46 protein-coding genes and 1 pseudogene are annotated in these 53,569 nt (G+C 73.0%); 30 read left to right on the top strand and 17 right to left on the bottom strand.

Translation table 11 applies throughout. The features are described from left to right. Positions 1-41 precede the first annotated feature (41 nt). A complete protein-coding gene (locus tag VT52_RS32400) occupies positions 42-626 on the bottom strand; it encodes a biotin transporter BioY (RefSeq protein ID WP_046425164.1) in 585 nt (194 codons plus the stop codon). 422 nt (positions 627-1,048) lie between these two features. Between VT52_RS32400 and VT52_RS32405 the strand changes: the two genes are divergently transcribed. Continuing rightward, positions 1,049-2,431 carry an amino acid permease gene (locus VT52_RS32405; RefSeq protein WP_046425166.1) on the top strand — a complete coding sequence of 461 codons (1,383 nt, stop codon included), beginning with the start codon at positions 1,049-1,051 and terminating at the stop codon, positions 2,429-2,431. Between the two features lie 375 nt (positions 2,432-2,806). Beyond that, on the top strand, positions 2,807-3,829 hold the full coding sequence (locus VT52_RS32410) for a 2-hydroxyacid dehydrogenase (RefSeq protein ID WP_046425168.1): 1,023 nt from the start codon (positions 2,807-2,809) through the stop codon (positions 3,827-3,829). A gap of 283 nt (positions 3,830-4,112) precedes the next feature. Here VT52_RS32410 and VT52_RS32415 read toward each other — a convergent pair whose 3' ends face one another. Continuing rightward, positions 4,113-4,775 carry a mycothiol-dependent nitroreductase Rv2466c family protein gene (locus VT52_RS32415; protein ID WP_046425170.1) on the bottom strand — a complete coding sequence of 221 codons (663 nt, stop codon included), beginning with the start codon at positions 4,773-4,775 and terminating at the stop codon, positions 4,113-4,115. Positions 4,776-4,915: 140 nt separating this feature from the next. Here VT52_RS32415 and pepN (VT52_RS32420) point away from each other — a divergent pair, with 140 nt between their 5' ends. Both pepN (VT52_RS32420) and VT52_RS32425 read left to right on the top strand, forming a co-directional pair. Beyond that, positions 4,916-7,486, top strand: coding sequence for an aminopeptidase N (gene pepN / locus VT52_RS32420; RefSeq protein WP_046425172.1), 2,571 nt, complete (start codon positions 4,916-4,918; stop codon positions 7,484-7,486). A gap of 207 nt (positions 7,487-7,693) precedes the next feature. Then, a complete protein-coding gene (locus tag VT52_RS32425; protein WP_046425173.1) occupies positions 7,694-8,755 on the top strand; it encodes a hypothetical protein in 1,062 nt (353 codons plus the stop codon). A 1-nt stretch (position 8,756) separates the two neighbouring features. Here the strand turns inward: VT52_RS32425 and VT52_RS32430 are convergent, their stop codons facing one another. The 3 genes from VT52_RS32430 to VT52_RS32440 all read right to left on the bottom strand — a co-directional run bounded on the left by VT52_RS32430 (position 8,757) and on the right by VT52_RS32440 (position 12,353). Continuing rightward, positions 8,757-8,978, bottom strand: a complete 222-nt coding sequence (locus VT52_RS32430) for a hypothetical protein (protein WP_046425175.1) — start codon at positions 8,976-8,978, stop codon at positions 8,757-8,759. Positions 8,979-9,001: 23 nt separating this feature from the next. Further along, positions 9,002-11,461, bottom strand: coding sequence for an ATP-binding protein (locus tag VT52_RS38290; protein WP_053055617.1), 2,460 nt, complete (start codon positions 11,459-11,461; stop codon positions 9,002-9,004). A gap of 160 nt (positions 11,462-11,621) precedes the next feature. Further along, positions 11,622-12,353 carry a Crp/Fnr family transcriptional regulator gene (locus VT52_RS32440; protein ID WP_046425176.1) on the bottom strand — a complete coding sequence of 244 codons (732 nt, stop codon included), beginning with the start codon at positions 12,351-12,353 and terminating at the stop codon, positions 11,622-11,624. Positions 12,354-12,457: 104 nt separating this feature from the next. Between VT52_RS32440 and VT52_RS32445 the strand changes: the two genes are divergently transcribed. Further along, positions 12,458-13,213 carry a hypothetical protein gene (locus VT52_RS32445; RefSeq protein ID WP_046425177.1) on the top strand — a complete coding sequence of 252 codons (756 nt, stop codon included), beginning with the start codon at positions 12,458-12,460 and terminating at the stop codon, positions 13,211-13,213. Positions 13,214-13,223: 10 nt separating this feature from the next. Continuing rightward, the gene (locus VT52_RS32450; protein WP_046425178.1) at positions 13,224-13,673 is read left to right on the top strand and encodes a hypothetical protein; all 450 of its coding nucleotides are present in this window, start codon (positions 13,224-13,226) and stop codon (positions 13,671-13,673) included. A 117-nt stretch (positions 13,674-13,790) separates the two neighbouring features. Here the strand turns inward: VT52_RS32450 and VT52_RS32455 are convergent, their stop codons facing one another. Beyond that, the gene (locus VT52_RS32455; RefSeq protein WP_046425179.1) at positions 13,791-15,542 is read right to left on the bottom strand and encodes a TIGR03767 family metallophosphoesterase; all 1,752 of its coding nucleotides are present in this window, start codon (positions 15,540-15,542) and stop codon (positions 13,791-13,793) included. A 506-nt stretch (positions 15,543-16,048) separates the two neighbouring features. On the opposite strand from VT52_RS32455, the gene VT52_RS32460 reads away from it, so the two are divergent. Further along, positions 16,049-17,068, top strand: coding sequence for an aspartate-semialdehyde dehydrogenase (locus tag VT52_RS32460; RefSeq protein WP_046425181.1), 1,020 nt, complete (start codon positions 16,049-16,051; stop codon positions 17,066-17,068). 64 nt (positions 17,069-17,132) lie between these two features. On the opposite strand, the gene pepN (VT52_RS32465) is transcribed toward VT52_RS32460, so the two are convergent. Further along, positions 17,133-19,703 carry an aminopeptidase N gene (pepN, locus tag VT52_RS32465; protein ID WP_046425183.1) on the bottom strand — a complete coding sequence of 857 codons (2,571 nt, stop codon included), beginning with the start codon at positions 19,701-19,703 and terminating at the stop codon, positions 17,133-17,135. 112 nt (positions 19,704-19,815) lie between these two features. On the opposite strand from pepN (VT52_RS32465), the gene VT52_RS32470 reads away from it, so the two are divergent. Further along, a complete protein-coding gene (locus VT52_RS32470) occupies positions 19,816-20,286 on the top strand; it encodes a DUF1203 domain-containing protein (protein ID WP_046425185.1) in 471 nt (156 codons plus the stop codon). A gap of 150 nt (positions 20,287-20,436) precedes the next feature. Here VT52_RS32470 and VT52_RS32475 read toward each other — a convergent pair whose 3' ends face one another. Further along, entirely contained in the window at positions 20,437-21,936 is a 1,500-nt protein-coding gene (locus VT52_RS32475) for an FAD-dependent monooxygenase (protein WP_046425188.1), read from the bottom strand. 130 nt (positions 21,937-22,066) lie between these two features. Here VT52_RS32475 and VT52_RS32480 point away from each other — a divergent pair, with 130 nt between their 5' ends. Continuing rightward, entirely contained in the window at positions 22,067-22,642 is a 576-nt protein-coding gene (locus VT52_RS32480) for a TetR/AcrR family transcriptional regulator (protein WP_046425190.1), read from the top strand. Positions 22,643-22,730: 88 nt separating this feature from the next. Continuing rightward, entirely contained in the window at positions 22,731-23,168 is a 438-nt protein-coding gene (locus VT52_RS32485; RefSeq protein ID WP_046425193.1) for a cytidine deaminase family protein, read from the top strand. A gap of 136 nt (positions 23,169-23,304) precedes the next feature. Here the strand turns inward: VT52_RS32485 and VT52_RS32490 are convergent, their stop codons facing one another. From VT52_RS32490 to VT52_RS32505, 4 genes are all read right to left on the bottom strand, one after another. Continuing rightward, positions 23,305-23,586, bottom strand: a complete 282-nt coding sequence (locus VT52_RS32490) for a hypothetical protein (RefSeq protein WP_046425195.1) — start codon at positions 23,584-23,586, stop codon at positions 23,305-23,307. Between the two features lie 58 nt (positions 23,587-23,644). Beyond that, on the bottom strand, positions 23,645-25,768 hold the full coding sequence (gene malQ, locus VT52_RS32495) for a 4-alpha-glucanotransferase (RefSeq protein WP_046425197.1): 2,124 nt from the start codon (positions 25,766-25,768) through the stop codon (positions 23,645-23,647). Then, positions 25,769-26,056, bottom strand: coding sequence for a hypothetical protein (locus tag VT52_RS32500; RefSeq protein ID WP_046425200.1), 288 nt, complete (start codon positions 26,054-26,056; stop codon positions 25,769-25,771). 174 nt (positions 26,057-26,230) lie between these two features. Further along, positions 26,231-26,767 (bottom strand): HNH endonuclease, encoded by a 537-nt coding sequence (locus VT52_RS32505; RefSeq protein WP_046425202.1) that lies wholly within the window; start codon positions 26,765-26,767, stop codon positions 26,231-26,233. Positions 26,768-27,116: 349 nt separating this feature from the next. Here VT52_RS32505 and VT52_RS32510 point away from each other — a divergent pair, with 349 nt between their 5' ends. From VT52_RS32510 to VT52_RS32575, 15 genes are all read left to right on the top strand, one after another. Beyond that, complete coding sequence (locus VT52_RS32510) at positions 27,117-28,202, top strand: mechanosensitive ion channel family protein (protein WP_107481513.1); 1,086 nt, start codon at positions 27,117-27,119, stop codon at positions 28,200-28,202. Between the two features lie 55 nt (positions 28,203-28,257). Continuing rightward, positions 28,258-28,398 (top strand): hypothetical protein, encoded by a 141-nt coding sequence (locus VT52_RS38295; RefSeq protein WP_167377763.1) that lies wholly within the window; start codon positions 28,258-28,260, stop codon positions 28,396-28,398. Between the two features lie 74 nt (positions 28,399-28,472). Next, a complete protein-coding gene (locus tag VT52_RS32515; protein ID WP_046425206.1) occupies positions 28,473-29,684 on the top strand; it encodes an ROK family transcriptional regulator in 1,212 nt (403 codons plus the stop codon). A 131-nt stretch (positions 29,685-29,815) separates the two neighbouring features. Then, on the top strand, positions 29,816-31,168 hold the full coding sequence (locus VT52_RS32520; RefSeq protein ID WP_167377764.1) for an ABC transporter substrate-binding protein: 1,353 nt from the start codon (positions 29,816-29,818) through the stop codon (positions 31,166-31,168). A gap of 3 nt (positions 31,169-31,171) precedes the next feature. Next, complete coding sequence (locus tag VT52_RS32525) at positions 31,172-32,119, top strand: carbohydrate ABC transporter permease (protein ID WP_046425207.1); 948 nt, start codon at positions 31,172-31,174, stop codon at positions 32,117-32,119. Next, positions 32,116-33,009 carry a carbohydrate ABC transporter permease gene (locus tag VT52_RS32530; protein WP_046425210.1) on the top strand — a complete coding sequence of 298 codons (894 nt, stop codon included), beginning with the start codon at positions 32,116-32,118 and terminating at the stop codon, positions 33,007-33,009. Before VT52_RS32525 ends, VT52_RS32530 begins: the two co-directional genes overlap by 4 nt. Before the next feature lie 7 nt (positions 33,010-33,016). Next, on the top strand, positions 33,017-34,282 hold the full coding sequence (locus VT52_RS32535) for a 6-phospho-beta-glucosidase (protein ID WP_046425211.1): 1,266 nt from the start codon (positions 33,017-33,019) through the stop codon (positions 34,280-34,282). Beyond that, a complete protein-coding gene (locus VT52_RS32540) occupies positions 34,273-35,259 on the top strand; it encodes an N-acetylglucosamine kinase (protein ID WP_046425213.1) in 987 nt (328 codons plus the stop codon). Before VT52_RS32535 ends, VT52_RS32540 begins: the two co-directional genes overlap by 10 nt. A 201-nt stretch (positions 35,260-35,460) precedes the next feature. Further along, positions 35,461-36,909: a hypothetical protein gene (locus VT52_RS32545; RefSeq protein ID WP_206306669.1), complete on the top strand. Its 1,449-nt coding sequence runs from the start codon at positions 35,461-35,463 to the stop codon at positions 36,907-36,909. A gap of 14 nt (positions 36,910-36,923) precedes the next feature. Then, on the top strand, positions 36,924-37,946 hold the full coding sequence (locus VT52_RS32550) for a glutamate ABC transporter substrate-binding protein (protein ID WP_046425215.1): 1,023 nt from the start codon (positions 36,924-36,926) through the stop codon (positions 37,944-37,946). Between the two features lie 50 nt (positions 37,947-37,996). Further along, positions 37,997-39,271 carry a coiled-coil domain-containing protein gene (locus tag VT52_RS32555; protein WP_046425218.1) on the top strand — a complete coding sequence of 425 codons (1,275 nt, stop codon included), beginning with the start codon at positions 37,997-37,999 and terminating at the stop codon, positions 39,269-39,271. Then, positions 39,268-41,772: a serine/threonine-protein kinase gene (locus tag VT52_RS32560; protein ID WP_046425220.1), complete on the top strand. Its 2,505-nt coding sequence runs from the start codon at positions 39,268-39,270 to the stop codon at positions 41,770-41,772. The genes VT52_RS32555 and VT52_RS32560 overlap by 4 nt, the downstream gene beginning before the upstream one ends. A gap of 3 nt (positions 41,773-41,775) precedes the next feature. After that, the gene (locus VT52_RS32565) at positions 41,776-43,146 is read left to right on the top strand and encodes a PP2C family protein-serine/threonine phosphatase (RefSeq protein ID WP_046425232.1); all 1,371 of its coding nucleotides are present in this window, start codon (positions 41,776-41,778) and stop codon (positions 43,144-43,146) included. A 119-nt stretch (positions 43,147-43,265) separates the two neighbouring features. After that, entirely contained in the window at positions 43,266-44,657 is a 1,392-nt protein-coding gene (locus VT52_RS32570; RefSeq protein WP_046425221.1) for a vWA domain-containing protein, read from the top strand. A 59-nt stretch (positions 44,658-44,716) separates the two neighbouring features. Beyond that, positions 44,717-46,555 (top strand): FHA domain-containing protein, encoded by a 1,839-nt coding sequence (locus VT52_RS32575; RefSeq protein ID WP_071387724.1) that lies wholly within the window; start codon positions 44,717-44,719, stop codon positions 46,553-46,555. An 18-nt stretch (positions 46,556-46,573) separates the two neighbouring features. Here VT52_RS32575 and VT52_RS32580 read toward each other — a convergent pair whose 3' ends face one another. Further along, positions 46,574-47,551 (bottom strand): methyltransferase domain-containing protein, encoded by a 978-nt coding sequence (locus VT52_RS32580; RefSeq protein WP_046428059.1) that lies wholly within the window; start codon positions 47,549-47,551, stop codon positions 46,574-46,576. A 105-nt stretch (positions 47,552-47,656) separates the two neighbouring features. On the opposite strand from VT52_RS32580, the gene VT52_RS32585 reads away from it, so the two are divergent. After that, complete coding sequence (locus VT52_RS32585; RefSeq protein WP_046428056.1) at positions 47,657-48,061, top strand: globin; 405 nt, start codon at positions 47,657-47,659, stop codon at positions 48,059-48,061. Positions 48,062-48,103: 42 nt separating this feature from the next. Here VT52_RS32585 and VT52_RS32590 read toward each other — a convergent pair whose 3' ends face one another. From VT52_RS32590 to VT52_RS32605, 4 genes are all read right to left on the bottom strand, one after another. Beyond that, positions 48,104-48,796 (bottom strand): DUF8185 domain-containing protein, encoded by a 693-nt coding sequence (locus tag VT52_RS32590; protein ID WP_071387725.1) that lies wholly within the window; start codon positions 48,794-48,796, stop codon positions 48,104-48,106. Further along, the gene (locus VT52_RS32595) at positions 48,793-49,215 is read right to left on the bottom strand and encodes an acyl-CoA thioesterase (protein ID WP_046428835.1); all 423 of its coding nucleotides are present in this window, start codon (positions 49,213-49,215) and stop codon (positions 48,793-48,795) included. The genes VT52_RS32590 and VT52_RS32595 overlap by 4 nt, the downstream gene beginning before the upstream one ends. A gap of 6 nt (positions 49,216-49,221) precedes the next feature. Further along, on the bottom strand, positions 49,222-50,886 hold the full coding sequence (gene ettA, locus VT52_RS32600) for an energy-dependent translational throttle protein EttA (protein WP_046428833.1): 1,665 nt from the start codon (positions 50,884-50,886) through the stop codon (positions 49,222-49,224). A 512-nt stretch (positions 50,887-51,398) separates the two neighbouring features. Next, entirely contained in the window at positions 51,399-52,154 is a 756-nt protein-coding gene (locus VT52_RS32605) for a GntR family transcriptional regulator (RefSeq protein WP_046428830.1), read from the bottom strand. A 74-nt stretch (positions 52,155-52,228) separates the two neighbouring features. Between VT52_RS32605 and VT52_RS39205 the strand changes: the two genes are divergently transcribed. From VT52_RS39205 to VT52_RS32615, 4 genes and pseudogenes are all read left to right on the top strand, one after another. Next, entirely contained in the window at positions 52,229-52,507 is a 279-nt protein-coding gene (locus tag VT52_RS39205; protein WP_046428828.1) for a hypothetical protein, read from the top strand. Positions 52,508-52,832: 325 nt separating this feature from the next. Next, positions 52,833-53,036 (top strand): hypothetical protein, encoded by a 204-nt coding sequence (locus VT52_RS32610; protein WP_046428840.1) that lies wholly within the window; start codon positions 52,833-52,835, stop codon positions 53,034-53,036. After that, positions 53,033-53,257, top strand: a pseudogene (locus VT52_RS38510) (hypothetical protein). The gene VT52_RS32610 and the pseudogene VT52_RS38510 overlap by 4 nt, the downstream one beginning before the upstream one ends. After that, on the top strand, positions 53,254-53,569 hold a 316-nt coding region (locus VT52_RS32615; protein ID WP_167377765.1), incomplete at its 3' end, for a GntR family transcriptional regulator. The pseudogene VT52_RS38510 and the gene VT52_RS32615, both read left to right, overlap by 4 nt.

Below are 53,569 nucleotides of genomic sequence, written 5' to 3' on the forward strand. Positions count from 1 at the left end.
GACCCGACGGGCCCCTCCTCGTACGTACGGGAGCCGCGGCCTCAGCGCTGCTTGCCCGTGAACTTCCACGCGGCCGGCAGCAGACCCATCGCGAGGGCGGCCTTCAGGGCGTCGCCGATCAGGAAGGGGACGAGGCCGACGGCGACCGCCTGGCCGAGGGAGAGGTGGGCGGCCAGGGCGAGGTACGGGACACCGACGGCGTAGATGACGGCCGAGCCGAGGATCATCGTGCCCGCCGTGCGCAGCGGGGAGCGGTCGGCGCCGCGGCGCGCGAGGGCGCCCACGACGGCGGAGGCGAGCAGCATGCCGAGGACGTAGCCGAAGGAGACCGCGCCCGCGCCGGAGTCGCCCTCCGCGAACCACGGGACGCCGATCACGCCGGCCACCGTGTACAGGGCGAGGGAGAGGAAGCCGCGGCGGGCGCCGAGCGCGGTGCCGACCAGCAGCGCGGCGAAGGTCTGGCCGGTCACCGGCACCGGGGAGCCGGGCACGGGCACCGACAGCTGGGCGGCGAGCCCGGTGAGCGCGGCACCGCCGAGCACGAGGGCGGCGTCACGGACGCGGGACGCGGGCAGCAGATCGGCGAGGACGGCACCCGGACGGGCGCTGACGGTGGCGGTGCTCATGGGGACTCCGCGGGGTGAAAGGGACAGGGGGACGGGTGGGACATCGCGACGCTATACCGGCGCCCCGAACCCGATCACCGTCAGCGATCGACAAAGGGTTGATCGACAGCTTGGTGGGCTCCGTACAAAAGTGCGACTCACACCGGGTGGGGCGTGACGGTGGTCACTGAGGTGAGGTGCTCTGGGCGACCCCGGGGGGTGATGGCGCGGATGTAGGAACCTGCCAAAGAGGGGTGGGGCGGGCCATGACCCGGCGACCGGAACCCCGGGCCGGGCGCCGGACCCGCGCGCGCCGAAGTAACCGGAATCTCACTCTCCGAATGGTGGGTGTCCGGATAGTGGGCATCCTCTTCGCCTGACCGGACGGGTCGCCGAGACTGGGTGGGTTTTTACCCGCCTATTGCATCGGGAGAGCCGCGCCCATGCCCAGCACCACCCGCTCGGATACACCACGCCTGGCGGAGAACCCCGCCCTCTCCCATGGACTCAAGCAGCGCCACCTGTCGATGATCGCCCTCGGCGGTGTGATCGGCGCGGGCCTCTTCGTCGGGTCGGGCGCGGGCATCGCCGCCGCCGGACCGTCCATCGTGATCGCCTACGCCCTGTCCGGGCTGCTGGTCATGCTGGTCATGCGGATGCTCGGCGAGATGTCCGCCGCCTACCCGTCCTCGGGCTCCTTCTCCGCCCACGCCGAGCGGGCGATGGGGCCCTGGGCCGGGTTCGCGGCCGGCTGGGCGTTCTGGGTGCTGCTGTGCACCGCGGTCGGCCTGGAGGGCATCGGCGCGGCGAAGATCGCGCAGGGCTGGGTGCCCGGCAGCCCGCAGTGGATGTGGGTCGCCCTGTTCATGGTGGTCTTCCTCGGCACGAACCTCGCCGCCGTGAAGAACTTCGGCGAGTTCGAGTTCTGGTTCGCCGCGCTCAAGGTCGGCGCGATCTCGCTGTTCCTGGTGCTCGGCGTGCTCGCCATCACCGGCGTGCTGCCCGGCACGGACTCCCCCGGCACCGCCCACCTCGGCCCCTTCCTGCCGCACGGCGGCCAGGGCCTCGTCATCGGCCTGCTCGCCTCGGTCTTCGCCTACGGCGGCCTGGAGACGGTCACCATCGCGGCGGCGGAGTCCGAGGACCCGGTGCGGGGCGTGGCGCGCGCGGTGAAGACGGCGATGTGGCGGATCGCCGTCTTCTACATCGGCTCCATGGCCGTCGTCGTCACCCTGGTGCCCTGGAACTCCCCGGAGGTCGTGGCACGCGGCCCCTACGTGGCGACCCTGGACCACCTCGGCATCCCGGGCGCGGGCCGGCTGATGGACGTCGTGATCTTCGTGGCCCTGCTGTCCGCGATGAACGCCAACATCTACGGCTCCTCGCGCATCGCCTACTCCCTGGTCGAGCGCGGCCAGGGCCCGAAGGTGCTGGCGAAGGTGTCCGGCGGGGTGCCCCGGATCGGCGTGCTCACCTCCTGCGTGGTCGGCTTCTTCTGCGTGCTGCTGAGCTACTGGCGGCCCGACGACATTTTCCCGTGGCTGCTGAACATGATCGGCGCGGTGATCCTGATCGTCTGGATCTTCATCGCCGTCTCCCAGCTGCTGCTGCGCCGCCGCATCGAACGCGAGGCCCCGGAGAAGCTGGTGGTGCGGATGTGGGCGTTCCCGTACCTCACCTGGGTGGCGCTCGCGGGCATGGCCACGGTCTTCGTCCTGATGGCACGGCAGCCCGACACCCGGGTCCAGCTCTACTCCTCGGGCGCGATGACGGTCGTGCTCGCGGCGGCCGGGTACGCCTGGCAGAGGGTGCGCGCGCGGCGCTGACCCGCAGGCAGCAGGAGACCGACGGCCGAGGCCCCCATGTGCGACACATGGGGGCCTCGGCCGTCACCGCACGGGCGCGCGCGGCCAGGCGCACCCGGCCGCCGGAGATTCTTCCTGCCACTCAGCCACTGTTGTTGGTAGTCTGTAGTTGCAACAACTTCGCAATAAGTACCCGACGGGCCGGTGGAGCGTCCTGCCTCGTGATCGTCTTCTCACCCTTCACGGCGGCAGGCGGATGAGGGGGCCCTCCGCGAGGACGTGACTCGCGGAGGGCCTTCCGCCGTACGCGCGAGGCGTGTGCGGAGTTTTCCCCGCTTTCCCCACACGCTGGGGATTGACGCCCCTCGGGCGATCATTACAACCTGTGTTCCTGTGATGACCTCCAGTGTGCGGGTACTGGCCGCCGGCGACCGCTTCGTGCTCCCCTCGCTGATCACGGCCGCGCTGGCCAGGCAAGCCCACTGCGATGTCAGGGAGTTGACACTCGGCTGGCCGCAGAAACCGTTCGGCACCGTCGCCGAGGTGGAAGAGGCGAGCGACGCGGAGGACGAGCTGATCGCGGCCCTCGCCGGCGCGGACGTCCTCGTCACCCAGATGGCACCGGTCACCGAACGGGTGCTCGCCGCCCGCCCCGAGTTACGGCTGGTCGCGGTCTGCCGGGGCCGCCCGGTGAACGTCAACCTCGACGCGGCCCGCGCCCACGGGGTCCGGGTGTGCTGCGCGCCCGGCCGCAAGGCCGCGGCGACGGCCGAGTTCACCGTCGGGCTGCTGCTCGCCGCCCTGCGGCGCATCCCTCAGGCCCACGACCGCCTCGCCGCGCAGGGGAGTTGGGCCGGGCCGAGGTACTACACGTACGAGCACAGCGGCCTGGAGGTGGAGGACCTGCCCGTCGGACTCATCGGGTACGGCGCGGTCGGCAGCCGGGTGGCGCGGGCGCTGGGGGCGCTCGGCGCGCGGGTGATGGTGTACGACCCGTACGCGCGCGGGGAGATCCACGGGCTGCGGATGGCGTCGCTTGACGAGTTGCTGCGGCGCTCGCGGGTGATCAGCCTGCATGCCCGGGTCACCGAGGAGACGCGGGGGCTGATCGGGGCGCGGGAGCTGGCGCTGCTGCCGCCGGGGGCGGTGGTGGTGAACGCGGCGCGGGGGGCGCTGCTGGACGAGGGGGCGCTGTGCGACGCGCTGGAGGACGGGCGGCTCGCGGTGGCGGCGCTGGACACGTACGCCGACGAGCCGCTGCCGGCGGACTCGCGGCTGCGGACGGTCGGGGGGCGGGTGGTGCTGACGCCGCATGTCGGCGGGGCGAGCCGGGCGGTGGCGGAGAAGGGGGCGCGGCTCGCGGCGGCGGAGGTCGGGCGGTGGGTGCGGGGGGAATCGCTGGCGCACTGCCTGACGTGACCTGCGGCGCGCGTGGCGGACGCTCCTCGCGGCAGCGCTCGCCACGGCAGGGGCTCGCCGCGGCAGGTGCCCGCCACGGCACACGCTCGCCGCGACGGGTGCCCGCCACGGCGGACGCGGGTCCTGGCCGGACGTGGTTCCTGACCGGGCTCGGTTCCTGGCGGGGCGCGGGTCCGTCGGTCGTGGCCGGTCGCGCGGCTCCCGGCGCCCCGGGGAACGGCGCTCGCGACGGCTGCGGCAAAACCGCGGGCCCGGCACCTCGCCGGGCCCGCGGCCGGCCGGTCTACAGGTTGCTGAAGTCGGGCCCCTGCGTCCGGGTGCGCTTGATCTCGTAGAAGCCCGGGACCGAGGCGACCGCCAGGGTGCCGTCCCAGAGGCGGGCGGCCTGTTCTCCCTTGGGGGCGGGGGTGACGACGGGTCCGAAGAAGGCGATCTGCTCGCCGTCGTCGCCGGGGACGGCGATGACGGGGGTACCGACCTCCTGGCCGACCTTGTCGATGCCCTCCTTGTGGGAGGCGCGCAGTTCGGCGTCGAACTCGAAGTCCTGCTGCTCGGCGTAGTCGATCAGCTCGGCGGGCAGGCCGACGTCGGCGAGGGCCCCGGCGATGGACTCCAGGGTGACGCCCTCGCCGTTGTTGTGGATGCGGGTGCCGAGCGCGGTGTACAGCGGGCCGACGACCTCCTGGCCGTGCTTCTGCCAGGCGGCGGTGACGACCCGGACCCCCTGCCAGGCGCGGACGGCCAGCATCTCCCGGTACTCCTCGGGCAACGTGTCCAGCTTGTCCTCGTTGAGGACGGCGAGGCTCATGACGTGCCAGCGGACCTCGATGTCGCGGAGCTTCTCCACCTCCAGGACCCAGCGGGAGGTCATCCAGGCCCACGGGCACAGCGGGTCGAACCAGAAGTCGACGGGGGTCTTGCCGGACGGGGACACGGTCTCGGACATGGCTCTCCTCAGCGAAACGGACTGCTCGAGGGATCAACGACGCCGTCCCGGAGGGCATTCCCCGGTGCTCCCCGACAGGGGCACATGGCAGGATCGGTGCTGTTCAGCCGTCAATCACGCGATCACAAGGGAGTGCCGCCGTGCCCGGTGAGAATCTTTCCCGCGACGAGGCCCGGGAGCGGGCCGCCCTGCTGTCCGTCGAGGGATACGAGGTGTCCCTGGACCTCAGGTCGGCCGTCGGCGACGCGGACGGCGAGCCGCGCACCTTCCGCTCGGTCACCACGATCCGCTTCCGCTGCAACGAGCCGGGCGCGTCCAGCTTCGCCGACCTCATCGCGCCGAGCGTGACCGCGGTGTCGCTCAACGGCAAGGACCTGGACCCGGGCGAGGCCTTCGACGGCGCCCGGATCGCCCTTGAGGACCTGGCCGCGGAGAACGAGCTGGTGGTCGACGCGCAGTGCGCCTACTCCCGCACCGGTGAGGGCATGCACCGCTTCGTGGACCCCGAGGACGGCGAGGTCTACCTCTACACGCAGTACGAACCGGCCGACTCCCGACGGGTGTTCGCGAACTTCGAGCAGCCGGACCTCAAGGCGCCCTTCCGCTTCGAGGTGCGCGCGCCCGAGGGCTGGACCGCATGGAGCAACGGCGCCGGTGAACTCGTCGACGGCGTCTGGAAGTTCGCGGAGACGAAGCCGATCTCGACGTACATCACCTGCGTGGTGGCGGGGCCGTACCACTATGTGACGGACTCCTACTCCCGTACGTTCGCGGACGGTACGACGCTGGAGATCCCGCTGGGCGCGATGTGCCGCAAGGGGCTCGCGCCGCACTTCGACGCCGACGACGTCTTCCTGGTCACCAAGCAGGGCCTGGACTTCTTCCACGAGAACTTCGACTACCCGTACCCGTTCGGGAAGTACGACCAGGCGTTCGTGCCGGAGTACAACCTGGGCGCGATGGAGAACCCCGGGCTGGTGACCTTCCGCGAGGAGTACATCTTCCGCGGGAAGGTGACGCAGGCGTCGTACGAGGCCCGCGCCAATGTGATCCTGCACGAGATGGCGCACATGTGGTTCGGCGACCTGGTCACCATGGCCTGGTGGGACGACCTGTGGCTGAAGGAGTCCTTCGCGGACTTCATGGGCACGTTCGGCAACGTCGGCGCGACCCGCTTCAAGGACGCCTGGATCACCTTCGCCAACCGCCGCAAGGCGTGGGCGTACCGCGCGGACCAGCTGCCGTCCACGCACCCGATCACCGCGGACATCCGCGATCTCCAGGACGCCAAGCTGAACTTCGACGGCATCACCTATGCCAAGGGCGCCTCCGTCCTCAAGCAACTGGTGGCGTACGTGGGCCAGGACGCGTTCCTGGAGGGCGCCCGCCGCTACTTCAAGCGGCACGCGTACGGCAACACGCGCCTCGGCGACCTGCTGTCGGTGCTCGGCGAGACCAGTGGCCGGGACATGACGGCCTGGTCGCGGTCCTGGCTCCAGACGGCCGGGGTGAACGCGCTGACCCCGCGGGTCACCGTGGAGGACTCCCGCGTCGCCGAACTCGCGGTGGTCCAGGAGGCCCACGAGTCCCACCCGGAGCTGCGACCGCACCGGGTGGCGGTGGGCCTGTACCGGCTGACCGGGGGCGGCGCGCTCGAACGGTACGCGCGGGTGGAGACGGACGTGGAGGGCCCGCGTACGGTCGTGGCGGACCTCGCCGGCGCCGAGGCGCCGGACCTGGTGCTGGTCAACGACGACGACCTCACCTACTGCAAGATCCGCTTCGACGCGGCCTCGCTGGACACCCTCCGGGAGCACCTGGGCGACCTGACCGACCCGCTGGCACGCGCGCTGTGCTGGTCGGCGCTGTGGAACATGACCCGGGACGCGCTGCTGCCGGCCCGGGACTTCATCGCCCTGGTGCTGCGGTTCGCGGGCCGCGAGTCCGACATCGGTGTGCTGCAGATGCTGCACACGTGGACCCGCACCGCGCTGGACCACTACGCCGCCCCCGAGTGGCGGCGGACGGGTGGCGCGCTGCTCGCCGAGGGCGCGCTGCGGGAGCTGCGGGCGGCCGGCGCGGGCGGCGAGCACCAGCTGGCCTGGGCGCGCTTCTTCGCCTCGACGGCCGCGGCCGAACCGGACCTCGCGCTGCTGAGGGACCTGCTGGACGGCACGACGTCGATCGAGGGCCTGGAGGTGGACCAGGAGCTGCGCTGGGCGTTCCTGGGGCCGCTGGCCGCGCACGGCGCCGCGGACGAGTCGGTGATCGCGGCCGAGCTGGCCCGGGACGACACCGCGTCCGGCAAGCGCCAGCAGGTGCGCTGCCTGGCGGCCCGCCCCTCGGCGGCGGTCAAGGCGCAGGCGTGGGCGCAGGTGGTGGAGTCCGACACGCTGTCGAACGCACTGGTGGAAGCCACGATCGCGGGCTTCGACCAGTCCTCCCAGCGGGAGCTGACCGCGCCCTACGCCGAGAAGTACTTCGCGGCCATCGGCCGGCTCTGGCAGGAGCGTTCGATCCAGATCGGCATGGACATCGTCAGCGGGCTGTTCCCGGCCCTCCAGGACCGGCCCGAGACCCTGGCGGCGGCGGACGCGTGGCTCGCGGCGCACGAGGACGCGGCGCCGGCGCTGCGGCGGCTGGTGCTGGAGGCGCGGGACGATCTGGCGCGTGCCCTGCGCGCGCAGGAGTGCGACGTGCGGGCCGGCTGATCTTTGGCCTGAGCCTCGGCGGTCGGTGACCGTTACGGGACCCGTACCCGCAAGGCCGTAACCCCTGGTCCGCACCCGGGCGGACCAGGGGTTTCCGGCGCTCTTTCGGCACCCGAACACCTGACCTTTAGTACTACCTTGTCCGCATTCCTCGACGGCCGTGTAACAGCGGTTAAAGGGGGGACCAGGGGTGGGCATCCGATGAGCATGACGCACAATGCACCGCTCTCCTCCCGCACCCTCGGTCACCTCGGCTCGCTCGCCGAGCCCCATCAGCGGGTCCGGACCACGGCCCAGCTGCGCGCCCACGGGGTGACCGCGGCCGAACTCTCCGCACGCTGCCGTCCGGGCGGGCCCTGGTCCCGGCTTCTGCCGCACGTCTACTTGTTGCGCCCCGGGCCGCCGACGGGTGAGGAGCGGCTGCACGGCGCCCTGCGGTACGCGGCCCGCCGGCCCGCGCCCGGCGTCCCGGTCCAGCCGACCGGGCGGCACGCGCACCGGACGCCCTACCCGGGCGCGGTGCTCACCGGCCTCACGGCGCTCGCCGTCTACGGCTTCGCGCAGACGCGGCCGGAAAACCTGGAGCACGTCGACGTCCTGGTGCCCCGGCAGCGCCGGCTGCGCTCCACCGGCTACGTCCGCGTCCTGCGCACCGCGGACCTGCCCGCCCCCGCCACGGTCGGCGGGCTGCCGGTGGCGCCGGTGCCGCGAGCGCTGGCGGACGCGGTGGCCCAGCTGCGGGACGGGAAGACGGTGCGGCGGCTGCTGACCGAGGCGGTGCGCGGCGGGCACTGTGAACCGGCCGCCGTCGTCGCCGAGTTGAGCCGCGCGAAGCTGCTCGGGCTGCCGCATGTGGTGGACGCGGTGGACTCGCTGGTGGCGGCGGGCCGCGCGATCGCGGAGAGCCGGCTGTACCGGATGGTCCGCGAGCACGGCCTTCCGGACCCGCTGTGGAACGTCGAGCTGCGCCTGCCCGGCGGCCCCCGTCTCGGCGCCCTGGACGCGTACTGGCCGGACCAGGCGGTCGCGGTCGAGCTGGACACCCGGGGGCACCGGCGGGACGGTGCCGACGCGTCCGACGAGGAGACGGAGTGGTCGCGGTACGCCCGCAAGCGGGAGCACCTGGAGCGGCTGGGCATCACGGTCGTCCACCTGTCCCCGAGGAAGCTCGGGGACGCGATGGAGCAGCAGGCCGCGGTGGTCCGTACGGCCCTGATGGCGGCGAACGACCGCGAGCCCGCCGCCTATGTGGTGGTCCTGCCCCGGTAGTTCAGGCCTCTTCCGGGGTCTCGTGGTGGACGTGCAGATCGCCGTTCATCACGGTGTATACGGTGCCGTGGTCCTTGGCGGTGTTGTTCTGGACGGGACCGGCGGCCTCCCGGTCGGCCTCGGGGGCGGCCTGGCGGACCTCGACGCGGTTGTCGTTCCCGGCGACGACCGGGCCGGACGCGTCGCCGCCGATGCGGATGCTGTTACCGGGTGTACGGGACATGGGGCCCTTCCTGGGGAGCGGGGTCACCGCTCGCGGGTGAGGTAGAACGTTCCGCAGCTGAAGCACTGCACGCCCTGCTGGTAGGTCTTGGTCATGGTGGTGGTGACCTTGGCGGAGTCGCCGCCGGTCAGGGTGATCGTGGTGGTGGCCTCGCCGAGGAGGTCGGTGCAGGAGCCGCTGGTGGTGTCGTAGATGGGCCGCTCGGCGCTGTAGGTGTCGCCGATACCGGTGTACTCGGTGTTCGACTCCTGGCCGCAGGCGTCGCGTCCCCGGGAGACGTATCCGCCGCCCGAGGCGTCGAACTCGTACGTCGCGCCGTCGCTGCCCGTCCAGCGCCCCGCGAGACCGGTGTCCGAGGAGCTGGACGAGCTGGACGAACCGGAGCGGCTCTCCGCGAACGAGTGCACCGCCTGGCTGATGACGACCCGGCCCACGACGACGGCGACGATCACCGCGACGACCTTGAGCACCACGGAGGCCCCCGCCATGGAGGCCCCGGCACCGGCCGCGCCCGCACCCGCGGCACCGGCGCCCGCCGCGCCCGTCCCCGCGGCACCGGTCGCCGCCGAGGCTCCGGCGTGCGCGGCACCGGCGGAGTGCGCGGCGGCGCCTGCTTTGGCGGCACCGGCCTTGGCCGCGCCCGCCTTGGCCGCACCCGCTTTCGCCGCACCGGTCTTCGCGGCTCCCGCCTTCGCCGCACCGGCGTTCGCCGCGTGCGGGGCGGCGGCCGTGTGCGCCGTGGCCGTGGTGTGTGTGGTGGCTGTGGTGTGCGCGGTGGCCGTCGTGTGCTGGGCCGCCGTCGTGTGGGCCGTCGTGCCGGGGTCCGTCGTGGTGCCGGACGGGTGGGCTGCCGTGCCGTGTGCGCCCGCCGCGTGGGCGGTGGACGGGTCGGGGGCGGTGGGTCCCGAGGAGGCGAGGCGGGAGGCGCCGCCGTCCGGCTGGAGCAGGGTGCCCTGGGCGTTCGCGGCGTGCGAGGGGACGTACTGGTGGGCCCCGGCGGCCGCGTTGGCGCCGTGCACATCGCCCAGTCGGCGCCACAGGACGGCCGCCTCGGTGAGCAGTACGGCCGCCATCACCCGGCGCCCGGTGAGCAGGCTGCGGATGCCCTGCTCATGGGTGAAGTACGCGACGGCCCGCCGGTCGCCGGCCAGCTGGGCCGCGGGCAGCCCGAGGTCCAGCAGCCTGCCCCACACACCGAACCGCAGGGAGCGGGCCAGTGCCGGGGACGCGGCCCGTACGATACGCACCGCCAGCTCGGGGCGGCCGTCACGCTCGGCGAGTTCGGCCACCACCTCCAGGGCGCGGCCGTGCTGCTCGACCTGTGCGGCGGTGGTGGCGGGGCGGCCGATCCAGGTGGCGAAGTGCTCGCACAGCACCTCGACGGAGAATGGCTCGGGGTCGCGCTCGCGCAGCGCCGGTACGACATCGGCCACGGCGCGGTAGCCGCGCTGGGTCTGCTCCGCGAGGCCCAGGTCCACCAGGCGGCCGCAGAGCACCTCGGTGTCGGTGGCGCCGCCGAGGGCCTCGATGTGGCCGATGTCGAGATCGGCGTCGTCGAGGGTGGTCAACAGCCGCAGGACGCGCAGCGGTTCGTCGTCCAGCCGGCCGAGCAGCAGGGGCAGCAGATCGCCGACCTCGGCGGGGCGGGGCAGGGCGCCGGTGCCGGCCGGTTCCAGACGGGTGAGGGCGGCGGCGCGCAGCAGCAGCAGGGGGCGCCCGGACGACGTCTCCCACAGGTCGCCCGCCGTGGAGCCCTCCGCGCCCGCGCCCACGGGCCGGCCCAGTTCGCGTGCGAGCAGGTCGAGGGCGGGGGCGCGGCCGATGCCGTCCAGGCGCAGGGCGGTGCCGTCGCCGAGCAGTGATCTGTCCCGGCCCGCGACGACGAACGTGGCGTCGGGCGCCGCGTCCATGAGGGTGCGCAGGCCCTCCGGGGAGAAGTCGGCGTTGTCGACGTAGACGGTGACGCGCACGCCGGTCATCAGGCGGCGCAGTTCGGGGCTGGAGGGGGCGTACCCCCGGGTCTCGTAGCAGGCCTCGAACATGTCCTGGGCGAGGTCCTCGGGTTCGCGCCGGGCCGCGTCGAGGAAGAGCACGCCGTCGCGTTCCGGGGTGAGGGTGCGGGCCGCGTGCCGCAGCAGGGTGCTCTTGCCGACGCCGGGGGCGCCCCACAGCTGGACCGGGCCGCCGTCGCGGACGGCGGTCGCGAGCCGGGCCAGGTCGGTGTCCCGGCCGAGCGGCGCGTTCTGCCGCCGGGGCAGCAGCGCCACCCGGTCGCGGCGCACCGGGCGGGGCCTGCGGCCCTCCATGAGGAGGGTGACGGTCGAGCCGTGCTGGGCGTCGATGACGACATTGTGATCACCGGCGACGACCGGGCCGCCCGCGTCGCCCGCGATGTCGATCCGCCGCTCGGGCCCGCCCTCGGGCCTCCGCTCGGGCCCGTCCTCGTCGGCCGGAGCGGGCCCGCTCGTGTCTCTGTCCGTCATGACAACCCCCGTTGCGCAGGCGGCCCCGGAGCCCTGTCGCGCCGACGCCCTGCCGCCACGCTAGCCACGGGCGGGCACCGGGCTGTCGTCAAAGTACGGTTTTCCCGGACCGTTTTCGAGCGGCTCCGGGGCTCTCGACACCACTTCTGCACAAGGGAGTTCAGGATTCCGGGTAGGCGATGCGGTACAGGAGGGCGAGGTCCTCGATACGGACGCTGCGGTAGCCGGTGGCGACGGCGCCCGAACGGCGCAGCGCGCGCAGCGCCTTGTGCACGCTGGGCTCGGCCGCGCCCGCCAGAGTGGCCAGTTCGGGCTGGGTGATCGGCCAGTGGATCACCGCACCGGCGCCCGCGCGCTCCCCGTAGGTCATCGCGAGATGGTGCAGCACCCGGGCGAGGCGGGTGCCGACGTCACAGCCGGTGAAGTTGATGCGATGGGCGTTGGCCAGGCGCAGTTTGGCCACGATGGCGCGGTTCACGGCGTCCGCGATCCGCGCGTCCCGGCGCAGGCAGTCCAGGAAGGCCGCGCGGGTCACCATCCGGGCGACGAGCGGACCGCAGGTGGTGACGGTGGCCGAGCGCGGTTTGCCGTCCACGGCGGCGAGTTCGCCCACCAGATCGCCGCCCATCCGCACGGCGAGCAGGGCGTCCCGGCCGTCCTGGGTGCGGCCGGTGGCCTTCACCACGCCGTCCAGCAGGATCAGCACGAAGTCGGTGCGGTCGGCCTCCCGGATCAGGATCCGGTCCGCGTCGTAGCGCACCCGTGTCCCGAGGCCCAGCAAGCGGGCGCGCGCGTCCGCGCCGAGGCCGCCGAGCAGGCTGGGCGCCGGCCAGTCCCACTCCTCGCGCGGCCGCCGTCCGGAACGCGCGAGGGACCGTGTGCCGTCCACCATGGCCCCAGTATCCCCGCCCGACCCCGTATTCCTACGAGTTGTGCGCACACCGGCGCGGGAAGACTGGAGTACGTCACCTCCGCCGCCGAGCCGAAGCGGGTGCCATGAACGACGAGTTGGAGTACCGGGCCTTGCTGGCCGTGGACATCGAGCGGTCCGCCGGGCGCGGGGACCGGGCGCTCCTGGAGATCCGGGCGCGGCTCACGGAGATGCTCCGGAAGGCGTTCGAGGCGAGCGGTGTCGACTGGTCCGCGTGTCTGCGCCACGATCTGGGCGACGGGCTGCGGGTGACGGCACCGGCGGGCACCCGCAAGGCGGCGCTCGTCCATCCGCTGGTGCCCGAACTCGCCCTGCGGCTGCGCACGTACAACCGGGGGGCCTCGCCGCTGACCCGGATCCGGGTGCGGATCGCGCTGCACGCGGGCGATGTCCATGTGTCCCCGGACGGGGCGGTCGCCGGCAGCCCGCTGGAGGTCCTGGCCAGGCTGCTCGACGCGCCGCCCGCGCGGGCCGCGCTGGCCGGGGCGCCGCAGACGGTGCCCGCGTCGCTGCTGCTGTCCGGGCACTTCTACGACGAGACGGTGCGGCACGGCCATCTCGGCCTTTTCCCCGAGGACTTCCGCAAGGTCGGCTTCACGGTGAAGGAGCACACCGCCGACGCCTGGCTCCAGTTGCCGGGCCGACAGCCGCCCGCGGAGGCCGCTCCCGAACCGGCCGACACCCAGCAGGAGCCCGCCGGTTCGGAGACGGCCGGTTCGAAGACGGCCGGTTCGAAGATGGTCAACAAGGCCTCCGGTCACGGCGTCGTCTACGCCACCCAGCACGGCACCCAGCACATCCGGATCGAGAGAAAGCACTGAGGAAGGCCGTATGAACGACGAACTGACCGTGCTCGCCGAGGCCGGGGCCGCCGCCGTGGTCACCGCGATGGCCACCGATCTGTGGCAGGAGACCCGCGGCGCCGTCGTCGCCCTCTTCCGCCCGGACCGCCGCCGACGGGCCGCCCTGGAGAGCCAGCTCGACGGCAACGCGACGCTCGTCCGGCAGGCCTCGGACCCCGACGCGGCCCGGCAGGCGCTCTTCTCCTACTGGACCCTGGAGCTGACCGCGCTGCTCCGGCGCGACCCGGCTGTCCGCGCCGCGCTGGAACGGCTCGCGGCGGCCGTCGAGGACGCGCCCGGGGGCGGGACGCGGGGGCGGGTGCTGCGGCAGACGAACACGGCACATGGCTCCGGGACCGTGTTCGCCGTGCAGCAGGGCGACCAGCATGCCTACGGCGCGAAGGCGGAGTGGGAGCGGGGGGTGGAGTCGCAGGGCTGATCGCCGCGGTACTCGGCGCCCAGCACCGCGGTCGTGTCCCCCGTCCGGCCCCGCCTGTGGTGTGCGGTCGGGGGAAGAGGCCCGTTCGGCCTGCCCCGTGTCGGCCCGGCGGTCGCGTCAGCCCTTCTTGAGCACCAGTTCCGCGTTGCGGTCGGCCGAGGTGCCCGCCAGGTTCGTCTTCGCGCCGGGGGCGTTGAAGGCCAACTCGCGGTAGAGGGAGGCCAGTCCGGTCTGGGAGAAGTCGGTGAAGTCGGTGCGGGCCGGGGCGGCGGACTCGATCAGGGTGGTGAACAGGGAGATCGTGCCGTCCTTGTTGTCGACCAGCTCGATGATGCGGGCGAGGTGCGGATGGTCGATGTGCGACGCGGTGGAGATCTCCCAGAACGAGCCGCCCGCGCTGTTGCGGTGCGGGGTGATCTCGTTCTCGTGCTTGTGCCCGTTGACCCAGGCCAGCACGTTGGCGTGCCGGCACAGCAGCGTGACCAGCTCGGCGCCGGTGTGCCGCGTCTCGCCGGGGCGGCCCGGGTCGGGGCGGGTGTTGGTCATCGAGTCGCTGGTGTGGTGGCTGAAGACGATCACGTAGGAGCCCTTGTTGCCCTGGAGCGTCCTCTCCAGCCACTTCAGCTGGGCGGTCCCGACGGACCCCTGGTAGTGGCCGCCCGCGTCGGTGGTGTCCAGGCTGATGCCGATGACGTCCCCGGCGATCCGGAAGGCGTAGTACTGGGTGCCCGCGTGGAGGTTCGCGAGGGAGTAGCCGTGGCCCACCGGACCGTGGCCCCGGTGGGCGAGGTCCAGGTGGGCCCTGAGGTACTCGGCCGGGGTGTACATGGCGCGCGACTCGTCCGCCGTGACCGAACGCATGCCGCGCGCGTGGGACTTGAGGAAGTCCCGGTAGCCGGCGCCCTTGGGGTCCCGGCCGCCCCAGATGGAGTCCTGGAGCTTCTTGGCGTCGGCGGCGCTCACGCTGAACAGCTTCTTGCCGCCGACCGCGGCCTCGGCGAGGTAGGGGTCGCCGTGGGCGCCGTAGATGCCGAGCGGGAGGGCGTCGTGGTTGCCGACGGTGGAGTACCAGGGCAGGTTCAGACCGGGGCTGCGCACCTCGCGGGTCGCGGCGGCGAGGAAGCCGTCCAGGTGCGGGAAGCCGAGCGCCTTGTCACCGTCCCCGGCGGTGGACTCGGGCTGCCAGTACAGGGACAGTCCGCTGTTCTGCACGCCCTCGTAGCGTCCCGGGTCGCCGGTGTCGGGGGTGATGCGGCCGCCGCTCATCACCTTCATGAACCAGTCCAGTTCGCAGCGGGCGTTGTTGTCGGTGTTGTCGCCGGTGGCCATCACGAACTGGAGCGGGGCGCCGGTGGCCGGGGCGCCACGCAGCGCGTTGACCCGCTCCACCAGCGAGACGGCGCCGGGCACGGTGAGCGCCTCCTGTGGCCGCCAGACGTCCTTGCGGGAGGCGCGCAGGTACTCCAGGCGCAGCGGGTGCTGCACGTCCTGGAGGTGCAGGTCGGTGAACTGCACGAACGCGGCGAGGGCGTGCCGGCGCTTGTCGCGGCCGACCTTGGGCTTGGCCAGCTCGGTTCTCACCACGCGGTGCCAGCCGGGGCCGTCGGCCAGGCGCCGGTAGCCGGAGCCGTGCGGGGTGGAGACGGTCGCGAGGGTGGTGCCCGTGGGGACGGGGGCGAGCGGTGCGGCGGCGGCCGGCCGGGACCGGACGACCGGAGTCCGCCCGGTGGCGGCGGTGGCGGCCTCGCTGTCGGTGGGGCGCAGGGCGAATCCGACGCCCGCGGCGAGCGAGACGGCCGCGGCGGCGGTGAGGGCGGTACGGCGGTCGACCCCCGCGGTGGAGGTGGCGGCAGAGCGTAGGCGCGACATGATGCGATCTCCCCGAGTGCGAACGCGTCGGCAGTGGCCGCGGGCCGTCACGGACGCGAACGTCCCGCTTGCTATGGACCCTTGGCAACGGGGATGGCGTCCACACGAACGTCACGGCAACAAGCGGCGCCGATCACCGTACGTGGATCTGCGGCCCCTCGCCCGGCCACGGACTCGTCCGCGCCCCGCAGGGGACTGGTCGCCCTCCGTTCAACTATTCGGGTACGGGTGCCTTCCCGGCCCAGGGGCGCGCCGTCCGCCCGGACGTGCGGAGTGGGTGGGCGGGCGGCAGAGGCGTACGTCACATCGTCGTATGAGCGCGATCCGTATGGGCAGGGGCGGGGCGAGGGGACGCCGTGGAACCCGGAACCGTCCCCGCGGCCGATGGTGTCCCACCCCTCGGGCACATGTCGCAAAGAATTGGACACGTGGACCGGGGTCGGCCGCATGATGGAAACGCCCCGGTCATCCTGGGGCCAGGCAGGAATCGGACAAAGGGAGTCGCCGTGAGGGTCGGAATCGTCGGAGCCACCGGTCAGGTCGGCACGGTCATGCGCAGGATCCTCGTGGAGCGGAACTTCCCGGTCACGCAGCTGCGCCTGTTCGCCTCGGCCCGCTCGGCCGGGACGGTGCTGGACGGCGTGACGGTGGAGGACGCGGCGACCGCCGACTACTCGGGCCTCGACATCGTGCTCTTCTCCGCGGGCGGCGCGACCTCCAAGGCGCTGGCCGAAAAGGTCGCCTCGCAGGGCGCCGTGGTGATCGACAACTCCTCGGCGTGGCGCCGGGACCCCGAGGTGCCGCTGGTCGTCGCCGAGGTGAACCCGCACGCGATCGCCGACCGCCCCAAGGGCATCATCGCCAACCCGAACTGCACCACCATGGCCGCGATGCCCGTCCTCAAGCCGCTGCACGAGGAGGCGGGCCTGCAGGCGCTGATCGTCGCGACGTACCAGGCGGTGTCCGGATCCGGGCTCGCGGGCGTGGCGGAGCTGCACGGCCAGGTGCAGAAGGTCGCCGCCGACGCCGACAAGCTGACCCACGACGGCGCGGCGGTCGACTTCCCCGAGCCGGCCGTGTACAAGCGCCCCATCGCCTTCAACGTGCTCCCGCTGGCCGGCTCCGTCGTGGACGACGGTCTGAACGAGACCGACGAGGAGCAGAAGCTGCGCAACGAGTCCCGCAAGATCCTGGAGATCCCCGGGCTGAAGGTCTCCGGCACCTGTGTGCGCGTACCGGTCTTCTCCGGTCACTCCCTCCAGATCAACGCCCGCTTCGCCCGCCCGATCTCCCCGGAGCGCGCCACCGAGCTGCTCGCGAAGGCCCCGGGCGTCGCCCTCTCCGACATCCCGACCCCGCTCCAGGCGGCCGGCCAGGACCCGTCGTACGTCGGCCGCATCCGCGGCGACGAGACGGTGGACAACGGGCTCGCGCTGTTCGTCTCCAACGACAACCTCCGCAAGGGCGCCGCGCTGAACGCGGTGCAGCTCGCGGAGCTGGTGGCCGCGGAGCTGTCCGCCAAGTAACCCTCGACGCGGAAGGGGTGCCCGGCGAGTCGCCGGGCACCCCTTCCCTCGTCTCGTGCCGGTGCTACTTCGCGGCGCTGTCCGCGGCCTGGGCCTTCAGCGCGCGCTCGATGCCCGCGCGGGACTCGGAGACCAGGCGGCGCAGGGCCGCGCCCGGCTCGGCCGAGGCCAGCCAGGCGTCCGTGCGGTCCAGGATCTCGCCGGAGATCTGGAGGGACGGGTAGAGGCCGACGGCGATCTGCTGGGCGATCTCGTGCGAACGCGAGTCCCAGGCGTCCTTGACGATCTCGAAGTACCGCTCGGCGTACGGCGCCAGCAGCTCGCGCTGGTCCGTCTGCACGAAGCCGCCGATCACGGCCTCCTGCACCGCGTTGGGCAGCTTGTCGGAGTCGACCACCGAGGACCATGCCTCCGCCTTCGCCTCCTCGGTCGGCCGGGCCGCGCGGGCGGTGGCCGCGTGCCGCTCACCGGCGGCGGTCTTGTCCCGCTCGTACTCGCCGGCGATCTCCGCCTCGTCGTACCGGCCGACGGCCGCGAGGCGCTCCACGAACGCCCAGCGCAGCTCCGTGTCCACGGCCAGGCCCTCGATGGTCTGGGAGCCGTCCAGCAGGGCCTCCAGGAGGTCGAGCTGCTCGGGGGTGCGGGCGGTCGCCGCGAAGGCCCGCGCCCAGGCCAGCTGGTGGTCGCTGCCCGCCTCGGCCGCGCGCAGGTGCGCGAGCGTGGCGTCGGTCCAGCGGGTGAGCAGGGGCTCACGGGCGGCCGGGTCGGCGTACAGGTCGACGGCCAGCTTCACCTGGCGGTGCAGCGACTGCACGACGCCGATGTCGGACTCCTTGCCGATGCCGGACAGCACCAGCGAGAGGTAGTCGCGGGTGGCCAGCTCGGCGTCCCGCGTCATGTCCCAGGCGGAGGCCCAGCACAGGGCGCGCGGCAGGGACGCCTCGAAGTCGCCGAGGTGCTCGGTGACGAACGCGAGGGACTGCTCGTCCAGGCGGACCTTGGCGTACGACAGGTCGTCGTCGTTGAGCAGGATCACGGCCGGGCGCGTCCTGCCGGTCAGCTGCGGTACGGCGGTCAGCTCGCCGTCGACGTCCAGCTCGACGCGCTCGGTGCGGACCAGCTTGCCGGCCGCGTCGAGGTCGTACAGGCCGATCGCGATGCGGTGCGGGCGCAGGGTCGGCTCGCCCTGGGCGCCGGCGGGCAGCGCGGGGGCCTCCTGGCGCACGGCGAAGGAGGTGATGGCCCCGGCCGCGTCCGTGGTGACCTCGGGCCGCAGGACGTTGATCCCGGCGGTCTCCAGCCACTTCTTCGACCAGGTCTTCAGGTCGCGGCCGGAGGTCTCCTCCAGGGCGCCGAGCAGGTCGGACAGGCGGGTGTTGCCGAACGCGTGCCGCTTGAAGTACGCCTGCACGCCCTTGAAGAACTCGTCCTCGCCGACGTACGCCACCAGCTGCTTGAGGACGGAGGCGCCCTTGGCGTAGGTGATGCCGTCGAAGTTGACGAGGACGTCGTCCAGGTCGCGGATGTCCGCCATGATCGGGTGCGTGGAGGGCAGCTGGTCCTGCCGGTACGCCCAGGTCTTCATGGAGTTGGCGAACGTGGTCCACGAGTGCGGCCAGCGCGAGCCGGGGGCGGCGGCCTGGCAGGCGATGGAGGTGTAGGTGGCGAACGACTCGTTCAGCCACAGGTCGTTCCACCACTCCATGGTGACCAGGTCGCCGAACCACATGTGGGCCAGCTCGTGCAGCAGCGTCTCCGCGCGCAGCTCGTACGCCGCGTCGGTCACCTTGGACCGGAAGACGTACTGGTCACGGATGGTGACCGCGCCGGCGTTCTCCATGGCGCCCGCGTTGAACTCGGGCACGAACAGCTGGTCGTACTTCTCGAAGGGGTACGCGCAGTCGAACTTCTCCTGGAACCAGTCGAAGCCCTGGCGGGTGACCTCGAAGATCGCGTCCGAGTCGAGGAACTCGGCGAGCGAGGGCCGGCAGTAGATGCCGAGCGGCACGCTCTGGCCGTCCTTCTCGTAGGCGCTGTGCACGGAGTGGTACGGGCCGACGATCAGCGCGGTGATGTACGACGAGATGCGCGGCGTCGGGGCGAACGTCCAGACGTTGTCCCGCGGCTCGGGGGTCGGCGAGTTCGACACCACCGTCCAGCCCTCGGGCGCCGTCACGGTGAACTGGAAGGTGGCCTTCAGGTCCGGCTGCTCGAAGGAGGCGAAGACGCGGCGCGCGTCCGGGACCTCGAACTGGGTGTACAGGTACGCCTGCTCGTCGACCGGGTCGACGAACCGGTGCAGACCCTCACCGGTGTTGGTGTACGCGCAGTCGGCCACGACCCGCAGGACGTTGCGGCCCTCCAGCAGGCCGGGCAGCGTGATCCGCGAGTCCGCGAACACCTCGGCCGGCTCCAGCCGGTCGCCGTTGAGCACGATCTCGTGGACGGCCGGGGCCACCAGATCGATGAAGGACTCCGCCCCGGTACGGGCGACGTCGAAGCGCACCGTGGTCACGGACCTGTAGGTACCGCCCTCCTGCGCGCCGGAGAGGTCGAGATCGATCTCGTACGAGTCAACGTTGAGCAGCTCAGCCCGCTGCCGCGCCTCTTCGCGAGTCAGGTTTGTGCCAGGCACGCGGTCATCTCCTCGTTATGTGTGGGTTGCGCCATCCTTCCATGCCGTCCGGCGGGAAAGCGATGTCCGTATGCCGCCGGTGACGCGGGCCGCGCCGCCGGAAGGTGGACTCATGACGACGTACACCGTGTGTCCCGTTCCTTCCGGCACCCTCGCCGCCCTGCTCACCGAGGACGACGCGGGGGCGCCCGCGGTCCCGTGCACCGACGCGGAGGGCGGTGCCCCACTGCGCTGCTGCCTGCGCCGCAGCGCGCCCGGGGAGCGCATCGCCCTGGTCTCGTACGCGCCTCTGCGCCGCTGGGCGGCGGAAACCGGCGCCCGCCCCGGCGCGTACGACGAGCGGGGGCCGGTCTTCGTCCACGCGGCCGGCTGCCCCGGCTGGTCCGGCCCGCGACTGCCCCTCACCGACGCCCACCGGGTCCTGCGCCGGTACTCGGCGCAGGGGCGCATCCTCGGCGGGGAGCTGGTGGGCGAGGACTTCCCGGCGGCCCTCGCAAGGGCGTTCAGCGATCCGGAGGTGGCGTCGGTCCATGTGCGGGCGGTGGAGTACGGATGCTTCCTGTACGAGGTACGGCGGGGCTGACCGGCCGGGCGTACGGCATCGCTCCCACCGGCCTCCGATCAGGACGCGGGGATGCCGCAGCCACTGTCGCGCACCTCGACACGGAGCGGGGACCCGTCGGCGATGACCGACAGCCGGGTGACCGGGCGGTGACTCCGGCCCGTGTCTCTCTTAGCCGAGCCGGCGGGCGGGGGCCGGGCCCAGGTAGGTGGTCAGGACGGAGCGCAGCGCTCCCGGGGCGGGGATCGCGTCCGAGGCCCAGGCCGCGTAGCCGTCGGGGCGGACCAGGAGGGTGGTGCGGCGGGGGCTCGCCCAGTGGGCCGTGGTCAGGCGGTCGGGGCGGGCCGGGGCCGGCGGGGGCTCGTGGTCCGGGGTGATCAGGACGAACCGGCCCTCGCGCAGTGCCTCGTGGAGGCGGGTGCCGCCGGCGAGGCGGACGTCGGGCACGCGGGTGCCGGTGAGCGGGTGGGCGCCACGGGGCGCGGGATAGCGGTAGCCGATGCCGGTGATCTGGGCGGTGACCTTGCGGCGGGCGGGGCCGAGGGTGTTCAGGAGCCCGGTGAGCGCGGCGCGGGCGGCCCGGCTCCAGGGGTGCCTGACCGTCGCCAGCCGTACGATCCCGCCGCTGCTGCGCAGGACCGACCTGCCGACGGGGTGCCGTTCGGCCTGGTAGGTGTCGAGCAGGTCGGCGTCCGCGTGCCCGGCGAGGACGGAGGCCAGCTTCCAGCCGAGGTTGGCCGCGTCCTGGAGGCCGGTGTTCATGCCCTGCCCGCCGGCCGGGGTGTGCACGTGCGCGGCGTCCCCGGCGAGGAACACCCGCCCGGCCCGGTACGCCGGCGCCTGCCGTTCGTCGCTGTGGAAGCGGGACATCCAGCGGGCGTCGTGCATCCCGTAGTCACGGCCGAGCGCGCGCCGGGTGATCTCCTTGATCTCGGCCAGGTCCAGCGGCTCGGTGTCCGGCACATCGCGGCCGCGGTGCCAGCCGATCACCCGGTGGTACCCGTCCCCGAACGGCGCGAGGAACGCGAACGCGTCACCCACCGCGTCGACCGTGAGCAGTCCCTCGGGCTGCTCGGCCAGCCTGACGTCGGCGAGGACGACGGACCTGATCGCCGACTTCCCGGGGAACGGCAGCCCGACCGCGTCGCGCACCGCGCTGCGCATGCCGTCCGCGCCGACCAGGTACGCGGCCCGCAGCGTCCGGGTGCGGCCGTCCGGGCCGCGGGTCTCGACCGTCACCCCGTCCGTGTCCTGGACGAGCCCGGTCATCTCGGTGTCGTACCGGAACTCGGCCCCCGCCTCGACGGCCCGCCGCGCCAGCGCCTTCTCGACCTCGTACTGCGGGAGGACGAGGAGGTGGTTGAAGCGGGAGGGGAGATCGGTGAGGTCGATGGCGAGGCGGCCGAAGAGGCGCAGCCGGTCGAGGGCGCGGCCGGCGGCCTCCAGTTCGTCGGCCAGTCCGCGGGCGTCGAGCTGTTCGAGGGTGCGGGCGTGCAGGACGAAGGCACGGGAGAGGTTGCTGAGCTTCCGGGGGCGCTTCTCCAGCACGGTGACCGGGATGCCGGCGGTGGCGAGATCACCGGCGAGGAGGAGGCCGGTGGGGCCGGAGCCGACGACGACGACCCGCGCGGGGGTGAGGGGGGCGGCGGCAATGTCCGTGGTGCCGGTCATGGTGGCCTCCTGTGGGTGCCAGCGCTCGTTGGTCAACACATGTTGGCCAACGTCCGTTGACAACGGTAGTGCGGGGCCGACGAGAGGTCAACACTTGTTGGCCTACACGTGTTGGCCTACGCTCGTCGGCGTGACCGAAAAGCGCCCGTCCCCGCCCCGCCGCTCCGACGCCACCCGCACCGCCATCCTCACCGCCGCCCGCGAACGCTTCGCCGCCGACGGCTACGACCGGGCCACCATCCGCGCCATCGCCAAGGACGCGGGGATCGACCCGTCGATGGTGATGCGCTACTTCGGCAGCAAGGAGGGACTGTTCGCCGCGGCCGTCGACGTCGATCTGCGGCTGCCGGACCTCGCCCCCGTGCCGCGTGAGGAGGCCGGCCGCGCCCTGGTGGGCCACTTCCTCGACCTGTGGGAGGGGAACGAGCAGTTGCGGGCCATGCTCCGGGTGGGCGCCACCAGCCAGGCCGGGGCCGAGCGGATGCGGAACGTCTTCCGCGACCAGCTGCTCCCCGTGGCCCGGCAGGTGTGCCCCGACCCCGAGCAGGTCCCGGCCCGCGCGGCCCTCTGCGCCGCCCAGCTCCTCGGCCTGGCGCTCACCCGCTTCGTCCTTCAGATGCCCGCCGCGCAGGCGCTGACCAGGGAGGAACTGCTGGCCTGGACGGGGCCGACGGTGCAGCGGTACCTGACCGCCCCGAACCCGTGAACCACGGGGCCGCCCCCGGCGCGGCCCGGGGGCGGGCCGCCCGGAAACAGGATGCGGTGCGCCGCCCGCCGGGAGAGACTCACTGCCCGTGAGCACCAGCGACGGCACCGACGACACCGACCGCACCGCCCCTGACGACGATCTCGCGCTCGTGGCCGCCGCCCGCCGCGTCGCCGAGGAGTACGCGCGGCCCGACCTCCATACCGTGGCGGCGGCCGCGCGCACCCGCGACGGCGGGATCGTGACGGCCGTGAACGTCTACCACTTCACCGGCGGCCCCTGCGCCGAGCTGGTCGTGATCGGCGCCGCCGCGGGGCAGGGGGCGTACGAGCTGACCGCGATGGTCGCCGTACGCTCGCGCGACCTGGCGGTGATCCCGCCCTGCGGCCGGTGCCGGCAGGTCCTGATCGACTACTTCCCCGCCATCGACGTCCTGGTCAGGCCGGACGGGCAGCGGCTGACCCGGCTGCCCGTCGCCGAGCTGCTCCCGGGCGCCTTCAGCCGATCGGCACCGCCGCCGTCGTAGCGCGTCCGCCGCGGAGGACGCGGCGGACGCGGCGGACGCGCGAAACGCCGAGGGCGCCGACCTCACCCGGGTACGGCGAACGCGCGTACCGACGGGAGGACAGGCGCCCCCGGCGTAGGAACCGGTGAACCGGCGATCAGGCCTTGGCCTGGGCGTCGGGCTTGACGTCGATGTTGGACGAGGGGGTCTTGCCCTTGCCACCGGACTTGTCGAGCGCCATCACCAGACCGGCGATGACCCCGAAGAGGACCAGCGGGAGCAGCACGTACAGACCCAGCGTCTGGGCGACGCTCAGGCCCGGACCGGGGTCGTCGCCGTCGTCGCGGATCAGCGCGAGCGCAGGGGACGACATGAGCAGCATCATCAGCGTCGTACCGGCGCCCAGGGTGCCGGCGCGCAGGGCGTTCTTCTTGTCCACGATCTCAAGTTAGCGAATCACCCGGAAGGACGCGCGCCCGGGGTACGGTAGCGGCTCCTCACCCGCCCCTGAGCTGGGCGAACACCTCCAGGAGCGCACGCGACCGCGGAGCGGCCGTCAATTCCTCCAGGGTCACCGCCCTGCCCGCGCGGTCCGCGATCGGCAACCGCCAGTTGGGGTATTCGGCACAGGTGCCCGGCAGGTTCTGCGGTCGGCGGTCGCCCACGCAGTCCGGGAGCCAGACGCCGATCAGCCGGGCCGGGGTGCGCAGCAGGAACCGGTGGACGGCGCGGACCTCCGCCTCCTCGGCGGTGCCGGGCGGCCCGGTGGCCGTGCTGTCCAGCAGGGCGAGGCTGCTCAGCAGGGCCAGCCACTCGGCGGCGTCGGCGACCGCCTCGGCGCGTTCCTCGGCGGCGGGACGGGTGAGCAGGCCGAGCCGGTCACGCAGTTCGACGTGGTCGGCGGTGAGGCGGGCGGCGGTGGGCGGCAGGTCGTGGGTGGTGGCGGTGGCGAGGCAGTCGGCCCGCCAGCGTTCGGGGGGCAGCGGGCGGCCGTCGCCGGTCCAGTCGCGCTCGAACCAGAGCACGGAGGTGCCGAGGAGGCCGCGCCGCTGCAGGGTCTCGCGGACACCCGGCGCCACGGTGCCGAGGTCCTCGCCGATGACCACGGACCCGGCGCGCCCGGCCTCCAGGGCGAGGACGGCGAGCATGGCCTCGGCGTCGTAGTGGACGTACGTGCCCTCGGTGGGCGGGCTGCCCTCAGGGATCCACCAGAGCCGGAACAGGCCCATGACGTGGTCGATGCGCAGGGCGCCCGCGTAGCGGAACAGGGCGCGCAGGAGCTCGCGGTAGGGGGCGTATCCGCAGGCGGCGAGGCGGTCGGGGCGCCAGGGCGGCAGGCCCCAGTCCTGGCCGCGCGCGTTGAAGGCGTCCGGGGGCGCGCCGACGGACATGCCGGCGGCGAAGACGTCCTGCTGGGCCCAGGAGTCGGCGCCCGCGGGATGCACGCCGACGGCGAGGTCGTGCACGATCCCGACCGGCATCCCGGCCTCCCTCGCGACGCGCTGCGCGGCCCGCAGCTGTCCGTCGGTGAGCCAGGCGAGGCGGGTGTGGAAGGCGACGCGGTCGGCGAGTTCCTCGCGGGCGCGGGCGGTCGCCTCGGAGCGGGGGTCGCGCAGGCCGTCGGGCCAGGTGGTCCAGTCGGGGCCGTGGGTCTCGGCGAGGGCGTAGTACGTGGCGTGGTCGTCGAGGGCCTGTCCGTGGGCGGTGCAAAAGGCGTCGTAGGCGGCCCGGCGGCCGGGGCCGAGGGGGACGGCGAGGACCGTCTCCAGGGCCTCCCGCTTGAGTTCCCACACCGCGTCGCGGTCGACGAGGGCGCCCTTGCCGAGCACGGCGTCGCGCAGTCGCGCGGCCCGTTCCAGGAGGTGGCCGAGCCGCTCGCGGTCCTCGGCGTACGCGTACTCGGGGACGTCCTCGACCCGCAGGTGCACGGGGTCGGGGAAGCGCCGGGAGGAGGGCCGGTACGGCGACGGGTCCGTGGGCGCGCCGGGCACCGCCGAGTGCAACGGGTTGACCTGCACGAACCCGGCCCCGGCGACCCTCCCGGCCCAGCCCGCCAGCTCGGCGAGGTCCCCGAGGTCGCCCATCCCCCAGGAGCGGCGGGAGAGCAGCGAGTACAGCTGGACGAGGAGTCCGTACGAGCGTCGGGGCGGCGCGGGCAGGCGGTCGGGGGCGACGACGAGGTGGGCGTGACCGGTCCGGCCGTCGGGGGCGACGGCGGTGACCCGGTGAACGCCGAGGGGGAGCCCGGCGACGAGGGGTGCGCTCGCGTGGTACGGCTCCCGCGCGTGTTCCTCGCCCGCCTCGCGGTCCTCCCCCTGTTCCGTCTCGACGCGCACCCGGGTGCCGGGCGGCAGGGCGGCGAGGGCGGCGGGGTCCTGGGTGTCGCCGGCCCAGTGCACGACGGTCGGGGGCAGCAGGCGCCCGCGCAGCGCGCTCTCCCGGTCGGCGAGCGCGGCGCGGACCGCTTCGGGGGTGGCGGCGTCGACGCCGAGCGCGTGCAGGGCGGCGACGACCGCGGAGTCGGGGACGGTGACCGTACGGTCCGGGGCGGGGCGGTAGGAGACGGCGACCCCGTGCAGCTCGGCGAGCCGGGACAGCTCGCCCGCGCGCGCCCCCGTCATCTACGACCCCGCCGCGTAGGCGTCCGACTCGCTCGTGAGGGCGCTGGTGTCGGCGAGCGGCGGCTCGCTGGTCAGGGGCTCGGCCGCGGGCAGCGGCGGCTCACTGGTGAGCGGCGCCGTGGTGGCGGCGGCCTCCGCGTTGAACGCGTACAGCCTGATCTCTCCGGTCTCGGTCGACTCGATCGACTCGATGGTCTCGGCGGACGTCTCCGCCAGGGGTTTGCGCACGCTCGCGGCCCGGCGGTGTTTCCACTGGGCCGGGATCTGGGTTCGGGCAGGTGCGGGCACGGGGGGCTCCTTGTCGCTCATGGCCGGTCAGGGCAGGCCTACCCAGTGAGAGCGATGGCAGACGTCCCCGATCGGCGGAGCTGCGTCACGTCTTCGACACGGCCCCGGACACGCTCCCCGCCCCGCGTCCCGTCCTCCCGGTCGGGGCGCGGGGATGTGCGAAGGCCCGGGTCGTCAGGCGGAGATGCCGTCGATCCGGGCCATGGCGTCGTCCGCGCCGTACGGCTGCAGGTAGGGCAGCCAGCGCGGGTCCCTATGGCCGGTGCCGATGATGCGCCAGGCCAGACCGGTGGGCGGGGCTGGTTTGTGGTGCAGGCGCCAGCCCAGTTCGACGAGGTGGCGGTCGGCCTTCACGTGGTTGCAGCGGCGGCAGGAGGCCACCACGTTGTCCCAGACGTGCTTGCCCCCGCGACTGCGCGGGATGACGTGGTCGACGCTGGTTGCGACGCCACCGCAGTACATGCACCGGCCCCCGTCGCGTGCGAAGAGCGCACGGCGGGTGAGCGGAACGGGCCCTCGGTAGGGGACCCGGACGAATCGCTTGAGCCGGACCACGCTGGGTGCGGGGACTGTGACGGTCGCGCTGTGCATGAAGGCGCCGGATTCCTCCAGGGAGACTGCCTTGTTCTCCAGGACGAGGATGAGCGCGCGGCGGAGCGGTACGACACCGAGCGGCTCGTACGACGCGTTGAGGACCAGGACATGCGGCACGGGTGCCTCCTTGGGCGTCGGCGGCGCGTGGCTCGCGCCGGGACGATCTGCAGCCAGTCTCCCCTCATGCCTGGTGGCGGCGCCACCATGTCCCGGTAACGGGCTGAGAGTGTTTTCGACCACAGGTGATACATCCCCCGGATCACGGCCTGTTCAAGCCGGGGTGAGCCGTGTCTCTCCTGTGTCCCTCCTTGGCGGATCAGCGTGGGGCACGCACAATGCCCCGTTAGTGTGGTGGTGCTGGCCGTCCGGTGACCTTTTCGTGACCTCGCAGATCCCGCCCGCCCCACCGGTACGGACCGTGCAGCACCTGGAGGTACCTGCCGTGTCGTCCTTGCCCGTGGTCCTGATGGCCGCCGGTGCGTCGCCTTCCCCGTCGCCGTCGGATACGGCGCCCGCGGTGCCGTCGCTCCAGGACGCCCAGGATGGGGCGACGAGCGCGGCGAGCTGGGTCGAGCAGAACTGGTCGACGTGGCTCGCCATGGGGCTTCAGATCCTGCTGATCATCGTCGTGGCGGTCGCCCTGCGGTCGGTGGTGCGGCGCGCGATCACCAAGCTGATAGAGCGGATGGGCCGGACCGCGCAGGCCGTGAACGGCACCGCGCTGGGCGGGCTGCTGGTCAACGCGGAACGGCGGCGGCAGCGGTCGGCGGCGATAGGGTCCGTGCTGCGCTCGGTGGCGAGCTTCCTGATCCTCGGCACGGCGGCACTGATGGTGCTGTCCACCTTCAAGATCAACCTGGCCCCGCTGCTGGCGTCCGCCGGTGTCGCCGGTGTCGCGATCGGTTTCGGCGCGCGGAACCTCGTCACGGACTTCCTGTCCGGCGTCTTCATGATCCTGGAGGACCAGTACGGCGTCGGTGACGTGATCGACGCGGGCGTGGCCACCGGCGAGGTGATCGAGGTCGGTCTGCGCGTGACGAAGCTGCGCGGTCCCAACGGGGCGATCTGGTACATCCGCAACGGCGAGGTCAAGCGGATCGGCAACCTGTCCCAGGGCTGGGCGACGGCCGGGGTCGACGTGACCGTCGGTTCCGGCGAGGACCTGGACAAGGTCAAGGCGACGCTGGACGAGGTCGCCGAGAAGATGAGCAAGGAAGAGCCCTGGAACGAGCTGCTGTGGGGCCCGGTCGAGGTCCTCGGCCTGGACTCCGTGCTCATCGACTCCATGGTGGTCCGCGTCTCCGCCAAGACCATGCCCGGCAAGTCCGTCACCGTCGAGCGCGAACTGCGCTGGCGCATCAAGCGCGCCTTCGACGCGGCGTCCATCCGCACCGTGGGCGGCGCGACGGCGGTCGAGGACGCGGAGGACCTCCCCGACCCCACCGCCGCGGTCGCCGCCCCCTCCGCCTTCTCCAACACCGACTCCCCACAGTCGATGGCGGCGACTCCGATCACGACGCAGCGGACGGTTCCGCCGAAGAGGCAGACGTAGAAGAACTAGACGTGCAGAAGCAGAAGCAGCGGAACGGTTCAGTACACCGGTTCGAGTGAAGGGGCATCCCGGCGCGGTGGCGCCGGGGTGCCCCTTCGCCGTCGTCGCCGTCGCGCCGGTGCGCGCCCCCGAGATCCCCGAGATCCCCGAGATCCCCGAGATAACGACTCCGCTCCGCACGGCTCCCGCGTATTGACGCCCCCCGCGCGCCGGGCTTACGTTCGGCCTCAATAGGAAAGTTTCCTAACAGTGAGGCAGGTGTCGAGACCCATGGCAGGAACGGCCGGTACGCCGGGGACCCCGCGCGTGCTGCGCGCGATGAACGACCGCGCCGCGCTGGATCTGCTGCTGGAGCACGGGCCGTTGTCCCGGACCCGGATCGGGAACCTGACCGGGCTGTCCAAGCCCACCGCCTCCCAGCTGCTGGCCCGGCTCGAAGCCGCGGGGCTGGTCCGGGTCACCGGGACCAGCGAGGGCCGGCCGGGGCCCGGCGCCCAGCTGTACGCGGTCGACCCCGGTGCCGCCTACGCCGCCGGGCTCGACGTCGCCCCGGACCGCATCCGCGCCGCCGTCGCCGACGTCACGGGCCGCACGGTCGGCCGGTACGAGCTGCCCACCCCCGGCAGTAGGCCCGCACGGTCCGTCGTAGGGCAGGTCACCGACGCCCTCGACGGCGCGGTGAAGGCCGCCGGACTGGCCCGCGGCGAGGTGCACCGGGTCGTCATCGGCACGCCCGGCGCGTTCGACCCGAACACCGGGCGGCTGCGCTACGCCTCGCACCTGCCCGGCTGGCACTCCCCCGCACTGCTCGACGAACTCGCCGCCGCGCTGCCGATGCCCGTCGAGTACGAGAACGACGTCAATCTCGTCGCCGTCGCCGAACAGCGCCTCGGCGCGGCCCGCGGCCACGGGGACTTCGTGCTGCTGTGGAACGAGGAGGGACTCGGCGCCGCCCTCGTCCTCGGCGGCCGGCTGCACCGCGGCTGGACCGGCGGCGCCGGCGAGGTCGGCTTCCTGCCGGTGCCGGGCACGCCCCTGGTGCGCCACGTGACCCGGGCCAACAGCGGCGGCTACCAGGAGCTGGCCGGCGCCCAGGAACTGCCGAAGCTGGCCCGTGAACTCGGTGTCCCGGACGTGCCGTCGGGGCCCTACACGGAGGTGGCCCCGGAGCTGCTGGCCCGTGCCGCGGACCACGCGGGCGGGGCGCACCGGGAGCTGCTCCAGGCGTACGCCACCCGTCTCGCCACCGGTCTCGCCGCGCTCGTCTCGGTCCTCGACCCCGAACTCGTCGTCCTCAGCGGCTCCGCCCTGACCGCCGGCGGCGAGGTGCTGCGGGCCCTGATCCAGGCCGAGCTGGCGGAGCTGGCGGCGGCCCGGCCCCGGCTCGTCCTCGGCGACGTCCGCGAACACCCCGTTCTGCGCGGCGCGCTGGAGAGCGCGCTCGCCACCACCCGGGACGAGGTCTTCGACACCTCGCGCTGACCGGCCTCCAGGGAACACCGCCACGCCCCGAGGCGAGCCCCCGCAACAAGCCACCGGAACACCGCCGCACCCCGAGTACCGCCCGCACCGCGCCCTCCCCACCCCGACCCGACCGTCCTGGGAGATCTGCCATGCCCACCGCAGCACCCGGAGTCAGCAAAGCCACCCACAACGCCGCCCTCGCCCTCACCGCCTCCGCCGTGCTGCTGGCCGCCGGCTGCACCGGGCAGTCCGGCGGGGGCGCCGCGGACGACCCCGCCAAGGACACCACGATCAACTTCTGGCACGCCTGGAGCGCACCGGACGAGGTCCGGGCGGTCAGGTCGCTGGTCGCCGGGTTCGAGAAGACGCACCCCGGCATTCATGTGCACATCGTCGGCAACATGACCGACGACAAGATCAACCAGGCGCTGCGCGCGGGCGGCGACGGCGCCCCGGACGTGGTCTCCTCCTTCACCACCAACAACGTGGGCAAGTTCTGCTCCTCGGGCGCGCTGATCGACCTCGACCCCTTCCTGCAGAAGGCGGGCATCGATCCCGCGCGGACCTTCCCGAAGGCCATGAACGAGTACACCCGGTTCGACGGCGACCGCTGCACCGTGCCGCTGCTCGGGGACGCGTACGGGCTGTACTACGACAAGACGGCGTTCGCGAAGGCCGGGATCGACCATCCCCCCAAGACCTGGAGCGAGTTCGAGGCCGACGCCAAGAGGCTGACCGTGCCGGACGGGGACTCGTACAAGCAGCTCGGGTTCATGCCGGACTACCACGGCTGGGAGACCACCACCGAGCACTACCTGGCCCAGTTCTCGCCGGTCTACTTCGGCAAGGACGGCAAGTCGGACGTCGCCCGGGACCCCGCCTTCGAGGCGGGGTTCACGCTCCAGAAGCGGCTCGTGGACGAACTCGGCGGATTCCGGCGGCTGGAGAGGTTCCGCGCCACCCTCGGCGACGAATGGGGAGCCGAACACCCCTTCCACACCGGCCAGGTGGCCATGCAGCTGGACGGCGAGTGGCGGCTCGGGATGGCCGAGCGGACCAAGCCGAGGTTCGGGATAGGCGTCGCCCCGCTGCCCGTACCGGACGACCAGAAGGACCAGTACGGCAAGGGCTACATCACCGGCACCATCACCGGCATCGCCGCCACCAGCCGCAAGCAGAACGCGGCATGGGAGTTCGTCGAGTACATCAGCACGGACACGGACGCCGTGGTCGGCTTCGCCAACGACATCCACAACGTGCCGTCCACCCTCGCCGCCCTCAGGTCCCCGAAGCTGAGGTACGACCCACGCTTCAAGACCTTCCTGGACATCGCCGCCGACCCCGACTCCACCACCACCCCGGCCTCCCCCGACGGCGGCCAGTACCTGGTGACGCTCCAGCAGTTGGGCTACGACTACGAGAGCGGCAGGGTCACGGATCTGGCGGCCGGGCTGCGGAAGGCCGCCGCGCAGATCGACACGGACATCGCGCAGGCGAAGTAGCCGATGAGCACGCTCACCCTGGCCGCCAAGCGCCGCCGGTCGGCCCTTCGCACCCTCGCCTTCCTGTCGCCGTGGCTGATCGGCTTCGCGGTGTTCTTCGCGTACCCGCTGATCTCGACGGTCTACTTCTCCTTCATGCACTACGACGGCTTCCGGCCGCCCACCTGGAGCGGCGGGAGGAACTGGGCCTACGTCCTCGCGCACTACCCGCTGTTCTGGCCCGCGCTGCGCAACACCCTGTGGCTGGTCGTGGTGATGGTGACGCTGCGCGTGGCCTTCGGGCTCGGCATCGGGATGCTCATCACGAGGATCAAGACGGGTACGGGCGTCTTCCGCACCCTGTTCTACCTGCCCTGCCTCGCCCCGCCGGTCGCGGCCACCATGGCCTTCGCGTTCCTGCTCAACCCCGGTACCGGGCCGGTCGATTCGCTCCTGGACAGGGCGGGGCTCCCGGCGCCGGGCTGGTTCGACGACCCCGGCTGGTCCAAGCCGGCGCTGACCCTGCTCGCGCTGTGGGGCATCGGCGACCTCATGGTGATCTTCATGGCCGCGCTGCTCGACGTGCCGAGGGAGCAGTACGAGGCGGCCGAGCTGGACGGCGCCTCCGCCTGGCAGCGGTTCCGGTACGTGACGCTGCCGAACATCTCCCCCATCGTGATGTTCGCCGTCGTCACCGGTGTGATCCAGGCCATGCAGTACTACACGGAGCCGCTGGTCGCGGGAAAGGTCGCCTCCGGGGTGATCCAGGGCGCGGGCGCCCAGTTCGAGCCCGGCTACCCGGACAAGTCCACGCTCACCCTGCCCCAGCTCGTCTACAACCTCGGCTTCCAGCGCTTCGACTACGGCTCCGCGTGCGTCGTCGCCCTCGTGCTCCTCGTCCTCTCCACGGCGTGCACCGCGCTCCTGATGCGGCGCCGGGGCGGCCTGATCCAGGCAGGTGACCGACCATGACCCGAGTGCCGCCCGGACCAGCCGAGCCGGCACCGGTGTCCTCGCCCGCGAGGCGCGCCGCCCGCCGCGGGGAGCTGCTCCAGTGGATCGCGGTGCACTCCCTCGGCGTCGCCGCCGCGCTCTTCTTCGCCCTGCCCTTCGTGTTCGTGCTGCTGACCTCGCTGATGAGCGACAGCCAGGCACTGAGCCGCGACCTGGTCCCGCGCACCTGGGAATGGGGCAACTACCGCCAGATCCTCGACACGCCAGGCTTCCTCACCTGGTGGCGCAACACACTGGTCTACGCCGGCCTCGGCACCGCACTGACCGTGGTGTCCTCGGTCCCGGTGGCGTACGCGCTGGCCAAGTTCCGTTTCCGGGGCCGCGGTGCGGCCCTGATGCTGGTGATCTCGACGATGATGCTGCCCCCGCAGGTCGTCGTCGTCCCGATGTACCTCTTCTGGGCGAAACAGCTGGGCCTGTCCGGGACGCTGTGGCCGCTGATCATCCCGATGGCGTTCGGCGACGCGTTCTCCGTCTTCCTGCTGCGCCAGTTCCTGACGACGATCCCGGACGAGTACGTGGACGCCGCCAGGGTGGACGGCTGCGGCGATCTGCGCACCCTGGTGCGGGTCGTGCTGCCGATGGCGAAGCCCGGCATCGCCGCCGTGGCCCTCTTCCAGTTCTTCAACGCCTGGAACGACTACTTCGGCCCCCAGATCTACGCCTCCGAGAACCCCGGTGCCTGGACGCTGAGTTACGGCCTGGAGTCCTTCAAGGGCGCGCACCACACCGACTGGAACCTCACCATGGCCGCGACGGTGCTGGTCATGGCCCCCGTGATCGCCGTGTTCTTCTTCGCCCAGAAGGCATTCGTCGAAGGCGTCACGCTCACCGGAGTGAAGGGTTGATCTCTGTATGAAACTCACCGTGGTCGGCGGCGGCTCGACCTACACCCCCGAACTCGTCGACGGCTTCGCCCGGCTCCGGGACACCCTGCCCGTCGAGGAACTGGTGCTGGTGGACCCGGACGCCGAACGCCTGGAGCTGGTGGGCGGGCTGGCCCGGCGGATCTTCGCCAGGCAGGGGCACGGCGGCCGGATCGTGACCACCGCCGACCTGGACGCGGGCATCGACGGCGCCGACGCCGTGCTGCTCCAGCTGCGCGTCGGCGGCCAGGCGGCCCGGCGGCAGGACGAGACCTGGCCGCTCGAGTGCGGCTGCGTCGGCCAGGAGACCACCGGTGCGGGCGGCCTCGCCAAGGCGCTGCGCACCGTACCGGTCGTGCTCGACATCGCCGAGCGGGTCCGGCGCCGCAACCCGCGCGCCTGGATCATCGACTTCACCAACCCGGTGGGCATCGTCACCCGCGCCCTGCTGCACGCCGGGCACCGGGCGGTCGGCCTGTGCAACGTGGCGATCGGCCTCCAGCGCAAGTTCGCCGGCCGCCTCGGGGTGCCCCCGCGGGACGTGCACCTCGCGCACGTGGGGCTCAACCACCTCACCTGGGAGACCGCCGTTCGGCTCGGCGGCCCCGAGGGCGAGGACGTGCTGCCCCGGCTGCTCGCCGAGCACGGCGACGCCATCGCCGACGACCTGCGCCTGCCGCGCGCCGTCCTCGACCGTCTCGGCGTCATCCCCTCGTACTACCTGCGCTACTTCTACGCCCACGACGAGGTCGTACGGGAGCTGCGCACCAAACCCTCGCGGGCCGAGGAAGTGGCCCGGATGGAGCGCGAGTTGCTGGCGATGTACGGCGACCCGGCCCTGGACGAGAAGCCGGCGCTGCTCGCCGAGCGGGGCGGGGCCTACTACTCGGAGGCCGCGGTGGACCTGGCGGCGGCGCTGCTCGGCGGCGGGGGCAGCCCGTACCAGGTGGTGAACACGCTCAACAGGGGCACATTGCCGTTCCTCGCCGAAGACGCGGTGATCGAGGTGCAGGCGGCGGTCGGCCCGACCGGCCCCCTGCCACTGCCGGTGCCGGAGGTGGACCCGCTGTACGCGGGCCTGATCGCGAACGTGACGGCGTACGAGGAGCTGGCCCTGGAGGCGGCGCTGCGCGGCGGCCGGAACCGGGTCTTCCGCGCCCTGCTCGCCCACCCGCTGATCGGTCGGTACGACCATGCCGAGACCCTGACCGGCCGGCTGATCGCACACAACCGGGAGTATCTCGCGTGGGCCTGACCTCGAACGACACCGCGAGCGTGCTCGCCATCGACGCGGGCAACAGCAAGACCGACGTGGCCGTGGTCAGTGCGGCGGGCGAGGTGCTGGCCACGGCGCGCGGCGGGGGCTTCCGGCCGCCGGCCGTCGGCGTGCCGGCGGCCTTCGACACGCTCGCCGACCCGGTACGGCGGGCGCTGGCTCAGGCGGGCCTCGACCGTGCCACCCGTGTCTCCGCGTGCCTGGCCAACGCCGACCTGCCCGTGGAGGAGGAGCGGCTGGCGGCCGCCCTGCACGCACGCGGATGGGGCGGGGCGGTGGAGGTGCGCAACGACACCTTCGCGGTCCTGCGCGCGGGCGTGACCGGGCCCCGGGGCGTGGCGGTGGTCTGCGGGGCGGGCATCAACTGCGTGGGGATGCGGCCCGACGGCCGTACCGCGCGCTTCCCTGCGGTCGGCCGGATCTCCGGTGACTGGGGCGGTGGCTGGGGCCTCGCGGAGGAGGCGCTGTGGTTCGCGGCGCGGGCGGCGGACGGCCGGGGCGAGGAGACGGCGCTCGCGCGCACCCTGCCCGCCCACTTCGGGCTGTCCTCCATGTACGCGCTGATCGAGGCCCTGCACCTGGAGCACCTGGCGCCCGAGCGGCGGGGCGAGCTGGCCCCGGTGCTGTTCGCCACGGCGGCCGGCGGCGATCCGGTGGCCCGCGCGATCGTGGACCGGCTCGCGGACGAGGTGACGGTGCTGGCCACGGTCGCGCTCACCCGCCTGGAACTGCTGGACGAGCAGGTACCGGTGCTGCTCGGCGGCAGCGTGCTGACCGCCGGGCACGCTCAGCTGGACGACGGCGTCCGCGCACGGCTGGCGGCGCGCGCCCCCAAGGCCGCCGTGCACGTCGTCAGCGCGCGTCCGGTGCTCGGCGCCGTCCTCCTCGGACTGGACCGTCTCGGGGTCGCGGCAGGGGCGCTGGAGCGGGCGCGAAGGTACTGGGAGACGTCCTGAACTTCCCCTGTGGAGAAACGGTTTCCTCTGGTCGCGCCACGACCCGGCCCGGCCCGGCCCGAGGAACCGAACACCTGCTCCCGGCGTATATAAGAGACAGCGCACACTGGGATCCACACAAGATCCAGTGAAGGCCGGTGCGGAATGTCGTTCCGTGCGGCGATACTTGGCTGACGTACGGATGACCATGGGGGAGGTCGAGTGACACACCCGCCGCAGAGCGCAGCACCACCGGTCACGGGCTCCGCCGTGCCCGGCGCCCCCGGCGTCCCCGCCCAGACCGCCCCGCAGGCCCCGGCGCCGTCCCACGCGCCACGCCCCCAGGCGCCGCACTCGCGGCGGACCGCCTTCGCCGAGGGCGCCGAGAAGCTGCGGGCCGCCGCGACCACCGAGCCGGGCCGGCTGCGCATCATCGGTGCCGTGCTCGCCCTGCTGGTCGTGGCGTTCGGCGCGGTCACCGCCTGGCAGAGCAGCGAGCGCGCGGCCGCCGCGGACGACGTGCTGCACCGCAGCCAGCCCCTCAGCTCCGGCGCCGCCGACATCTACCGCTCGCTGGCGGACGCCAACACCGCCGCCTCCAGCGGCTTCCTGGCGGGCGGCCAGGAGCCGGCGGCCACCCGCGACCGGTACGAGAAGGACATCAGCGCGGCCGCCACCGGCCTGGTCACGGCCGCCGCCAACGCCGAGCCGGGCTCCGCCTCCGAGACCACCATCGCCCGGCTGAACCGGCTGCTGCCCGAGTACAAGGGCCTCGTGGAGCGGGCCCGCACCTACAACCGGCAGGGCTACCCGGTCGGCGGCGCGTATCTGCGGTACGCCAACGAGAAGATGCAGACGCAGATGCTCCCCGCCGCCGAAGATCTCTACACCAGGGAGAACGCGCGCCTGGACGCCGACTACGGGAACGCGACGCCGTACCCCTGGGCGGCCATCGCGCTCGGCGTGCTCACCCTGGCCGGGCTCGGCTGGGCCCAGCGCCGCGACTACCTGCGCACCAACCGGGTCCTCAACCACGGCCTGGTCGCGGCCGGTTCCGCCACCGTCGTCGCCCTGCTGTGGCTCACCGTCGGACACACCGTCGCGCGCTCCGAGCTGACCGGCTCCTACGACCACGGCGTCCGCTCCCTGACCGTCCTGTACGACGCCCGCATCGCCTCCCTGAAGGCGCGGGGCAACGAGAACATGAGCCTGGTGGCGCGCGGCGCCGAGACCGTCACGGTCGGCGGCAAGCAGTACGACACGTACTACTACGCCTTCGACAAGGACATGACCGTGCTCGGCGAGGGACTGGGCCGGGCGGAGCGGCTCGCCGACGACTCCGGCGGCACCGCGCCCGTCAGGTCCGCCGAGGCGGGCACGGCGCTGTGGAAGCAGCGGCACGCCGCGGCCCGCACCGCGGACGAGAACGGCGACTACCAGCAGGCGCTGGCCAAGGTGATCGGCGCCAAGGGCACCACCGGCGAATGCTTCGACGGTGTCGACAAGGACCTGGCCCGCGCGATAGGCCATGAGCAGACCGAGTTCCGGCAAGCCGCCACGAGCGGGCGGGACGCCATGACCGGGCTGTCCGTCGGCGCCGCCGTCCTCGCGGCGCTCGGCGCGGCGGGCGCGCTCGCCGGGATCGGCCGCAGGCTTTCGGAGTACCGGTGAGAAGGAGCGGGGCGATGGACGCGAGCCGGCTGCGCGGCTGGGGCGGGGTCGGCACGATGGCGGTCCTGTGCGCCCTGGCGCTGGCCTTCGTCCTGCTGCTGCCGTGCACGCAGATCGCGCACCACCACACCCCGGACCGGAGCGGGCAGCAGCTCGCCGAGGGCAGCCAGGTGCGCGCCGGGTCCTGCCAGGACTCCGAGGCGCAGAAGCAGACCCTCGCCCCGTCCGGCGCGGACGGGCCGGCCGTCGACGCCATCAAGGCCCGCGAGGGCGCCCGGCGCAAGCTGATCGTCGGCGTCGACCAGAACAGCTACCGCTGGGGCTACCGCAAGCCCGACACCGAGGGCGCCCGGCTGGAGGGCTTCGACATCGACCTGGTGCACCGCATCGCCCAGGACATCCTCGGCGACCCGAACGCGGTCCAGTTCAAGGCGATACCGACCAACCAGCGCATCTCGGCGATCCAGGACGGCCGGGTGGACATGGTCGTGCGCACGATGACGATCACCTGCGACCGGCTCGGGCAGGTCGCCTTCTCGGCGCCGTACTTCAAGACCGGCCAGCAGGTCCTCGCGCCCAAGTCGTCATCGATCACCGGTTACAACGACACGCTGGCGCACAAGAAGGTGTGCACGGCCACCGGTTCGACGGGGTACGCGAAGCTGGACGCGGACAAGAAGGCCGGGACGCTGCCCGCCTCCACCGACATCTCCACCACCGTGCCCAACCAGCTCGACTGCCTGGTGCGGCTCCAGCTCGGCGAGGTGGACGCCGTGGTCACCGACGGCGCCCTCGCGGCCAGCCAGGCCGCGCAGGATCCGACCGTGGAACTCAAGGGCGCGCCGTTCACGACCGAGTACTACGGAGTGGCGATGAAGAAGGACGCCTCCGATCTGGTGCGCCGGGTCAACCGGGTCCTGGTCGCCTACCGCACGAGCGGCTGGCAGGCGTCGTACGACACATGGCTGTCGGCCACACTGGGCAAGGACTCCTCGGCGTCCGAGCCGCCCGCACCGCAGTACCTGCGCACCAGTTGAACCACGGCCGGCCTGAACCAGCGGAACACACAGCAAGCGAGAGGTGATCGATGGGCGTCACGGACCCCGCCGGGCCGGTGATGGACCGGGACGAGGTGGACCGTGCGCTGGCGCGGCTCGGCCAGGAGCACGAGGCCATCGAGACCTCGCTGCTCGCCCTCCAGGACCACGCGGGCCGCCGGCTCCTGGAGGGTGCCGAACTGGCCGGCGTGACCCAGGAGCGCTGGCAGGCCACGGAGGCGCGGATCACCCTGCTGTGGTCGTACTTCGACGCCTACACGGACGCTTTGCGCGGCGCCCGCGAGATCCGCGCCCGGCGCCGCTGGTCCAGCCGGGAGGACCTGGCCGAGCTGACCCAGCTGCTGCGCGGCACCTCCGTGACGGTCGCCGGCCCCGGCACGGGCAGGCTCAGCGAGAGCTTCTCGCTGACCGAACTGGTGGACCGGATGAACGAGCTGTACGCGACCAGCCTGGACCTGGTCGTCACCGCCGACGCGGTCTGGTCGGCGCTGCCCGCGCGGATCGACCTCCTCGCCGCCGAGCTGCAGCGCACCCGGCAGCTCGCGCACTCCGTCGGCGTGCGCCCCGGCGAACACCCCGCGGGGGACGACCTGGAGCGGATCACCCGCACCCTGACCCGGCTGCGCGAGGACGTGATCCGCGACCCGCTCGCCTTCTGGGTGCCCGCCCGGGGCAGCTCGGCGCCCGGCGGCGGCCGCCCGGACACCACGGTGTACGACCGCGAGGCGCGCGCCCTGGAGGACGTGCGCCGGGAGATCGACGCGGTGCTGACCGTGCGCCAGGACGCCGAGGCCCGGCTGATCCGCCTCCGGGACGTGCTCTCGCGCGCGGACCGCACCCTCGCCGAGGCCCGTACCGCGCGCGGCGAGGTGCTGGCGAAGATCGCCGCCACCGAGGTGCCGGTGGTCAGCGGCCCGCCGACCGTGCTCCAGGAGCAGCTGGCGACGGCGGCCGAGTACCGGCGGGGCGCCCAGTGGCACCGGCTGTCCCCGCTGCTGGAGTCCCTCGAACAGAAGGCCGAGGACGAACTGCTGCGCGCCCGTGAGCAGTTGACGGCGGTCACCGCGCCGCTCGCGGTCCGCGCCGAACTGCGCGGCCGGCTCGACGCCTACAAGGCGAAGGCCGCCCGGCACGGCCTGGCCGAGGACCCGTTCCTGGTGGAGCGGTACGACGCCGCCCGGCGGATGCTGTGGAGCGCGCCCTGCGACCTGCGGGTGGCCGAGGGCGCCGTGCTGCGCTACCAGCGGGCGGCGGCCGAACTGCTGGACGGCGCCCCCGAGGACCGTGAGGGGGACCGGCGATGAGCGGGGCCGGGCGAGCCTGCCAGCGGCCGGGCTGCGAGGGGTCGTACGAGGACGTCGGCGGCGGCCAGCTGTACTGCGACACCTGCGGCCTGGCGCCCGTGGTGTCGGCCGGGGGTGCCCCCTACGGCGAAGGACTGGTCGGCTCGCCGCCCACCGGGGTGACCCGGGGCGCCGCCGAGGGCCGGGGTTCCGGCAGCGCCCGCAGCGCGCGCACGTCCTCGCAGTCGTCCAGGTCGCGGCGCTCGGTGTCCGGGCGGCTCTCACGATCCCTGTCGGGCGGCTCCGCCACCGCCCGCTCGGTGTCGGTGCGCAGCTCCGCCTCCTCGTCGGGGTCCTCCGGGCGAAGCCGGCTCGGCGCGGGCCTGGTGGATGTGCCGCAGGTGCCGCGGCCCGATCCGCACACCATGGTCCTCGACGACCCCGAGGTGCCCGAACGCAAGCGGTTCTGCTCCCGCTCGGACTGCGGGGCGCCGGTCGGCCGGGCCCGGGGCGAACGGCCGGGGCGCACCGAGGGGTTCTGCACCAAGTGCGGCCACCCGTACTCCTTCGTGCCCAAGCTGAAGGCCGGAGACATCGTGCACGGCCAGTACGAGGTCGCGGGCTGCCTCGCGCACGGCGGCCTGGGCTGGGTCTATCTCGCCGTGGACCGGGCCGTCTCCGACCGCTGGGTGGTGCTCAAGGGCCTGCTGGACACCGGGGACCAGGACGCGATGGCCGCCGCGATCTCCGAGCGGCGCTTCCTCGCGGAGATCGAGCACGCCAACATCGTGCGGATCTACAACTTCGTGGAGCACCTGGACCAGCGCACCGGGTCCCTCGACGGCTACATCGTCATGGAGTACGTCGGCGGCAAGTCCCTCAAGGAGATCGCCAACGCCCGCCGCACCCTGGAGGGCAGACGCGATCCGTTGCCGGTGGAGCAGGCGTGCGCGTACGGCATCGAGGCGCTGGAGGCGCTCGGCCACCTGCACAGCCGCAACCTGCTGTACTGCGACTTCAAGGTCGACAACGCCATCCAGACCGAGGACCAGCTCAAGCTGATCGACATGGGCGCGGTGCGCCGCATGGACGACGGCGAGTCCGCGATCTACGGCACGATCGGCTACCAGGCGCCCGAGGTCGCCGAGGTCGGCCCCTCGGTGGCGAGCGACCTGTACACCGTGGGCCGCACCCTCGCCGTGCTGACCTTCGACTTCCAGGGCTACACCAACGTCCACGTCGACTCGCTGCCGGACCCCGAGACCGTCGAGGTGTTCCGCCGCTACGAGTCCTTCTACCGCTTCCTGGTCCGCGCCACCGACCCCGACCCGGCCCGCCGCTTCGGCTCGGCGCAGGAGATGGCGGAGCAGCTGACGGGGGTGCTGCGGGAGGTCGTCGCCCTCCAGAGCGGCCAGGCACGGCCGGCCCTGTCCACCCTGTTCGGGCCCGAAGTGCGGGTCACGGACACCGAGTTGTTCCCCCGCCTGGACGGCGACGTGTCACGGCTCGGGGCGCGGAAGATCCCGGGGCGCGAGCGGGGGGCCGCCTCCCCCTCGCCCGCCCCGTCGCAGCCCGCCCTGATCAAGCCGCTCGACTTCCCCGCCGCCGCCCTGGCGCTGCCCGCGCCCCTGGTCGACGCGAGCGACCCCAACGCCGGCTTCCTGGCGGGCCTCGTGGCGTCCGCGCCCGGGGAACTGCTCGGGGCGCTGGCGGCGGCGCCCGCGCAGAGCGTGGAGACACGGCTGCGGCAGGTGCGGGCGCGGCTGGAGGCCGGGGACCACGCGGGCGCCCGGACCGGGCTCGCCCCGCTGGAGAAGGAGCGTCCCGAGGACTGGCGGGTGGTCTGGTACCGGGGTCTGGCCGCGCTGGTCACCGGCGACTTCGAGGGCGCCGCGCTCGCCTTCGACGCGATCTACGACGCCTTCCCCGGCGAGGCCGCGCCCAAGCTGGCGCTCGGCGCCTGCGCCGAGGTGCTGGGCCAGCTGGACAACGCGGCCGACTACTACCACCTGGTGTGGACGACCGATCCCAGCTATGTGAGCGCGGCGTTCGGGCTCGCCCGGGTACGGCTCGCCGCCGGGGACCGGCGGGGCGCGGTGCACACGCTGGAGTCGGTGCCGGAGTCGTCCATCCACTACACGGCCGCCCGGGTCGCCGCCGTCCGGGCCCGGCTCAGAGGACGCACCGCGAGCTCGGGTGACGTACCGTTCCTGGAGGATCTGACCGCCGCCGCCGGGCAGGTCGAGGCCCTTCAGGCGTACGGGCTCGACCCGGAGCGGCGCGAGCTGCTGTCGGCGGAGGTGCTCGGCTGTGCGCTGGACTGGATACTCTCCGGGGGCCGGAACAGCGCCCGGACGGCTTCCGACGAGCGGGTGCTGCTGGGCAGCGGACTGGACGAGCGGGGTCTGCGCTTCGGCCTCGAACGCGCCTACCGCACGCTGGCCCGGCTGGCCCCCGGCGGCCAGGAGAGGAACGAACTGGTGGAACGGGCCAACCGTTACCGCCCCCGGACGTGGGTGTAGTTGATGTCGCAGATGCCCCAGCAGGCCGCACCGGCCACGTGCCCGAGCTGCGCGGAGCCCGTCGAACCGGACGACCTCTTCTGTGGTGCGTGCGGTCACGACCTCTCGGTGGTGCCCGCCCCGGCCCAGGACCACCCCACGCTGACCATGACGGGCTCCCCCGCGCCCGGCTCCGGGGACTCCGGTGTCCCGGCGCCCGGGGAGGGCGTGGAGTGGCCCGCCGCCGAGCCCCCCGGTTCCGGCTCCGCCTCCCCCGAGACGCATCTGCCGACCGATCTGCCCGGCACCGACTCGGGCGGCCGTCCGCTGCGCCCCGACACCCCGCAGGCGCCCGCGGACCAGCCCGCGTCCGGTGTCCGGCTGGACCGGCCGGCGGAACCCGAGGAGTACCCGTTGCAGGCCCCCGACCCCCGCGCCGCGAACGAGACCCCCGGACCGGAACAGCCGCCCGAGGAGCACGCGCAGCCCGCCACGACCTGCGTCGCCTGCCGCGCCGGCCACGTGGACAGCGACGGCTACTGCGAGAACTGCGGACACGCCCAGCCCCGCGAACGCGACCACATGGAGCGCGAGTCGGGCCCGGTGGCGGCCGTCAGCGACCGCGGGCTGCGCCACCACCGCAACGAGGACTCCTTCACCCTCGGCCACACCACGCTGCCCGACGGCGGCCCCGCCACGCTCGCCGTCGTCTGCGACGGCGTCTCCTCGGCGACCCGCCCCGACGAGGCGTCGGCCGCCGCCGCGCGCGCGGCCGGTGACACCCTGCTCACCGCCCTGCCACGCGGCACGCACCCGCAGACGGCCATGCACGAGGCGATCGTCGCCGCCGCCCAGGCCGTCAACGCGCTGGCCGGGGAACCGGACACGGCCCGCGAGCACGAACCGCACCAGAACGCCCCGGCCTGCACCATCGTCTCCGCCGTGGTCGCCGACGGGCTGCTGGTGGTCGGCTGGGTCGGCGACAGCCGCGCCTACTGGGTGCCGGACGACCGCGGGACGCCGCCCGCCCGGCTGACCGAGGACGACTCCTGGGCCGCACAGATGGTCGCCGCCGGGCTGATGGGCGAGGCCGAGGCGTACGCCGACGAGCGCGCCCACGCGATCACCGGCTGGCTCGGCGCCGACGCATATGAACTCGACCCGCACACCGCGTCGTTCAAGCCGGACCGGCCCGGCGTGGTGGTGGTGTGCACCGACGGGCTGTGGAACTACGCCGAGACGGCGCGGGAGATGGCCGAGACGATCCCGGCGGACGCCGCCGTACGACCGCTGCACAGCGCCCGCGTCCTGGTCGGCCACGCCCTGGACGGCGGGGGCCACGACAACGTAACAGTGGCCGTCCTGCCGTTCCCCGCACCGCCGCGGGGGGCATGATCGGCCTGAGGGCACGAAGGCACGAGGTCACGAAGTCACGGGGCGCGGGCCGGAGGGGACCGGCCCGTACACGGCGTCGCCACGCGTAAGCGGGGCAGCGGAGGGGGATTTGAGTCCGTATGGCCAATTTCGCGAAACCGAGCGCGCCACGATTCTCGGTGGACGTGTACCAGAACGAGTACCTGCCCGAGGGCGGCCGCGAGGTCAACGCCATCGTCACGGTGACGGCGACGGGCGGCGGCACGCTCGGCAAGGGGCTCGGCCTGGTCACCGCCACCGGCTCCGGCCGGAGTCCCGGCGCGGCCGGCTCCGCCGTGGCGATCATGGTCGACTGCTCGGGCTCCATGAACTACCCGCCGACGAAGATGCGCAACGCCCAGGACGCCACGGCCGCCGCGATCGACACCCTGCGGGACGGCACCCACTTCGCGGTGATCGGCGGCACCCACGTGGCCACCGAGGTCTACCCCGGCGGCGGCCGCCTCGCCGTCGCGGACCCCGCCACCCGGGAGGCGGCAAAGCAGGCGCTGCGCCGCCTCACCGCGGGCGGCGGTACGGCCATCGGCACCTGGCTGCGCCTCGCCGACCGGCTGCTGTCCTCGGCGGACGTCCCCCTGCGGCACGGCATCCTGCTCACCGACGGGCGCAACGAGCACGAGTCGCCGGAGGATCTGCGCACCGCCCTGGACGTCTGCACCGGCCGGTTCACCTGTGACGCGCGGGGCGTGGGCACCGACTGGGAAGTGAAAGAAGTCACAGGGATCGCCTCCGCGCTCCTCGGCACCGCCGACATCGTCGCCGATCCGGCGGGCCTCGCCGCCGACTTCACACGGATGATGGAGACGGCGATGGGCAAGGAGGTCGCCGACGTCGCCCTGCGGGTGTGGACGCCGGTCGGCACCACCATCCGCTTCGTCAAGCAAGTCGCTCCCGCGGTGGAGGACCTGACCGCGCGCCGCACCGCGGCCGGACCCCGCGCCGGGGACTATCCGACCGGCTCCTGGGGCGACGAGTCCCGCGACTACCACCTGTGCGTGGAGGTCCCACCGGCCGGCCTGGGCCGCGAAATGCTGGCCGCCCGGGTGTCGTTGGTGGTTCCGCAGCCCGGGAGCACCACCCGAGCGAGCGCGGCCGAGCCCGCGGGGGGCTCCGCACAGGACCTCGGCGCGCAGGGCCTGGTACGGGCCGTGTGGACCGACGACATGGCGGTCTCCACCGCGATCAGCCCCCCGGTCGCCCATTACACGGGTCAGGCCGAACTGGCACAAGTCATCAAGCAAGGGATCAACCTGCGCAAAGCAGGCGATTTCGATGGAGCAACGGCCAAACTGGGACGGGCCGTTCAACTGGCGAGTGCCTCGGGGAACGCGGATACTGCGAAACTGCTTTCGAAGGTGGTGGACGTGCTCGACGCCGCGGCAGGTACTGTGCGGTTGAAGACGAGGGTCGCGGAGGCCGACGAGATGACTCTGGAGACCCGGTCCACAAAGACTGTTCGTGTAAAGAAGTGACCCGAAGCGACGCCGGCGGTCCAGCCGGACCCTTGGAAGGAAGAAGGGGAAGCACCGACATGCCGACCTGCCCGAACGGACACCAGTCGGGTTCCGACGACTGGTGCGAGGTCTGCGGTCACCGCATGGCCGGTGCCGTACCTCCGCCTCCGCCGCCCCCTCCGTCCGGCGGTTACGGCTTCCCGCCCGCCGGGACCGGTCAGCAGGGCGCCCGCCCGCCGGCCGCCGCCGGGGAGGCCGAGCTGTGCCCGCAGTGCCGCACACCCCGCGAGGGCGGCGCGCCCTTCTGCGAGGAGTGCCGGTGGAACTTCCTGACCAACACCGCCACCTCGTACACCCCGGCGGCCCCGCGCCCCTCGGGCGGCCCGCACTTCCAGCCGCCGAACACGCCGTTCGGCGGCCGTGACGGGTACGAGTACCAGGACTCGCGGCCCTCGCGGGTGAACCGTCCCGCCGAGCCGATCCCGTCGTTCGGCAGCGAGCCGTCGGGGCCGACCCCGTTCGACCGCACCCCGCCGAGCCCGCCGACCTCCCCCGGCCCGCCGGCCCCGCCCGCCTTCGGGCGGATCCCGGGCCAGGGTGCGCCCGCCACCCCTTCCGGCCCCGGCCAGGGCCAGGACGGCGGGTACGGCTACCCGCAGCCCGGCAACCCCCAGTCCCCGCCGTCGCCGCCCGGCTTCGGCGGCGACCGCGGCCCCGGCACGAACCCCGGTGGTCCGGCGGGCGGCCCCGGCGGCCAGGGCCAGGGCCAGGACGGCGGGTACGGCTACCCGCAGCCCGGCAACCCCCAGTCCCCGCCGTCGCCGCCCGGCTTCGGCGGCGACCGCGGCCCCGGCACGAACCCCGGTGGTCCGGCCGGCGGCCCCTCGCCCTTCGGCAACGCTCCGGGGCAGGGTCCGGGCGCCGGCGGCCCCGCCGGTCCCGGCCAGGGCCCCGGCGGCCGAGGTGGCGGCTACGGCTACCCGCAGCCCGGTGGCACCCAGTCCCCGCCGTCGCCGCCCGGCTTCGGCGGCGACCGCGGCCCCGGCACGAACCCCGGTGGTCCGGCCGGCGGCCCCTCGCCCTTCGGGAGCGGCCCCGGCCAGGGTGCCTTCGGCGACCCCTCCCGGACCGCGGGCCCCGGCGGCCCGGGTGGCCCTGCCGGTCCCGGTGGCCCCGGTGGCCCCGGACAGGGTCCCGGGGGCGCCCCGCAGGCGTTCCCGTCGGCGGTCGGCGGCCCGCCCGCGCCCCCCGCGTTCCCGCGGGAGACCGGACGCACCCCGCCCGGCGGCCCTGGTGGCGGTCCCGGCTCCGGCGGTCCCGGCTCCGGCGGTCCCGCCTTCGGCGGCGGGGACGACGACTGGGTGATCTCCCCGCCGTCGTCCGCCGACGCCTCGGGTCCCGGCCAGGGCGGCGGCTACGGCTACCCCCAGCCCGGTGGCACCCAGGCCCCCTCCGGCCCCGGCTTCCAGAAGACCCCCGCCGGCTCGGGCTTCCCGGACGCGCCGGGGCAGTCCACCTGGACCGCGACCGTCGGCCCGGACCGTGAGTACTTCATGGCGATGATGCAGCGCTCCGGCCCCGAGGCCACGGGCCTGAACCTGCCCGCGTACTCCCCCGAGCAGCAGCGCACCCTCACCGGCGACCAGGTGACGATCGGCCGCCGCCGGCACTCCACCGGCGACACCCCGGACATCGACCTGGCCGTGCCGCCGGAGGACCCGGGCGTCTCGCACCAGCACGCGATGCTGGTGCAGCAGCCGGACGGCGGCTGGGCGGTGGTCGACCAGAACTCGACCAACGGCACCACGGTCAACATGTCGGAGGACCCCATCCAGCCGTTCGTGCCGGTTCCGCTGCGTGACGGCGACCGGGTGCACGTGGGTGCCTGGACGACGATCACCGTCCGCCGGGGCTGAGCACCGGCGGCGGAGCGGTCACGGGAGGGGCCAGGCGTACAGCCCCTCCGGGTCGTCCAGCCAGGCCCAGCCCCGATCCCCGGCGAGCGTGACGCCGTAGCGTTCGCGCTCCGGCTCCTCCTCACGCCCCCACAGCGCGTACGCCTCCCGGGGGTCGAGCGCGCCCCGGCCCAGTGCCAGCAGGAAGCGGAAGGTGTCCTGCTCACGGGCCCTGCGCGGCAGCCCCGCGAAGCAGACGTCCGCCGGCTCGGCCCGGCCCTGTCCGCGCAGCGGCACGAAGTAGGCGGCCGTGGTGAGGAAGCGGCCCTCGGCGTGCTCCGCGTCCCGCACGGTGAGCGCGAGCACTCCGGTCGCCAGCGGGAGCAGGACGCGGGCGCCGGGACGGCACTGGGCGAGCCAGGCGCGCGGCACCGTGGGCAGCGCGCAGGTCGCGATGATCCGGTCGAAGGGGGCGCGTCCGGGCACCCCGCGCGCCCCGTCGCCGGTGACGACCACCGGGCGGTACCCGGCCGCGGCCAGGTGAGCCCGCGCGGACTCGGCGATCTCCGGCTCCAGCTCGACGCTGGTGACGAGATCGTCGTCGCCGAGCCGCTCGGCCAGCAGGGCCGCGTTGTACCCGGTGCCCGCGCCCACCTCCAGGACCCGGTCGCCGTCCTCGACGCGGAGCGCGGCCAGCATCCGGGCCATCAGGGAGGGCTGGCTGCTGGAGGACAGCAGTTCGCCGTCGCGCAGCCGGGTGGCCAGCGGCTCGTCCGCGTAGGCGCCGCACACCCAGCGTTCGCGGGCCCGGGGATCGGGACTCTCGCCCCAGCGCCGCTCGTAGCCGCGCGGCGTGGCGACGAAGTAGTACGGCACGAACAGGTGCCGGGGCACCCGCGCGAACGGCTCCCGCCATCTCGGGTCCGCCGTGAAGGCGCCCTCCGTCGAGATCTTCCGCACCATCTCGGCCCGCGCTCCGGCGGCGAGTTCCTCGGTCCGTGCGTCGTAACCGCCCATACCCCCACGGTAGGCACCCGCCCGCCTTTCCGAGGCCAGTCCCGGCCGGTCCTGGTCGGTCCTAAGACCTGAGTCCTGGGCCGCCCCGTCTGAGACCATGGACGGGTGAATGAGATTCGGCGCGGCACGCTTCAGGAGCAGACCTTCTACGAGCAGGTCGGCGGTGAGGACACCTTCCGCCGGCTCGTCCACCGTTTCTACGAGGGCGTGGCCGGGGACCCCGAGCTGCGGGCGATGTACCCGGAGGAGGACCTGGGCCCGGCGGAGGAGCGGCTGAGGCTCTTCCTGATGCAGTACTGGGGCGGCCCCACCACCTACAGCGAGCGCCGCGGCCACCCCCGGCTGCGGATGCGGCACGCCCCCTTCGCGGTGGACCGGGCGGCGCACGACGCCTGGCTGCGGCACATGCGGGCGGCAGTGGACGACCTGGACCTGTCCGAGGAGCACGAGCGGACGCTGTGGAACTACCTGACGTACGCCGCCGCGTCGATGGTCAACACCCCGGACTGATCGCGCACGCGCGACGGCGGGTTACGGCGGGAGGACGGCGGCTCAGCGGCTCACGCTGACGCCCAGCGCCCCGAGGGAGCCGAGCGCCCCGGCCCGCCGTACCGCGATCGAGCCGTACGGCGTGCGCAGCCGCAGCCACGCGCCCGAGGCCAGCAGGCCGGTGTCGGCCGCCTCGGTGCCCGGTCGCAGGAAGCCCAGGGACTGCGCCGCGTGCACGGCGCGCACGGGCAGCCGGGTGTGCCCGGTCTCGCGGGACCAGATGTCCCGCCCGATCCGGTCCAGCTCCGCCCGGGTACGCAGCTCGGGCGCCAACTCCTCGGTGCGCGCCCGGAATTCACCGACCGCCGCGGCTACCGTCGCCCGCAGCGCGTCCGGGGCCGGCAGCCCCGGCTCGGTGCGCCAGCCGCCGCGCGGCGGCAGCACTCCGGCCCACGGCGGTCCGGTGACCGCGCCCGGCACGGCCGCGGTGGCCGCCCGCTCGGACACCGACTCCAGCAGCTCGCCCGCGGAGACGGTGACGTCGAGGGTGACTTCGAGACCGTTCTCGTACGGCTTCGCGAGCCGTACCGCGCGCACCGCGAGCACCTCGAAGGACGGCGGCCGTCCGAAGACGGCGAGCGCGGTGCCGGCCGCCTGGAGGCGCACCGCGGCACCGCGGTCGTAGTGGAGCAGCCGGGCGAGGAAGGCGGCGAGGTCCGCCGCCTCCGTCTCGTCCACGAGGTGCAGCACCGTCATGCGGCGACGGCCTCGCCCTCTTCGGCGCCGGCCTTCTCCAGGTACTCCTGGAGGAACTCGCGCTCCTCTGGGGTGATCCGGCGCGGCCGCTGGGCCTCGAAGTCGAACGGCACGACGACGGTCGCGGCCCGCACGTAGACCACGTCCGCGTCCTTCACCTCGTAGGTGATGGTGAAGGACGCGGCCCGGATCTCGGTGACCCACAGCTCGATGTCCACCGGGTGGTGCCGGTGGACGAGCTGGCGCTTGTAGTCGATCTCATGGCGCGCCACCACGGAGCCCTGCTGGAACTCCTTGTCCGGACGGAACAGGAAGTTGATCCGGGCCTCTTCCAGGTAGCGGATGAAGACCGCGTTGTTGACATGGCCGTAGGCGTCCATGTCGGACCAGCGCAGCGGGCACTCGTAGGTGTGGCGCAAGACCGATCAGCCCCGGGTCAGCTTCTTGTAGGTCGCCCGGTGCGGACGCGCGGCGTCCGCGCCGAGGCGCTCGATCTTGTTCTTCTCGTACGACTCGAAGTTGCCCTCGAACCAGAACCACTTGGAGTCGCCCTCGTAGGCGAGGATGTGGGTGGCGACCCGGTCGAGGAACCAGCGGTCGTGGGAGACGACGACGGCGCAGCCGGGGAACTCCAGCAGCGCGTTCTCCAGGCTGGACAGGGTCTCGACGTCCAGGTCGTTGGTGGGCTCGTCGAGGAGCAGCAGGTTGCCGCCCTGCTTCAGGGTGAGCGCGAGGTTGAGGCGGTTGCGCTCACCGCCGGACAGGATGCCGGCCGCCTTCTGCTGGTCCGGGCCCTTGAAACCGAACGCGGAGACGTAGGCACGGCTGGGCATCTCGACCTGGCCGACGTTGATGTAGTCGAGACCGTCGGAGACGACCTCCCACAGCGTCTTCTTCGGGTCGATGTTGGCGCGGCCCTGGTCGACGTAGGAGACCTTGACGGTCTCGCCGACCTTGATGTTGCCGGAGTCGGGGGTCTCCAGACCCTGGATCATCTTGAACAGCGTGGTCTTGCCGGCGCCGTTCGGGCCGATGACGCCGACGATGCCGTTGCGCGGCAGCGTGAAGGACAGGTCGTCGACCAGGACCTTCTCGCCGAATGCCTTGTTGAGCTTGTCGACCTCGACCACGACGTTGCCCAGGCGCGGGCCCGGCGGGATCTGGATCTCCTCGAAGTCCAGCTTCCGCATCTTGTCGGCCTCGGCGGCCATCTCCTCGTACCGGGCGAGGCGGGCCTTGGACTTGGCCTGACGCCCCTTGGCGTTCGACCGCACCCAGTCCAGCTCCTCCTTGAGGCGCTTCTGCCGCTTGGCGTCCTTCTGGCCCTCGACCTTGAGGCGGGCGGCCTTGGTCTCCAGGTACTTGGAGTAGTTGCCCTCGTAGCCGTGCAGGCGGCCGCGGTCGACCTCGCAGATCCAGCCGGCGACGTTGTCCAGGAAGTACCGGTCGTGGGTGACGGCCACGACGGTGCCCGGGTACTTGGCCAGGTGCTGCTCCAGCCAGTTCACCGACTCGGCGTCGAGGTGGTTGGTGGGCTCGTCGAGGAGCAGCAGGTCGGGCTGCTCCAGGAGCAGCTTGCAGAGCGCGACGCGGCGCTTCTCACCACCGGAGAGGTTGACGACCGGCCAGTCGCCCGGGGGGCACCCGAGCGCGTCCATGGCCTGCTCCAGCTGGGCGTCGAGGTCCCAGGCGTTGGCGTGGTCCAGCTCCTCCTGGAGCTTGCCCATCTCCTCCAGCAGCGCGTCCGAGTAGTCGGTCGCCATCTGCTCGGCGATCTCGTTGAACCGGTCGAGCTTGCCCTTGACCTCGCGGACGCCGTCCTGGACGTTCTCCAGGACCGTCTTGTCCTCGTCGAGCGGGGGCTCCTGAAGCAGGATGCCGACGGTGTAGCCGGGCGACAGGTACGCGTCACCGTTGGACGGCTGCTCCAGCCCCGCCATGATCTTCAGCACGGTCGACTTGCCGGCACCGTTCGGACCGACGACGCCGATCTTGGCACCCGGCAGGAAGTTCAGGGTGACATCGTCGAGGATCACCTTGTCGCCGTGCGCTTTGCGCGCCTTGCGCATGGTGTAAATGAACTCAGCCAAGAGAAACCGTCCGGCAGCTTGAAATCTGGCAGTGGGCAGATACACCCCATCTTGCCGTATCGCCACCCCTGCGCGGAAACCCGTTGGGCGGGGGCCCTGTGACCTGGGCATTCACTGGTGGCGGCGGTGAGGCGTCTGTCGCCGCCGGTCGCCATCGAGTGCCCTCGGGCACCCTCGCACGGCCCAGGGACGGCCCGGGAGCGATCACCCGGGCAACCGGATCTTGGGGTCCGTCGGTTGCAGTGATGCCGCTGCCTGCACGCCGCCCGCCGGTCTCCTGGTACCAGCCTCGGAGGTCACCGGAACAACTCCGGGACCGGGCATACCCGTAGCGGCTCTTCCGGTTGATCTGCCTGCCGCCACCAGGTGTGTCGATCGGCGCACTGCCACAGCGAGCGGCAAGCCCGCTGACCGTCGTCGCCTCGGGCGAGTACGAAACCGCCCCACTTCAGGGGTTGACCGCACTCGGGGCAAGCGGGAGCGTCCTCGGCCATACGGCAATCCCAACGGGGCTATCGGCTGATCGGGATCTCGTAGACGATCTCGCAGTGAGCGGCGGGCACCACGATGTCCGCGGTCTCGACGGGCCGCCCTTGGTCGTTGTAGTACGTCCGTCGGATGTGCGTGACGAGCGCGGCCTTCTGGATGCCGAGTATCGACGCTTCCTCGGCGGTCGCCTGCCTGGGTTCGGGCTGCTCGACGGCGTGGCTGACGGTGATGCCGATCGCGGCCATGCGGTTCACGACACCTTCCCCGGCGTGCGGTCCCCCCTCGGGCAGGACGACGAGGGTGCCGGCGGTGAGGTCGTACGGCTCCCAGCTCGTGGACAGCTGCACCGGCCTGCCGTCGCCCAGGAACTCGTACGTCGTCCGGACACAGAGATCACCCTCGGCGATACCGAGCCGCGCCGCGATGTCCGAGGGAGCCGGCACCTTGGCGTCGGTCCGGCTCTCCCAATCCCCTTGCCTGCCCACGGCTTTCATGTCCGCCCGGAACGGCGACCCGTCGGGCCGCTCCCGCGCGGACGAGCGGACCATGCGCACCCGCTGCCGCGGCTCGGCGACATAGGTGCCGGAACCGGCGCGCCCCTCCAGCACACCCTGGGAGATCAGCAGCTCCTGAGCGCGACGGACGACGTTCTCGCCCACCCCGCACTCCTGGCCGATCTGGGCGCGGGACGGCAGGCGGTCTCCGGGCTCCCATACGTGCTCCGCGATCCGCCGCCGGAGTTCGTCGGCGATGCGGAGATAGGGCGGTTGCTCAGGCATATGGAAAATCTAGTCCCCTCTAATCTAGTTAACTAGCTTTACTGAAAGTGATCGCCGGTGACGGAGGCTGCCCTGTGCCCGCTTCGGGAGTTCGCGCGGCAGCCATCGCTGCCCGGCTGACGGCCCTCGGACTTCCCGCACGCCTGAAGGAGCACGAGCGGTCCTGGTCGGTCGAAGCGAAGGTGCCGGAATCGCTTCCCGCCGAGTCCTGGCGGGAGGTCTTGGAAGTCGTGGCGGAGGCCGATCGGTTCGGACTCCTCGCCACCAGCCTGAACGGCCGCACCCTCTGGGCGGCCGTACGCAAAGCGGTCCCCACGACGGGCGATGTCGGGGGAGCGAGCCATCAGCGATAGGAGCTGAACAGCGTGCTCAACCGTATCCGCCGCGCCGCCTCCCTCACCAGAGCGCGGTACACCGCCAAGGGCAGGCATCGCCGCCCCCCTACGACTGGCCCGGACTTCTGCGATCCCCGTTCCCCCCCGCGCGCATCGACGCGCCGACGGTCGCGCCGAGCCGGGCGCCCGACAGCGCGAACCGCCGCCACCCGCTCGCGGGGGAGGAAAACGTGCTCGTCCGCCCGTACATGGTGGCTTGGGAGAAACGGGCACGGCCACGTGCGGTGGTGGTCGCCTCCCACATGCCCGCTGCGGCATGGTCGTCCCTTGCGGGGGCGCGCTGATGCCCTCTTCCGAGTCGACCCGCACCACCGAGACGCTGGCCACCCCCTACCGGTCGGCCGAGTGCTGCATCGGGACACACCTCGACTGCGCGGAATCCTCCCCGATCTCCGCACCGATCGACCTGCCGGTCGCCTACGAGACATGCGTCTGCCCGTGTCACTCGCTCTCCCACCGCTCCATGCCCACGGAGGCAGGCCGGTGAACGGTTGGACACCCGACAGCACAGTGGTCTCCAACGTCGAGATCACCGCGGCCAGCGTGCAACGAGGGGACATCATCCAGCTCGGATGACAGCCCTGCCGGGTGGCAGACCTCTTCCAACTCCCTCAAGGTGCCAAGCAGATCGTGTTCGAGTCGGGCGAACTGCTGACCGTGCACGCCCGAACGCGGCTCGCCGCCGTACGCGTGCTGAGAAGGCGGTGAACCGGTCCGTGCGCTCACGGCATCACGACATCGCCGACGATCTCCGGCAGCAGATCACGACCGGCCGCATCAAGCCTGGTGAACGCCTCCTGGCAGAGGCGGCCCTCGCCGACCGGTACAAGGTCAGTACGGTGACATTGCGAAGCGCCCTCGCGGTCCTCCAGGGCGAGGGCATAGTCGAGAAGATCCACGGCAAGGGCAACTTCGTCCGCCGCCGGCCTCGCAAGACCGTGTACATCGGCGGCTGGGGGATGTTGGACCCCTGGACCGCCGGCGAAGCGGCTCTGCGTCTCAGCTTGGCGTTTAACCTCG

The sequence above is a fragment of the Streptomyces malaysiense genome (assembly GCF_000980885.2).
Classification (GTDB): domain Bacteria; phylum Actinomycetota; class Actinomycetes; order Streptomycetales; family Streptomycetaceae; genus Streptomyces; species Streptomyces malaysiense.

Excerpts from the sequence above, each read along its gene's own strand:
- VT52_RS32400 (WP_046425164.1), bottom strand. The coding sequence starts at position 626 with ATGAGCACCGCCACCGTCAGCGCCCGTCCGGGTGCCGTCCTCGCCGAT.
- VT52_RS32405 (WP_046425166.1), top strand. The coding sequence starts at position 1,049 with ATGCCCAGCACCACCCGCTCGGATACACCACGCCTGGCGGAGAACCCC.
- VT52_RS32410 (WP_046425168.1), top strand. The coding sequence starts at position 2,807 with ATGACCTCCAGTGTGCGGGTACTGGCCGCCGGCGACCGCTTCGTGCTC.
- VT52_RS32415 (WP_046425170.1), bottom strand. The coding sequence starts at position 4,775 with ATGTCCGAGACCGTGTCCCCGTCCGGCAAGACCCCCGTCGACTTCTGG.
- VT52_RS32425 (WP_046425173.1), top strand. The coding sequence starts at position 7,694 with ATGACGCACAATGCACCGCTCTCCTCCCGCACCCTCGGTCACCTCGGC.
- VT52_RS32430 (WP_046425175.1), bottom strand. The coding sequence starts at position 8,978 with ATGTCCCGTACACCCGGTAACAGCATCCGCATCGGCGGCGACGCGTCC.
- VT52_RS38290 (WP_053055617.1), bottom strand. The coding sequence starts at position 11,461 with ATGACGGACAGAGACACGAGCGGGCCCGCTCCGGCCGACGAGGACGGG.
- VT52_RS32440 (WP_046425176.1), bottom strand. The coding sequence starts at position 12,353 with ATGGTGGACGGCACACGGTCCCTCGCGCGTTCCGGACGGCGGCCGCGC.
- VT52_RS32445 (WP_046425177.1), top strand. The coding sequence starts at position 12,458 with ATGAACGACGAGTTGGAGTACCGGGCCTTGCTGGCCGTGGACATCGAG.
- VT52_RS32450 (WP_046425178.1), top strand. The coding sequence starts at position 13,224 with ATGAACGACGAACTGACCGTGCTCGCCGAGGCCGGGGCCGCCGCCGTG.
- VT52_RS32455 (WP_046425179.1), bottom strand. The coding sequence starts at position 15,542 with ATGTCGCGCCTACGCTCTGCCGCCACCTCCACCGCGGGGGTCGACCGC.
- VT52_RS32470 (WP_046425185.1), top strand. The coding sequence starts at position 19,816 with ATGACGACGTACACCGTGTGTCCCGTTCCTTCCGGCACCCTCGCCGCC.
- VT52_RS32475 (WP_046425188.1), bottom strand. The coding sequence starts at position 21,936 with ATGACCGGCACCACGGACATTGCCGCCGCCCCCCTCACCCCCGCGCGG.
- malQ (WP_046425197.1), bottom strand. The coding sequence starts at position 25,768 with ATGACGGGGGCGCGCGCGGGCGAGCTGTCCCGGCTCGCCGAGCTGCAC.
- VT52_RS32510 (WP_107481513.1), top strand. The coding sequence starts at position 27,117 with ATGGCCGCCGGTGCGTCGCCTTCCCCGTCGCCGTCGGATACGGCGCCC.
- VT52_RS32515 (WP_046425206.1), top strand. The coding sequence starts at position 28,473 with ATGGCAGGAACGGCCGGTACGCCGGGGACCCCGCGCGTGCTGCGCGCG.
- VT52_RS32520 (WP_167377764.1), top strand. The coding sequence starts at position 29,816 with ATGCCCACCGCAGCACCCGGAGTCAGCAAAGCCACCCACAACGCCGCC.
- VT52_RS32525 (WP_046425207.1), top strand. The coding sequence starts at position 31,172 with ATGAGCACGCTCACCCTGGCCGCCAAGCGCCGCCGGTCGGCCCTTCGC.
- VT52_RS32530 (WP_046425210.1), top strand. The coding sequence starts at position 32,116 with ATGACCCGAGTGCCGCCCGGACCAGCCGAGCCGGCACCGGTGTCCTCG.
- VT52_RS32535 (WP_046425211.1), top strand. The coding sequence starts at position 33,017 with ATGAAACTCACCGTGGTCGGCGGCGGCTCGACCTACACCCCCGAACTC.
- VT52_RS32550 (WP_046425215.1), top strand. The coding sequence starts at position 36,924 with ATGGACGCGAGCCGGCTGCGCGGCTGGGGCGGGGTCGGCACGATGGCG.
- VT52_RS32555 (WP_046425218.1), top strand. The coding sequence starts at position 37,997 with ATGGGCGTCACGGACCCCGCCGGGCCGGTGATGGACCGGGACGAGGTG.
- VT52_RS32560 (WP_046425220.1), top strand. The coding sequence starts at position 39,268 with ATGAGCGGGGCCGGGCGAGCCTGCCAGCGGCCGGGCTGCGAGGGGTCG.
- VT52_RS32565 (WP_046425232.1), top strand. The coding sequence starts at position 41,776 with ATGTCGCAGATGCCCCAGCAGGCCGCACCGGCCACGTGCCCGAGCTGC.
- VT52_RS32570 (WP_046425221.1), top strand. The coding sequence starts at position 43,266 with ATGGCCAATTTCGCGAAACCGAGCGCGCCACGATTCTCGGTGGACGTG.
- VT52_RS32575 (WP_071387724.1), top strand. The coding sequence starts at position 44,717 with ATGCCGACCTGCCCGAACGGACACCAGTCGGGTTCCGACGACTGGTGC.
- VT52_RS32580 (WP_046428059.1), bottom strand. The coding sequence starts at position 47,551 with ATGGGCGGTTACGACGCACGGACCGAGGAACTCGCCGCCGGAGCGCGG.
- VT52_RS32590 (WP_071387725.1), bottom strand. The coding sequence starts at position 48,796 with ATGACGGTGCTGCACCTCGTGGACGAGACGGAGGCGGCGGACCTCGCC.
- VT52_RS32605 (WP_046428830.1), bottom strand. The coding sequence starts at position 52,154 with ATGCCTGAGCAACCGCCCTATCTCCGCATCGCCGACGAACTCCGGCGG.
- VT52_RS32610 (WP_046428840.1), top strand. The coding sequence starts at position 52,833 with ATGCCCTCTTCCGAGTCGACCCGCACCACCGAGACGCTGGCCACCCCC.